At 46.5% G+C, this 57,671-nt stretch carries 44 protein-coding genes (2 of these 44 cut by a window edge); 20 read left to right on the top strand and 24 right to left on the bottom strand.

Translation table 11 applies throughout. The annotated features are described in order from the left end of the window. Window positions 1-650 carry the 5' portion of a class I SAM-dependent rRNA methyltransferase gene (locus tag C7475_RS25420; RefSeq protein WP_110056228.1) on the bottom strand. It extends 523 nt beyond the left edge of the window, so the window shows 650 of its 1,173 coding nt (coding positions 1-650); it begins with the start codon at window positions 648-650; its stop codon lies off the left edge, out of view. A gap of 339 nt (window positions 651-989) precedes the next feature. On the opposite strand from C7475_RS25420, the gene C7475_RS25415 reads away from it, so the two are divergent. The 3 genes from C7475_RS25415 (at window position 990) to C7475_RS25405 (ending at window position 3,826) form a co-directional block, all read left to right on the top strand. Continuing rightward, the gene (locus C7475_RS25415; RefSeq protein WP_110056227.1) at window positions 990-1,550 is read left to right on the top strand and encodes a nucleotide exchange factor GrpE; all 561 of its coding nucleotides are present in this window, start codon (window positions 990-992) and stop codon (window positions 1,548-1,550) included. Window positions 1,551-1,616: 66 nt separating this feature from the next. Further along, entirely contained in the window at window positions 1,617-2,777 is a 1,161-nt protein-coding gene (dnaJ, locus tag C7475_RS25410; RefSeq protein WP_110056226.1) for a molecular chaperone DnaJ, read from the top strand. 101 nt (window positions 2,778-2,878) lie between these two features. Then, entirely contained in the window at window positions 2,879-3,826 is a 948-nt protein-coding gene (locus C7475_RS25405) for a class I SAM-dependent methyltransferase (RefSeq protein WP_110056225.1), read from the top strand. 6 nt (window positions 3,827-3,832) lie between these two features. Here the strand turns inward: C7475_RS25405 and C7475_RS25400 are convergent, their stop codons facing one another. The 13 genes from C7475_RS25400 to tgt form a co-directional block, all read right to left on the bottom strand. Then, window positions 3,833-5,602 (bottom strand): von Willebrand factor type A domain-containing protein, encoded by a 1,770-nt coding sequence (locus tag C7475_RS25400; RefSeq protein WP_110056224.1) that lies wholly within the window; start codon window positions 5,600-5,602, stop codon window positions 3,833-3,835. 428 nt (window positions 5,603-6,030) lie between these two features. Next, complete coding sequence (hpt, locus tag C7475_RS25395) at window positions 6,031-6,567, bottom strand: hypoxanthine phosphoribosyltransferase (protein ID WP_110056223.1); 537 nt, start codon at window positions 6,565-6,567, stop codon at window positions 6,031-6,033. Between the two features lie 19 nt (window positions 6,568-6,586). Continuing rightward, window positions 6,587-8,302: a glucosaminidase domain-containing protein gene (locus C7475_RS25390; protein ID WP_110056222.1), complete on the bottom strand. Its 1,716-nt coding sequence runs from the start codon at window positions 8,300-8,302 to the stop codon at window positions 6,587-6,589. Window positions 8,303-8,338: 36 nt separating this feature from the next. Then, window positions 8,339-8,983, bottom strand: a complete 645-nt coding sequence (locus tag C7475_RS25385; protein WP_110056221.1) for an O-methyltransferase — start codon at window positions 8,981-8,983, stop codon at window positions 8,339-8,341. Between the two features lie 35 nt (window positions 8,984-9,018). After that, window positions 9,019-9,717 carry a TIGR00730 family Rossman fold protein gene (locus C7475_RS25380; protein WP_110056220.1) on the bottom strand — a complete coding sequence of 233 codons (699 nt, stop codon included), beginning with the start codon at window positions 9,715-9,717 and terminating at the stop codon, window positions 9,019-9,021. A 649-nt stretch (window positions 9,718-10,366) separates the two neighbouring features. Further along, the gene (locus C7475_RS25375; protein ID WP_110056219.1) at window positions 10,367-10,948 is read right to left on the bottom strand and encodes a hypothetical protein; all 582 of its coding nucleotides are present in this window, start codon (window positions 10,946-10,948) and stop codon (window positions 10,367-10,369) included. A 27-nt stretch (window positions 10,949-10,975) separates the two neighbouring features. After that, the gene (locus C7475_RS25370) at window positions 10,976-12,382 is read right to left on the bottom strand and encodes an FAD-binding oxidoreductase (protein ID WP_110056218.1); all 1,407 of its coding nucleotides are present in this window, start codon (window positions 12,380-12,382) and stop codon (window positions 10,976-10,978) included. A gap of 27 nt (window positions 12,383-12,409) precedes the next feature. Beyond that, complete coding sequence (locus tag C7475_RS25365) at window positions 12,410-13,432, bottom strand: PorP/SprF family type IX secretion system membrane protein (RefSeq protein ID WP_110056217.1); 1,023 nt, start codon at window positions 13,430-13,432, stop codon at window positions 12,410-12,412. A gap of 4 nt (window positions 13,433-13,436) precedes the next feature. Further along, the gene (locus C7475_RS25360; RefSeq protein ID WP_110056216.1) at window positions 13,437-17,102 is read right to left on the bottom strand and encodes a PKD domain-containing protein; all 3,666 of its coding nucleotides are present in this window, start codon (window positions 17,100-17,102) and stop codon (window positions 13,437-13,439) included. Window positions 17,103-17,358: 256 nt separating this feature from the next. After that, complete coding sequence (recG, locus tag C7475_RS25355) at window positions 17,359-19,470, bottom strand: ATP-dependent DNA helicase RecG (RefSeq protein ID WP_110056215.1); 2,112 nt, start codon at window positions 19,468-19,470, stop codon at window positions 17,359-17,361. A 156-nt stretch (window positions 19,471-19,626) separates the two neighbouring features. Beyond that, window positions 19,627-20,946: a citrate (Si)-synthase, eukaryotic gene (locus C7475_RS25350; RefSeq protein WP_110056214.1), complete on the bottom strand. Its 1,320-nt coding sequence runs from the start codon at window positions 20,944-20,946 to the stop codon at window positions 19,627-19,629. A gap of 198 nt (window positions 20,947-21,144) precedes the next feature. Next, on the bottom strand, window positions 21,145-22,224 hold the full coding sequence (locus tag C7475_RS25345; RefSeq protein WP_110056213.1) for an LptF/LptG family permease: 1,080 nt from the start codon (window positions 22,222-22,224) through the stop codon (window positions 21,145-21,147). A gap of 22 nt (window positions 22,225-22,246) precedes the next feature. Next, the gene (gene tgt, locus C7475_RS25340) at window positions 22,247-23,377 is read right to left on the bottom strand and encodes a tRNA guanosine(34) transglycosylase Tgt (protein WP_110056447.1); all 1,131 of its coding nucleotides are present in this window, start codon (window positions 23,375-23,377) and stop codon (window positions 22,247-22,249) included. Between the two features lie 195 nt (window positions 23,378-23,572). Between tgt and C7475_RS25335 the strand changes: the two genes are divergently transcribed. The 5 genes from C7475_RS25335 to C7475_RS25315 all read left to right on the top strand — a co-directional run bounded on the left by C7475_RS25335 (window position 23,573) and on the right by C7475_RS25315 (window position 26,771). Next, window positions 23,573-24,706, top strand: coding sequence for a glycosyltransferase (locus C7475_RS25335; RefSeq protein ID WP_110056212.1), 1,134 nt, complete (start codon window positions 23,573-23,575; stop codon window positions 24,704-24,706). Window positions 24,707-24,805: 99 nt separating this feature from the next. Then, window positions 24,806-25,429: a 16S rRNA (guanine(527)-N(7))-methyltransferase RsmG gene (gene rsmG / locus C7475_RS25330; RefSeq protein ID WP_110056211.1), complete on the top strand. Its 624-nt coding sequence runs from the start codon at window positions 24,806-24,808 to the stop codon at window positions 25,427-25,429. Between the two features lie 135 nt (window positions 25,430-25,564). Next, window positions 25,565-26,122, top strand: a complete 558-nt coding sequence (locus C7475_RS25325) for an RNA polymerase sigma factor (protein WP_110056446.1) — start codon at window positions 25,565-25,567, stop codon at window positions 26,120-26,122. 11 nt (window positions 26,123-26,133) lie between these two features. Continuing rightward, complete coding sequence (locus C7475_RS25320) at window positions 26,134-26,529, top strand: hypothetical protein (RefSeq protein ID WP_199236288.1); 396 nt, start codon at window positions 26,134-26,136, stop codon at window positions 26,527-26,529. 32 nt (window positions 26,530-26,561) lie between these two features. Beyond that, window positions 26,562-26,771, top strand: a complete 210-nt coding sequence (locus tag C7475_RS25315) for a hypothetical protein (protein WP_110056445.1) — start codon at window positions 26,562-26,564, stop codon at window positions 26,769-26,771. Between the two features lie 456 nt (window positions 26,772-27,227). On the opposite strand, the gene C7475_RS25310 is transcribed toward C7475_RS25315, so the two are convergent. The 5 genes from C7475_RS25310 to C7475_RS25290 all read right to left on the bottom strand — a co-directional run bounded on the left by C7475_RS25310 (window position 27,228) and on the right by C7475_RS25290 (window position 32,368). Next, window positions 27,228-29,108, bottom strand: coding sequence for a M1 family metallopeptidase (locus C7475_RS25310; RefSeq protein ID WP_110056210.1), 1,881 nt, complete (start codon window positions 29,106-29,108; stop codon window positions 27,228-27,230). Window positions 29,109-29,150: 42 nt separating this feature from the next. Further along, window positions 29,151-29,819 (bottom strand): 16S rRNA (cytidine(1402)-2'-O)-methyltransferase, encoded by a 669-nt coding sequence (gene rsmI / locus C7475_RS25305; protein WP_110056209.1) that lies wholly within the window; start codon window positions 29,817-29,819, stop codon window positions 29,151-29,153. Window positions 29,820-29,925: 106 nt separating this feature from the next. Continuing rightward, window positions 29,926-30,171 (bottom strand): phosphoribosylformylglycinamidine synthase subunit PurS, encoded by a 246-nt coding sequence (gene purS, locus C7475_RS25300; protein WP_110056208.1) that lies wholly within the window; start codon window positions 30,169-30,171, stop codon window positions 29,926-29,928. A 48-nt stretch (window positions 30,172-30,219) separates the two neighbouring features. Next, entirely contained in the window at window positions 30,220-30,993 is a 774-nt protein-coding gene (locus C7475_RS25295) for a phosphatidylcholine/phosphatidylserine synthase (protein WP_110056207.1), read from the bottom strand. An 82-nt stretch (window positions 30,994-31,075) separates the two neighbouring features. After that, window positions 31,076-32,368: an aminopeptidase P N-terminal domain-containing protein gene (locus C7475_RS25290; RefSeq protein ID WP_110056206.1), complete on the bottom strand. Its 1,293-nt coding sequence runs from the start codon at window positions 32,366-32,368 to the stop codon at window positions 31,076-31,078. Between the two features lie 450 nt (window positions 32,369-32,818). On the opposite strand from C7475_RS25290, the gene pckA reads away from it, so the two are divergent. The 4 genes from pckA to C7475_RS25270 all read left to right on the top strand — a co-directional run bounded on the left by pckA (window position 32,819) and on the right by C7475_RS25270 (window position 38,185). After that, on the top strand, window positions 32,819-34,420 hold the full coding sequence (gene pckA / locus C7475_RS25285; RefSeq protein ID WP_110056205.1) for a phosphoenolpyruvate carboxykinase (ATP): 1,602 nt from the start codon (window positions 32,819-32,821) through the stop codon (window positions 34,418-34,420). Between the two features lie 157 nt (window positions 34,421-34,577). Beyond that, window positions 34,578-35,465 (top strand): bifunctional methylenetetrahydrofolate dehydrogenase/methenyltetrahydrofolate cyclohydrolase FolD, encoded by an 888-nt coding sequence (gene folD / locus C7475_RS25280; RefSeq protein WP_110056204.1) that lies wholly within the window; start codon window positions 34,578-34,580, stop codon window positions 35,463-35,465. A 117-nt stretch (window positions 35,466-35,582) separates the two neighbouring features. After that, window positions 35,583-36,212, top strand: a complete 630-nt coding sequence (locus C7475_RS25275; RefSeq protein ID WP_110056203.1) for a 7-carboxy-7-deazaguanine synthase QueE — start codon at window positions 35,583-35,585, stop codon at window positions 36,210-36,212. A 77-nt stretch (window positions 36,213-36,289) separates the two neighbouring features. Further along, window positions 36,290-38,185, top strand: coding sequence for an OmpA family protein (locus tag C7475_RS25270; RefSeq protein ID WP_110056202.1), 1,896 nt, complete (start codon window positions 36,290-36,292; stop codon window positions 38,183-38,185). A gap of 73 nt (window positions 38,186-38,258) precedes the next feature. Here the strand turns inward: C7475_RS25270 and C7475_RS25265 are convergent, their stop codons facing one another. Next, window positions 38,259-39,074, bottom strand: coding sequence for a 5'-nucleotidase, lipoprotein e(P4) family (locus C7475_RS25265; RefSeq protein WP_110056201.1), 816 nt, complete (start codon window positions 39,072-39,074; stop codon window positions 38,259-38,261). A 55-nt stretch (window positions 39,075-39,129) separates the two neighbouring features. Between C7475_RS25265 and dprA the strand changes: the two genes are divergently transcribed. The 8 genes from dprA to C7475_RS33060 all read left to right on the top strand — a co-directional run bounded on the left by dprA (window position 39,130) and on the right by C7475_RS33060 (window position 50,364). Then, the gene (dprA, locus tag C7475_RS25260; RefSeq protein WP_233259960.1) at window positions 39,130-40,239 is read left to right on the top strand and encodes a DNA-processing protein DprA; all 1,110 of its coding nucleotides are present in this window, start codon (window positions 39,130-39,132) and stop codon (window positions 40,237-40,239) included. A 115-nt stretch (window positions 40,240-40,354) separates the two neighbouring features. Further along, window positions 40,355-41,827 (top strand): IMP dehydrogenase, encoded by a 1,473-nt coding sequence (gene guaB / locus C7475_RS25255; protein ID WP_110056200.1) that lies wholly within the window; start codon window positions 40,355-40,357, stop codon window positions 41,825-41,827. A gap of 279 nt (window positions 41,828-42,106) precedes the next feature. After that, window positions 42,107-43,714 carry an apolipoprotein N-acyltransferase gene (gene lnt / locus C7475_RS25250; RefSeq protein ID WP_110056199.1) on the top strand — a complete coding sequence of 536 codons (1,608 nt, stop codon included), beginning with the start codon at window positions 42,107-42,109 and terminating at the stop codon, window positions 43,712-43,714. A gap of 33 nt (window positions 43,715-43,747) precedes the next feature. Next, window positions 43,748-44,518 carry an alpha/beta fold hydrolase gene (locus C7475_RS25245; RefSeq protein WP_233259959.1) on the top strand — a complete coding sequence of 257 codons (771 nt, stop codon included), beginning with the start codon at window positions 43,748-43,750 and terminating at the stop codon, window positions 44,516-44,518. 2 nt (window positions 44,519-44,520) lie between these two features. Beyond that, window positions 44,521-47,166, top strand: coding sequence for a gliding motility-associated C-terminal domain-containing protein (locus tag C7475_RS25240; RefSeq protein WP_146217648.1), 2,646 nt, complete (start codon window positions 44,521-44,523; stop codon window positions 47,164-47,166). 156 nt (window positions 47,167-47,322) lie between these two features. Then, window positions 47,323-49,251: a PKD domain-containing protein gene (locus tag C7475_RS25235; RefSeq protein WP_110056196.1), complete on the top strand. Its 1,929-nt coding sequence runs from the start codon at window positions 47,323-47,325 to the stop codon at window positions 49,249-49,251. 9 nt (window positions 49,252-49,260) lie between these two features. Beyond that, complete coding sequence (locus C7475_RS25230; protein WP_110056195.1) at window positions 49,261-50,016, top strand: SDR family NAD(P)-dependent oxidoreductase; 756 nt, start codon at window positions 49,261-49,263, stop codon at window positions 50,014-50,016. A 201-nt stretch (window positions 50,017-50,217) separates the two neighbouring features. Next, the gene (locus C7475_RS33060) at window positions 50,218-50,364 is read left to right on the top strand and encodes a hypothetical protein (protein WP_158286615.1); all 147 of its coding nucleotides are present in this window, start codon (window positions 50,218-50,220) and stop codon (window positions 50,362-50,364) included. 55 nt (window positions 50,365-50,419) lie between these two features. Here C7475_RS33060 and C7475_RS25225 read toward each other — a convergent pair whose 3' ends face one another. The 4 genes from C7475_RS25225 to sprA form a co-directional block, all read right to left on the bottom strand. Then, window positions 50,420-51,628 (bottom strand): sialidase family protein, encoded by a 1,209-nt coding sequence (locus C7475_RS25225; protein WP_110056194.1) that lies wholly within the window; start codon window positions 51,626-51,628, stop codon window positions 50,420-50,422. A 5-nt stretch (window positions 51,629-51,633) separates the two neighbouring features. Beyond that, entirely contained in the window at window positions 51,634-53,916 is a 2,283-nt protein-coding gene (locus C7475_RS25220) for a TonB-dependent receptor (RefSeq protein WP_110056193.1), read from the bottom strand. Between the two features lie 196 nt (window positions 53,917-54,112). Next, window positions 54,113-54,475, bottom strand: coding sequence for a hypothetical protein (locus C7475_RS25215; RefSeq protein ID WP_146217647.1), 363 nt, complete (start codon window positions 54,473-54,475; stop codon window positions 54,113-54,115). A 117-nt stretch (window positions 54,476-54,592) separates the two neighbouring features. Then, window positions 54,593-57,671, bottom strand: the 3' portion of a protein-coding gene (gene sprA / locus C7475_RS25210; protein WP_110056191.1) for a cell surface protein SprA. 4,163 nt of this gene lie beyond the right edge of the window; 3,079 of the gene's 7,242 nt are visible here — the last part of the coding sequence; its start codon lies off the right edge, out of view; its stop codon occupies window positions 54,593-54,595.

The raw sequence follows: 57,671 nt of genomic DNA, 5'->3' as shown, positions 1-57,671 counted from the left end.
GCTCCCTTTACGATATGCTGAATGGCACGACGGTTATCCTGTTGATCGAGGAAATAGCCAGTTTTCTGCCCGTTTTCGATATCTACATGGAACTTCAGGCCGTTCTCATTGATAATCACGTTTGTATCGAAAGGAGCGCTTAAAAAGCCCTTTTGCTGCTGTAATCCTTCCAGTTCACGTACGGGTACGTCATTACGCTCATAGATCCCCTTTGGAGAGAAGATCTTATTGAGGGCGTCGACGATAGCGCCTTTCCAGCGGTCCATTCCTAATGCCAGCGTCTGCAATACAAAATGGTCGTTGAATTTATCGATCACCAGGGCTGGCATTTCGTCTGCTTCTCCGAACACGAGGCGGCAGTTTTCCACATATCCCAGCTGCTGGCGGTATTTCCAGGCTTTCAATAAACGGCGATAGAAGAAATCAGCATCGATCTGCTCGTCTTTATCGCGCGTAAGCAAACGCACCAGGATCTGGGATTGGGGGTTGATATATCCCCTACCGATAAAAAAGCCCTGATGAGTAAATACGTCAACCGTATCGCCGGCAGTTACCGGTCCGTCAATCTCTCCCACTTCATTCCCAAATATCCAGGGATGCCCCTGCAGTACACGGTTTTGTATCTTTTTCTTTAAAAAAACTTTGGTCATTGCTATTTTTTCCAGGCTGCAAAGGTAAGGCAATTACAGATTAGGAAGGGTAATTTAGAAGCTGGAAGCCTTTGAGATCAATCGAGCCGGGACCGATCTCTATATCTAAAAGCATGTTTGGCCGTATCTACGCCGTTGTTTCTATATCGCACGATATACAAACAACGGATAGACACGGCGTAGCGCCCTTTTAGATATAGAGACGGGTCCTGGTTAAACCGGGGTTAAATGCTGAATACGCCCTTGTGTCAATTTGTCTTTTCCTCCCGGCTTGGCAAGTTAATTGTCTGATGTACCTTTGCAGACAATATTACTTCATAAAAAGAAAACGTATAAGATATGCAGACAAACGGACAGGACACCGAAAATGGTGGTAAAGGCATGCCGGACATTAATGCTGATGAGAATCTGAGCGGCACCACACACCTCAACGATGCCTTGGCGGATGAAAGCGAACTGGATAAAAAACAGCAGGAGCTGAACGAAATGAGGGATAAATACCTTCGTCTGGTTGCGGAATTTGACAATTTCAAGAAACGTACAGCCAAAGAACGTATTGAGCTGATGCAGACTGCCAACAAGGAAGTGATCATTTCCCTGCTGGACGTGCTGGATGATAGTGAGCGTGCAGCTAAACAAATAGAAAATGCCTCCGATATCAATGCCGTAAAAGATGGTGTTTCGCTGGTTTTCAATAAGTTAAAGTCGACCCTGCAAGCCAAAGGCCTTAAACCTATGGAAAGTTTGCACACCGAGTTTAATCCTGACTTACATGATGCTATCACTGAAATTCCCGCACCTTCTGAAGAACTGAAAGGAAAGGTAATTGACGATATGCAGAAAGGTTACTACCTGAATGACAAATTGATACGTCATGCCAAGGTAATAGTAGGGAAATAAATGACGTTCTGACAGAAAAGCTTTCATTAACCATGCCGGCAGAAATTGCCGGCTTTAGTGTGATATATGTCTACCAAAAGAGATTACTACGAAATACTGGGTATAGCCAAGTCCGCCTCCCAGGATGAGATAAAAAAGGCCTACCGCAAAGTAGCGATGCAGTATCATCCTGATAGAAACCCCGACAACAAAGAGGCGGAGGAAAAATTCAAGGAGGCGGCAGAAGCCTATGAAGTATTAAGTGATACCGACAAACGGGCGCAATATGACCGTTTCGGACACGCTGGCGTTGGTGGCCGTGGCGGCTTCAATGGTGGCAATATGAACATGGACGATATCTTCTCCAACTTCGGGGACATCTTCGGAGAAGATATTTTCGGTAGCTTCTTCGGCGGTAACCGCGGTGGCGGTGGTGGCGGCAGACGCAGCAGAGGGACCCGTGGTTCCAATCTGCGCATCAAGATCCGTCTTACCTACGAAGAGATCGCTAAAGGCGCCAACAAAAAGATCAAAGTTAAAAAATACGTTCCCTGTAGCCACTGTAGTGGCCTGGGTGCGAAGGATAAAAACGCGTTCCAGACCTGTGGTACCTGTGGAGGTTCCGGTCAGGTAAGGAAAGTGACACAGACCTTCCTGGGTCAGATGCAGACAGTAACTACCTGTCCTACCTGTCATGGTGAAGGACAGACCATCACCAGCAAATGCGGTCACTGTAAAGGAGAAGGTCGTGTTTATGGCGAAGAAATGGTGAACATCGACATCCCAGCGGGCGTACAGGAAGGCATGCAACTGAGCCTGAGCGGAAAAGGTAATGCCGGCGAAAGAGGCGGCGCTCCCGGAGATCTGCTCATACTCATTGAGGAAGAGCCACATCCCGAACTGCAACGTGATGGACTGAATGTAGCTTATGACCTCTACATCTCCTTCCCTGATGCCGTATTTGGTACCTCAGTAGAAGTACCGACCATCGACGGTAAAGCGAAAATTAAAATACCAGCAGGTACCCAAAGCGGAAAAATCTTCCGCCTGAAAGGTAAAGGCTTCCCTTCCGTTAACTCTTACGAAAAAGGTGATCAGCTTATACATGTGAATGTATGGACCCCTCAGCAGGTAAGCAGCGAAGAAAAGGCGTTCCTGGAAAAGGTACAGGCATCCGATAACTTTAAGCCTAATCCTGAAAAGTCTGAAAAAGGCTTCTTCGAGAAGGTAAGGGATATCTTTAGCTAAGCCCAAAACTTACAATCATACTTCCTCTATAAAAGGCTGTCCGCCACAAGTGGACAGCCTTTGTCTTTCTTACTTTTATATTTTTTATTTTTACAGGATACATGTTCGATCCATCCAAACTTCAGATGCTGGAAAACCGGCTGGTAAAAGTGTTCAAACACCTGCGCAAAGCTGCCCGCCGGCAGAATATTACCTGTTACCGGGTATATGATGATGATATTAATGAATTCCCCTTCAGTATAGAATTGTACGAAGACCACATTTATGTGGCCGAATACCAGCGCCCGCATGGTATGGATGAAGAAGCGCATGAAAACTGGCTGGACAGTAGTCTGGAGGTGATATCCAAAGTGCTGGAAGTACCGCTGGAGAAGATCTTCGTAAAACAGCGCCAGCGTAAAGCCAGCAGACAGGACCAGTATGAAAAGCTATCTTTTGAAAGCCATGAGATGACCGTACAGGAGGCAGGACTGAATTTCAAGGTAAACCTGTCTGACTACCTCGATACCGGTCTTTTCCTCGACCACCGTATTACCCGTGGAATGGTAAGAGAGATTTCAGCCGGCAAAAAAGTACTGAACCTTTTCTGTTATACCGGCTCCTTCTCAGTGTATGCTGCCGCTGGCGGTGCTAGTCAGGTAACATCTGTAGACCTGTCCAAGACCTACCTGGCATGGGCCGAAGAAAACATGCGCCTGAATAATTTTGATGTCACCAAACACAGCTTTGTTCATGCCGACGTATTGCAATACCTGGATACTCTTCCGGAAGAGGAATTTGATCTCGCAGTACTCGACCCGCCCACCTTCTCCAACAGTAAACGTATGAAGGAGTTCCTGGACATCCAACGGGACCATGTAACTATCCTGAACAAAGTACTTAGGGCAACCAAACCGGGTGGCGTGATCTATTTTAGCAATAACTACCGCCGTTTTGTACTGGAGAGCGACCGCATACTGGCTTCCGAAATAAAGGATATTACAGCCCAGACCATGCCCTTCGATTTTCAGCAGAAACTGATCAGGAAGTGTTATAAAATTATACGTTAAGGCAGGTCAATCTTCAATTTTACCGGACTTCTTCAATCCTTTCAGCAGGACGATGAATTCCTTTCGGTAACCGCCGGGATCATCTCCCAGTGATCGCTTTGCTATATCCATCACCATATTACAGGTTCCATTGCCTTTGTAGGCCGACTTTCTGAGCAGCATGCCCATCAGGGCCACTGCACTGGCAAACCGGAAATCGTTGGAGGCTTCTTTGAAAAGGGTGAGTTCTCCCGATACCGTATAGCTGATGGTCTTCATGGTTGTATCAACGGCCTCCCGGTAGCTTAAATTGACAGTAGCCAGTGAACTATCGGCCGCAGCCATTCCATCCTGTGGAACGATCTCATACATCGCTACGGCGCAATGCCCGGCTCCGATGATGCCTCCGGAAATCTTATCACTGGCTGTATCTTCTTCCTGGATCACCTTATTCTCGTAACCTATCAAACGGTAAGACTTCACCGTACGTGGGTTAAAGACCACATCAGCCTGGATATCTTTGGCCACTGTAAACAAGGTGCTGCCAAACTCCCTGGCGAAGATCTTATTGGCTTCTTCCAGGTTATCGATATAGGCAAAATTGCCATTCCCTTTACTGGACAAAGTCTCTAATTTGGAATCCTTATAGTTCTTCATCCCAAACCCGAGGCAGGTTAACAGTACCCCTGTCTCCTTTTTTCCCAGGATCAGCTGTTCCATGTCATGATCACTGGTTTGCCCAACGTTGAAGTCACCATCGGTTGCCATAATGACCCGGTTATTCCCGTCCTTGATAAAATTCTCTTCCGCGATCTGATAAGCCAGCTTGATGGCCGCCTCTCCTGCCGTAGCTCCACCTGCACTGAGATAGTCAATTGCATTCAGGATCTTCACCTTCTCATTGCCGGGCGTACTGGGCAGGATGATGCCCGGAGCACCCGCATACGCCACGATAGCCACATGATCATTGCTACGCAGGTTATTAACCAGTATCCGGAAAGCTGCTTGTAACAGGGGTAGCTTATTCGGCGTAGCCATAGAGCCGGAAACGTCTATCAGGAAAACGAGATTGCTGGGAGGCAGGCTATCCACGTTCACTGACTTACCGCGGACGGCTATCTGTAACAAACGATGTTCGTCTGCCCACGGGCAGGTAGCATATTTGCTGTAAATGGCCAATGTCTGACCAGGAGGAGGCAGCGGATAATGGTAATGGAAATAGTTCAGCATCTCCTCTATGCGTACGGCATTGACAGGGATCTTCTCTTTCAGCTTTACAAAACGCCGGATATTGCTGTAAGCTGCTCTATCCACATCTATAGCGAACAGAGAAGTGTTCTTTATGCCGGTTTCGACAAACTTGTTCTCGTATAATGTCCCGTAGGTTTCATCAAAGAAAGCGCGGGTACCCATACCGGAATTACTGTAATTTGGATTAGAGCCATTGGAAGAGCGCTCCCGGGCAATAGCTTTCGCCTTTTTAGCCACATCCTCCTGTATCTCTTCACGGCTGTTCAGCTGAACAAGCATACGGCTGTATGCTCCCGCAGACAAGCTTTTTGGGAAGTATCCGTTGTGCTGGAATAATAATATCGCGTCCTGAGAGGGCACCGCAATGCGAAAAAGTCCGTACTGGTTCGTAATAACCTTTGCGGTATCGTGGTTTACTGTGACGATCACTCCGGGCAGGGGATTGTGAGAGATGCTATCTTCGACTGCCCCTGAAATCCATATCTTCTGAGCTCTCCCAGGTACAAGGATAATTAAGCTGACAAGCAGCATAAGGAGCCTTTGCATCAGTTTTGCATCAGTTATACATAAATATAATAAAATTGGCAGGAGATTAGGTTATGATCGCGAGGATTTATCGATACAATATTGGGTTGGGGATGTGATTGGAAGCGGGTGTTGATGACGATCGATACAAATTTCCCGAGGGGATGTTTTACGACGTTCGTGGGTTTCCCCCGGGGTTATCGCGTTCACGACGTTCGGGGTTCCAATATTCCCGACGTTGTCCCGGGGTTGACACCCCGCGCTACAAATAGGGGACTCCTAACGGAGTCCTATTGTGTTTTGTTGATCGGCGTTGATGAATTAAATCGCTTCGGTACGACTCCGTTAGGAGTCGCTTGTTTGTAGCCCCGGGGTGACAACCCCGGGTGATAATGAATCCCCCCGGGTGCTAACGCGGGGTGATAATGAATGCCCGGGGAAACAAATTATTATTCACACAGTTTATAAATTTCAGGCAGGTTCCGTCCAAGACCGTCATAATCCAGACCGTAGCCCAACAGGAATTTATTAGGAACCGAGAAGCCCAGATAATCGATCTTAATAGGATGTTGTAATGCCTCCGGTTTGGTGAGCAGCGAAGCGATCATCAGTTTTTTAGGCTGCTGGTGTTCCAGCTGTGGCAGGAACTGGCTCAGTGTTTTACCGGTATCCACAATGTCTTCCAGGATGACAACCGTACGCCCATAAAGGTCTTCATCGAGGCCAATGGCCTGCACTACATTGCCGGTAGATTTCATCCCTTTGTAAGAAGCCAGTTTGATGAAAGATATTTCCGCTTCAATGGTGAGGTACTTAAAAACATCTGCGGCAAACATAAAGGAACCATTGAGAATAGCGATGAACAAAGGCTTTTCGCCTTTCAGGTCATTGCTGATCGATGTAGCCAGTTCCTGGATGCGCTGTTGTATTTTATCAGCACTGATATATGGCTCAAACTTTTTGTCATGTACCTGGATAACAGACATATGATTCCGATTAATGTGATTAGATTTTACCGACCAAAAGCCGTTGTCCTATTTTGATATCAAAGTTCTCCAGATGGTTCCATTGCTGCAACTGTTCTACCGTTACGTTATAACGTTTGGCAATACCATACAATGTTTCTTTCGTCTGTACTTCATGATACAGTGAATTACCATCCCTGATAGGGCCACCTTTGTCGGCAGGCGTAGCTGCTGGCTGAGATGGCGCACTTGCAGGTTGCGCCGGAGATGTTGCTACCGGTACAGCAGGTTGCTCAGATGCAGGTGTTGAAGACACTGGTGCAGCTGGCTGTGTAGCAGGTTTTGAAGAATATGCAGGTTGCGTTGACGCAGGTGTTGACTGAACAGGCCGTGCAGGTTCTGTACCTGAAGGCGCTGTATCAGCTGGCCTTGAAGAATATACTGGTTGCGAACCTGATGGCTGTGTTGCAGCTGGTTTAGAAGATGCCGGCTGTGTTGCAGCAGGTTTTGATGAAGCGGGAGTACCCTGTACTGCGCCACCACCAGTGGTTTTCACGTCTCCGATCTTTTTCAGGTCATCTACCATACCCGCAGGCAAATTACTCTGAGGTGCAGCAGGTTGTTGTTGCTGCTGTTGTGCGGCATTCTGCTGTGACAGTTCCTGTTGTCTTTCTATTTCTGTTCTTACATCTTCCACGATCTGTCCAGGGTTCAGATCTCCTTCAGTAGGATCTTCTGCAGGCGGGTACTTTGCAAGGCGCGGAGCTTTATTAGCATAACCAGCCAATGCCAGCCGCTCTCCTACTTCCGGTTCCTGGCCTTCCTTCATTTTATTACGGCGGCGCAGCCAGCGAAGCTGAATACCTTCAGCCTGGGCGATGTCGAACATCGTCTCGCCTGCGGCTACTGTATGGTAATCGTTCTTACCTGATTTAGCTTTCTTCTGCAGGAAGATGAATGTTTCTTTCGGCAGCGGATTATCATTCTCCAGGTCATTGTAATGAACCAGATTACGCAGTTTGATATCACGCTGGTCGGCTATCTGTATCAGCGATGTACCAGCAGGCACCAGGATCACCTTGCGGTCATTGATCTGGAATACACTGCCTTTAGGAGCATTCGCTTTGGTGATACCTGTTGATTTTCCAGGAGCAGCTGTTGGTGCTTTAGATGGTTTGGAAACTATTATTTCGTCACCGGTCTTCGCATTGCCCGTTCCTGCTTTGGTTACACCCTCGCCTTCCAATGTGTACTGTTGCAGATTGTAATCTTCGATGAGTTTGATCAGCTGCTGCGGATAGGTATTGCTGGTAGCATAACCTGCCTGTTTGAGGCCATAGGCCCACGATTTATAGTCTTCTTCCTGGAATTGGAAGAGGAAAGCATAACGGGGATTATTCCGCAGAAAGTCTGAGTGGTCCTTGTAGGAATCAGCAGCTGAAGGATATTTACGGAAGCACTCCTGGCGAGCATCATCGTCATACCTGACACTTTCGCCTGTCCAGTTGTTCTTACATTTTATGCCGAAGTGGTTGTTAGAGTTTTGTACAAGCCAGCTGCCACCTGATTGTGTTTCCAGGATGCCCTGCGCCAGCTTGATAGAAGCAGGCACTCCACTGCGCTGCATTTCAGCAATAGCAATGTCCTTATACTTTGCGATATACTGCTGTGTAACCGGAATTTGCGTTTGCGCTTTCAGCAATGGCATGCAGCCAAACAAAAAGCTACACACTAAAACGGATCTCCTTAGTTGCATGTATTGAATTTAATGGGTGTGGTTTGTGTAAGCGGATCAGCTGATCTTCCTGATGATCAATAAGCCATCTCTGAGTGTGAGCAATAACTGTTCCGCTCTGCCGTCAGCCGCTACTTTTTCGCAGAAACTGATCATGGCTTTTGCATTGTTGCTTTGTTTTGATGGTTCAAGTAGTGTCTCTCCGTGAAAGAGCACATTATCCGCCAGTATAAATCCTCCCGGACGTATCTTACTCCAGACCAGATCGTAGTATTGCTCATAGCCGGCTTTATCTGCATCGATAAATACCAGGTCAAACATATCATCCAGCTGCGCTATTACATTTGCGGCCTTACCGATATGCATTTTTATTTTTCCGGATAATCCTGCTTCTGCAAAATAGCGCTGGCACATTTCCTCTCTTTCCTCGTTCACATCGATAGTATGTAGTATACCACCCTCCTTTAATCCCTGTGCCAGGCAGATAGCTGAATAGCCGGTATAAGTCCCCAGTTCCAGTACCTTTGCCGGTTGGAGCATATGGCTCACCAGGCTCAGGAACTGTCCCTGCAGGTGGCCGCTTAACATATGCGGCTGGTCTACCTTCAGATATGTTTCACGGTGTAAGCGTTTCAACACGTCTGTTTCAGGACTTGTATACTTTTCTGCAAACGCTTCTACAGCAGCAGGAATTATATCCATGTTGTATAATTTTTGCAAAAATATGTCAATAAATCCTAGAAGTTGGGTCGCAGCTTGTTTGTTGTGTAGAATACCCTGAAATATTCCACCACTTCATCGGCAGTGTCGAACAGCTTTAACAGGCCCAGGTCCTCCGGAGAAATATTACTTTCTTTCTCCATCATGGTGCTCCGGATCCAGTCCAGCAGCCCACTCCAGTACTCCTTCCCTACCAGCACCATCGGTGTTTCCGTCATCTTCTTGGTTTGGATAAGGGTGGCCACTTCGAAAAATTCGTCCATTGTACCAAAGCCTCCGGGCATCATGACAAAGCCCTGGGAATATTTTGTGAACATCACTTTACGTACAAAGAAGTAGTCAAAGTGCATGTTTTTGTCGTGGTCAATATATGGATTAGGGTTCTGTTCGTGCGGCAATGAGATATTCACTCCTACAGATTTTCCCTTTACTTCCTGCGCGCCTCGGTTGGCAGCTTCCATTACACCCGGACCACCACCTGTAATGATGCCGAAACCTTCATCCGCCAGGCGTTTGGCGATATCATGCGCCAATTCATAATACTTACTTCCGGGTTTTGTACGTGCAGAACCGAATATAGATATGCAGGGGCCCATTTTTGCGAGAGATTCAAACCCATCCACAAACTCGGCCATGATCTTAAATATCTGCCAGCTGGAATGAGCTTTTGTTTCTGTCCAGTCCCTCTCCTTCAAGTGCATTAAACGATCGTTCATCTGAGAGTTATTTGTTCAATTATTGGCTAAAATACTGAAAACTGCCGTGAATATGACAGCATTGTAACAGTGCTGGATATTTATAGCACGGATCAGTCTCCCAACACCCGGATTGAATGTAGGCGGATGCGGCAACTGCGGAAACATTGCTGAGCTGATGAGGGAAATGGTTATTTAAAAGAAGCAGGTAACTTGAAAGAAACCCGCTTAACATTTAACACGTTATGAACATGTAGTTGCCGTTGTTTGACATACCACATAATTTTTATCCATAGCTGGCCATAACGTATAACGTTCAATGCTTTGTTTCTTTCCAGGTTAGTAGTAATGTAAGAATTGCAGCCTGCAATAGCAGGAGTGTAAACAGTACAGTGTTTTCATATAACGTGGTTTAGTTTCTCTCTTATTGACCTTAATTGGAGGAGGGTCAATTTTTACTTAAAATACAGATAATCTTTGTGAATTCCTAACTTGATAACAACAATTAAGGTTTCACAATCAATGCTGTTGGGTTAACGGGAAAACATACTGTATAAACACGCAGGTGGCAGGGAAACTTGTCGCAATACATCCGGGAAACAGAAAGGGATCAGGCATTAACGGATGTATTGTCCTTTAATGCCTGATCCCTTATATAGATAGTTTCTTTCTAGAATCCCAGCGATGCGCCTACACGCAGTATCAGGCCATTCTGATAAGGAGACCTGCTGTCCTGCAACACATCATACAAAGCCATTATACTGAACGCTGCACGGCCGCCGATAGGCTGTGTATAACCACCTCCCATCAGTAAGCTTGATACACCATAGCTGTCCTTGACAATTGTTTTAGGATCAGTATCGTAGTAAGTGCTTTTCAGGCTAACATGGTTATACTCCGGCTGAACATGTATAAACAGGAAATCCAGTGGATATACCCTGCCCCATACACCGCCACCAAATATGCTGTACTGGTTGCGTTGACCGGTATTGCCATAATAATCGCGGAAACGCTCAGAGCCATATTGTGCATTAATGGCCAGCCCCGCAGCGAACAGCTGCGAAATGCGATACCCTACCAGCGGGGATATGTTGATATTGGTGTAATCTCCGAATGCCAGTCCCAGTGAGCCTCCTAAAATAAGGCGGGATGCGTCAAATCCTTTCCTGCTGCTTGTATCCGTTTTATAATACTGTGCATGTACAAGTTGTACAGCCATCAGCAGTAAAAAACACAACAATAAACGTTTCATATTACTGTCCTTTTAAGTGGTTTATCATCAATCAAAAATCTTTCCCCTGTTCAATATATTGGATGGATCGAATACCTGTTTGATCTGCCGCATCAGCTGCATTGAAGTATTATCAAATATCACATCCATATAGCTTTTCTGTACCAGGCCTATACCATGTTCTCCGCTGATAGTTCCTCCCAGCTGTTTTACCAGCAGGAAGATCTCTCGGATACCTTCTTTCAGCGTACCGTTCCATTGCTCTTCTGTCAGCTCTCCACGGATGATATTCACATGCAGGTTACCATCGCCGGCATGTCCGTAACACACTGAATGGAAACCATATTTATGTCCGATATCTTTTACACCTTTCAATAACACTGGCAGTTCTGCACGTGGCACTACGGTATCTTCTTCCTTGTAAACAGAATTGGCTTTTACCGCTTCTGCTACCCGGCGGCGTAATTTCCAAAGTTCTTCTTTCTGCTGATGATCTTCTGCAAAAAGGATCTCTCCACAGTCGAATTCAGTCACTACTCCTGCAATTCCCTCCATTTCCTGCATCAGCACTTCGGTATAGTTCCCGTCCACTTCTATCAGCAGGTGCGCCTGTACATCATCTTCTATTTTGACAGTACTGCTGTCCACATACTTACTTGCCCAATCCAGCGCATCCCGTTCCATAAACTCCATGGCGGAAGGCGTAAATCCGGCACGGAAGATAGCGCTTACCGCTGCACAGGCGTTTTCAGCGGACCGGAAAGGCACCAGCATTAACAGGTTGAACTTAGGCAGTGGTATCAGGCGAAGCACGATCTTGGTCACAATGCCAAGTGTGCCTTCACTGCCCACTACCAGTTGCGTCAGGTTATAGCCGGTGGCATTTTTCAGTACGTTTGCCCCTGTCCAGATCACATCCCCGGAGGGAAGCACCATTTCCAGGTTCAGCACATAATCTTTCACCACTCCATATTTAACAGCTTTAGGTCCTCCGGAGTTCTCGGCAATATTACCCCCGATAAAACAGGAACCTCTGCTGCTGGGGTCGGGGGGATAGAATAAACCTTTTTCTTTTACAGCGTCCTGCAATACTTCCGTGATCACACCGGGTTCTGTAGTCACCTGCAGGTTCCTTTCGTCCAGGTCCAGGATACGGTTGAAACGTTCCATAGAGATCAGCACACCGCCCCATTGCGGTAACGCACCGCCACTCAGACCGGTACCGCCGCCACGGGGAGTGACGGGCAGCCCTTCCTGCTGACACAAACGCATGATACGGCTTAATTGTTCAGTAGTATCCGGTTTCAACACTACCTCCGGGAGATAATGCAAATCTTCTGTTTCATCATGTGCATAGTTGTCCAGACTTTCTGTATCCACTATGACGTATGTTGCACCTACTATCTCACGAAAAGCTTCGAGATGGCGGGTATTTACTTTCGCGAAATCGATCATGTAACAAAAATAGGAAAAAGCATCCTGTTAAAAAGAAGGACAAAATACGGACCTCTTGGCGCCTGAAAAACTACGGTTAGGATACAGGCCGGTATAGACAATTCCGACCTCATATGCACCACGGCGATTATTGAACTGTGCCAGCGAGGATGTAGTCACGTCATAACTAAACATGATCTTCACAGTTTTCAGCTGATAACCTACCAGGAATACAGCCGCATCTTTCATACGGTAATAGGCGCCGCCATACAACTGTGTTTCCCCGTCACCGGAAAGGTTATAAGCGAGGTTGCCCCCGATTACCGTTTCTGTGGCATTCGCCTGCCGTCCGTAGTAGGCAGACGGGTTCAGTATCACTTTATCACTCACCTTCAGACTGGCATTCAGAAAACCGATATACCGGCGTGCGATCTGGTTATTTCCCTCATAGAACGTTTCCCGCGGCTGATTCACGTGTTGCGCCGAAAGGCCGGCATTGATATAAATATTGTCGGTTGGAAAATAAGCGTAGTTCATCCCTACCTGCATGTCAAAGTAGGAGATCTTCGTTTGATTAAAAGGTTCTGCAGTAGGTACCTGGGCATCAAAGAATTTTCCGTTCCACTGGTCTCCAAACGTCAGCTTCGTTACATCCACTCTTTTACTGGCAGATCCTACATTGAAACCCAGTGACAGCAGGCTGCTCTGGCCGAGCAGCTGGTGATAAGCTATGGACCCGTATACTTTGGTGGAGGTCAGGTTGCCGCTGCCTGCCACATCCCTTAATATCACCCCTCCTATTCCTAACCAACCATATTCAAGTCTGTCGCGGAACAATTGAAAATCGCCAAAGGCAGACATCGTTTTATATGGTACCGGAATACTGGCCCACTGGTTGCGGTAATTGATGCCGATACGGTAATTACCATCCGGTATGAAGCCTGTGTTAGCAGGGTTTGTAGTAAGCGGAGAGTTAAAGTACTGAGAGAAATGCAGGTCCTGTGCACTCCCCTCCAATGCTGCGGTTAACAACATTATACAACCTACGATGTTTTTAAAAATCTGCTTCATATCATCATCTTAACAAGGTTACGCTTCCATTCTTGGTAGCAGTGGTACCGTCACTAAACTCTACGTTGATCACAAATGCATAGGCATCCATAGGTTGTACAGCGCCTTTGAAGCTACCGTCCCAACCTAATAAAGGATCATTTGTTTCGAAAACCATCTGACCCCAGCGATTATAGATCTTCATATTAAACTTGGCAATACCAAATCCTTTTACCAGGAATACATCATTTACACCATCCCTGTTCGGCGAGAACGCGGATGGGATATCAAACAGCGGTATTACGATAGCACTCACCTGCTTGTGGGCCGTATCCTGACAACCCGCGCTGTTTCTGGATATAAGGTATACATCATATACACCGGTCTTGTTATACTGATATACCGGGTTAGGCAAGGTAGAACCTTCTCCGTCACCGAATTCCCACAGGAAGTTAACAGCATCCGGTGAAGACTGGTTAGTGAACGTGATAGGCGTATTCTCTACCGGCTTAGTTGGTGAATAATCAAAGTCGGCCGTTGGTGGCGGGAATACCGTGATCACCATCGTAGTATCGTCTGTTATGTTACAGGTGCTGCTATCCACTGCATGTAATGATACAGTATAGCTGCCCGGATTGTTATATGTATGTGTCGGACTTATTTCATTTGATTCGGGACTGCCATCACCGAAGTCCCATGTAAATGTTTCACCACCACTGGTCGTATTCAAAAATTCAATAGTGGCAGGTACACAGGTACTATCCGGCGCATCAAAGCGTGCTCTCACATTCTGTGCTACACGCAATGTAACGGTATCAATATCGGGTGCGTTACAATAGTTCGTATCTACCAGCGTCAATGTTGCATTGTAAACACCTTCTGACAGATAACGATGTGTGTATGGGAAATCGGTAGGACCCACTTTAACAGGCGCAGTACCATCCCCGAAGTTCAATTCAAATGAAGTAGCAGTAAATGGCCGTGGCGGAGTTGGCGCTGAGAAACGGAACTCGTAATTCAGTTCCTCACATGGCGGAAGACGATCGGCAGTCATATCGAAAACTGCTCTGTCAGTACGGATACGCAGATCCAGTTCGGCGGTATCGCAACTGTTACAACTGGCAGGATCACACTTCACCAATGTCACCCTGTAGTTACCGGGATTATTGTAAGTATGTTGAACAGTATCACTCGTACCAACTACAGGCGCAGAGCCATCTCCAAAGTTCCATGTCCAGGTTTGTGCAGGCGTGCGTGTTGTATCAATGAAAGTGATCGTAGCAGGTACACAATAGTTAGTTCTTCTTTCCAGTGTTTTGATACCAGCTCTTACACCGTCAAGGTTAAAGGCGATCTTCAAAGCTCCCAGGTTACAGTTAGGCGGAGCAGTGGTTGCATATGCACCCGGCGTAGTCGGATAACGCGGCCTGAAACCTGACCGGCTGTTAGGACACCATGCACATATACCCTGATAGATCACACCATTACGATCGAAACGGCTGGTTCCACCATCCACATGTTCGTAAGTACCATTACCACCAAAGTAACTACCGAACAGGATATCCGTAGCATCACGCTGCAATACGAAGAAATAGAAATCCTGGCTGTCGCTTCCCGGCTGTAATGGATTTTTCAACGGCATTCCGGAGGTATTGGAATTCGGATAATGCAGGTCTATATCGATACCACCGCCCCATCCGGATACATACACATTTTCACAACGGTCTACCAGGAACGCTACCGGTGAAATGCTTGGTGTAGAAGCACCTTTACCAAACGTTGTGGAGTATACGAATGCCGACAGGTCGGGCTGTAGTTTTGAGATGAATTGTTTCGAGTTGTTATTGTAAAAGCTACCTGTATTAGGCGCCTGCTGCGTTGGCCAGGTACCTTCAGTTGTTCCCATTACATACACAAAACCACGGGAATCCAGCTGAATGCCATACACCTGATCTGCCGCTACGGTATTAGCGCCCAGGTAGGTGCTCTGTAACAGGCTAGCACCATCTGCACTGATATGTGCAATGAAGCCATCACATATACCTCCTCTGTATGTTCCATAGATTGGATTACCTCTTATAGGGAAGTTATTACTGGCAGTACCACCGGCTACGTACAATGTGCCACCGTTAAGTGCCAGCACATAAGCTGCATCTTCTTTGCTTCCGCCAATAAAGCTGGCCCAGAGCAGGGCATTACAATCCGGATTTATCTTCAGTAATACGCCATCCTGCGCACCGCCGAAACTTCCCTGGAATACGCCGGGAGTTACAGGAAACCTGTCAGAACGGGTACAGCTGGCTACATAGATATCTCCTGAATTATCTATTACTACTTCACTGCGGGCGTCGTCGCCATAGTTGCGCAGCAATGTTGAAGCTCCGAGTGTTCTGTCTTCACGGATATTCACACCATCATCACCAGGGCTGGCCACAATAATAGAACCGATGATAGCGGAACCAGTAGCGTTGATCTTGGTCACTGCAATATCCCATCCACCGCGGTTACCAACTACTGTCGGCTGACCGCCATTAGGACCGGGATAGTTTCCGGAAGTGGTCCTCCCTGAGATCACGAGGTTGCCGGCAGCATCTACAAAGAGGCTATGCGGCTGTTCCTTTCCTCCGCCACCCAGATAGGTGGCATAGACCAGGTTACGGCCATTCGGAGAGAACTTACTGATCCCTATATCAAAACCGCCTTCAGCATAAGTATTCTGTACGGCGCCCGGAGTAACGGGATAACCTACGTTAAACACGATACCTCCACCATAGAAAGCACCTGCGCCGTCATAGGTAGCAGTAAAACCCCAGTTATCAGCCTGTGAACCGGATACCGTAGAAAAGATATAAGAAGGATCGATGATCAATGGATAATTACTATCGTATTTGCCTGATACCTTGAAACGCAGCTTCAATCCGCTCAGTGCATAAGACACTTTTACGGGTACACGCTGGTTATCAATGTACTGATAAGCAAAAGGCATTTGTTCTGTCACTGTACCAACAGACGTTGTGATGATCAACTGTTCCTTTTTGATATCCAGTTTATCCACACCGGTATATTGCAGTTGGATCTGGGAAGGATCAGCACCGGGCTGCACGATGAGGTCATACTTCAGGACACCCGCTTCTGAATACACCTGCATATCAATACCTTGATATAATGCTTTATAGTTAACGAGTTGATAAGACTTTACGTTTGACTTCCATTTAGACGGGTCATTGCCAATGAAGTAATTAGAATAACTTTCATCAGCCTTTTCCGCAGAAATTTCGGGAGTTCCTGCATTCAGGAAGGTCACTTCATATGCGTGTCCTTTTACGACGGGAACCGGCATCGGAGATGAACCATTATCGCTATCACTTCCGGTACGTGCATTTGCAGCACCTGGCGCTGTCGGGCCGGGATAGCTGGGATGAGGCACATAAACAGTATCTGTACCGCCATGTGAATGACCATGCATTTTTTCCGCCAGTTCGTATCGTTGTTGTTTATCCTGCAGCAGGAATGTAAACCCTGTGCGTTTCAGGAAAGCGGCGCCGCCACCCATATCGGTTTTGTAGAGGAAATCACCGTTCCACTGTCCTTTATTCTCGGTAAACTGCAGGGGTTTGTTATCATAGATTTCCTGTACCTGCACCTGTGCACTGGCCTGAACGCCTGCAAAAAGCGAAAAAAGGAAAGCCAAGCAGCTTATAGGGAAAGTAAAATTCAACGGAGTAGATTTAAATTGTTTATTCCTAGTTCTTTATCACTATTATAATACGTAATAACGCAGACGACGGTACATTTGTTACCGCAATAACAGCGCCAATTCAATAAAGTAGCATCATCCCCAAAAACACCGGCTTTATAATAAGATGGCGGAAACGGGCCGGAGTTTAAAATAAGTCAATATATACCTGCTTGCCGGGGCGCATTTAAATAATAAACGTAAAAGTGGCTCAGGAAATTTTACTCCACTGAGATTTTCCTTGCTGTGCAGCCAGAAACTGCTGTAAGGATTGATTCTCAGGCGTTGACAGGTCAGGGTCTTCCTGTAGTATTTTCTCCGCACTGGCGCGTGCGGCTTCCAGTATCGGCCTGTCCTCAACAATATCAGCCAGTTTCAGATCAAGTAGCCCGCTCTGGCGGGTGCCTTCAATGTCGCCAGGACCCCGTAATTCCATATCTTTTTCCGATATCACGAAACCGTCATTTGTTTGCACCATCACCTGTATGCGCTCCTTGGAGTCAGCACCGACCTTGTTACCCGTCATAAGGATACAGAAAGACTGCTCCGCTCCCCTGCCCACACGGCCGCGTAGCTGGTGCAGCTGGGAGAGGCCAAACCTTTCCGTACTTTCAATGACCATCACGGAAGCATTGGGTACGTTCACTCCCACCTCGATAACGGTAGTTGCGACCATGATCTGCGTATCGCCTTTTACAAAACGCTGCATATTAGTTTCCTTCATGTCCACGGGTTGGCGGCCGTGTACCATGCTGATATAATACTGGGGCTCGGGGAAGAAGGCTTTCACTTCCTCATATCCCTTCATCAGGTTCTCGTAATCAAGTGTTTCCGAATCTTCGATCAACGGATACACGATATATGCCTGCCGGCCTTTACGGATCTCGTCTTTGATAAAGTCCATGACCTGCGGCCGCTGGAACTCTGTGCGATGCACTGTTGTGATGGGCTTACGACCGGGAGGAAGTTCGTCTATCACAGATACGTCCAGGTCTCCATACACGGTCATCGCCAGGGTACGGGGGATCGGGGTGGCCGTCATGACAAGTATATGCGGGGGCATCGTATTTTTTTCCCAGAGGCGTGCGCGCTGGGCCACACCAAAACGATGCTGTTCATCCACAATGGCCATACCCAGGTTCTTAAACACAACCTGGTTTTCCAGGAGGGCATGGGTACCGATCAGCAGATGGATCTCGCCATCCGCGACCTCTTTCAGGATCTGTTTGCGGGCCTTCCCTTTCACGTTCCCGGTAAGCAGGGCCACTTTCACCGGCATGTTCTCCAGCAATCCGGCAATGCTTTTATAATGCTGTTGTGACAGGATCTCGGTAGGCGCCATCAGGCAGGCCTGGAAACCGTTATCGACCGCCAGCAGCATGGTGAGCAGGGCAACCATTGTTTTACCGCTACCCACGTCCCCCTGTATCAGGCGGTTCATTTGCCGGCCGGTAGTAGTATCCTGGCGGATCTCTTTCAGTACGCGCTTCTGCGCTCCTGTCAGAGAGAAAGGCAGGTGATGGTTATAAAAAGTATTAAAAGCTTCCCCCACTGTATTGAAGATAAAACCATGCGACAGCTGTTGCCGTCTGATCTTCAACCGGCAGATCCTGATCTGTGCCAGGAACAGCTCTTCAAACTTCAAGCGGCGACGGGCCTGATTGGCGTCATCTTCTCCTGCCGGCAGGTGGATCTTAAAATAAGCTTTTGCTCTGTCCATCAACCGGTATTGCTGCAACACGGGTACCGGGATATTTTCCGGGATCTCACCGGGAGATAACTGTTCCAGCAGTCCTTTTGTGAGCTTGCCGATAGCCTTTGCAGTCAGCCCTCTTGCCTTCAGTTTTTCGGTCGTATAATATACAGGCTCCAGGAAAGGTTTCCCGGTAGCTATTTCTTCTGTGAGCAGGTCCATTTCAGGATGGGACATCTGCAGATAACCATTGAATACGGAGATCTTTCCGAACACCAGGTAGGATACATTCTGCTGCAATGTTTTCTCCATCCACTGCCATCCCTGGAACCATACCAGGGAGATCTCTCCCGTCTCATCCCGCAGGTTAGCCACCAGCCTTTTCGCACGCTTATCTCCTATCACTTCAAGACGCGTGATCTTTCCCCGGATCTGTACATAATCCATCTGCATATGCAGACTGATAACCTTTTCCACTTTTGTACGATCTACATAGCGGAAGGGAAAATAGTACAGCAGGTCCCTGAAGGTATGCACGCCTATTTCTTTACGCAGCAGTTCTCCCCGCTGCGGGCCTACTCCCTTCAGGTATTCTATCGGATTGGATAATATGGCGTTCTTGAAATCCATAGACTACGTTCCACAGGCACTGAAGTTATTCCCGGCCTGCGAACATGCAATTTTACGTTTTAAAGGTCTGGCTTTTTTTCTCTTAAGCAGGTACAAAAATAAAAGGTAAACAGCATACACTATTTACCTTTTAAAATATTGTTAGCAAGTAACGTTTTACTCAGCTTCCACCTTGCCTTCCACGAACTGTTTCATCCATTCTGTAGTAACGGATTTAGGTCTTTCGAGTGAGAAACCAAGTGCACGGTCCCAACACAGGGAAGCCAGTACACCCAGCGCACGGGATACGCCGAATAATACGGTGTAGAATTCATATTCAACCAGGCCATAGTGAACCAACAGCGCACCGGAATGTGCATCTACGTTAGGCCATGGGTTCTTGATCTTACCGAGGCTTTCCAGGATCGGTGGTACAGTTTCATATACCAGCCATACGATACGTACCAGTTCATCATCAGACAGGTGTTTCTTTGCGAACTCCATCTGAGCAGTGAAACGAGGGTCGGTTTTACGCAATACTGCGTGACCGTAACCTGGTACTACCTTACCTTCAGAAAGGGTCTTGCGTACGTAGTCTTCGATCTGCTGTTTGGTTGGCATACCACCACCCAGTTCTTCGCGCATATCGAGGATCCACTTGATCACTTCCTGGTTAGCCAGACCATGCAGCGGACCTGCCAGGCCGTTCATACCTGCAGCAAATGACAGGTAAGGATCGCTGAGTGCAGAACCTACGAGGTGAGTAGTGTGGGCACTTACGTTACCACCTTCGTGGTCAGCATGAATGGTCATGTAAAGACGCATCAGTTCTTTGAAACCTTCGTCTTCATAACCCAGCATGTGAGCGAAGTTACCAGCCCAGTCCAGCAGACCGTTAGGCTGTATGTGGTTACCACCTTTGTATTTACGGCGATAGATATAAGCAGCGATACGTGGCAGACGGGCAATGAGATCCATTGCATCGTCATACATGTAACTCCAGTAATCTTTTTTGTTCATGCCTTCTGCATATGCTTTCGCAAATCCAGATTCTGTTTGCATAGCCATTACACCTACGGTGAACATGGTCATCGGGTGTGTGCTTACCGGCAAAGCGTCAATAGCAGCAAAAACGTGGTTAGGCACGTGAGAACGGCGGGCCCACTGGTTAGAGAGGTGCTGAACATCGGCTTCAGCCGGCAGTTCTCCAATCAACATCAGGTAAAATAATCCTTCCGGCAAAGGCTCGGCGCCACCTTTAACTTTCGGCATTTTCTCCCGCAGTTCCGGAATAGAATATCCACGGAAACGGATCCCTTCGTTTGCATCCAGCAATGATGTTTCTGTCACCAGGCCGGTTATGCCGCGCATACCCTGATAGACTTGTGCCAATGTAACATCCTCTATCTTCTTATTGCCATGGTTCTTCACGAGGTCCTTCACTTCCGCATTGAGCTCATCGGCCTTTACCTTGAATTTTTCTTTTATATACCCCATTTTAAACTGTTGATTAGGTAATGATAACAAAAAATCGGATCAATTGTCAAAAGTAATGATTTGTTGAAAACTTAGCAGCTTACAATTCGTGGAATTACAGATAGTAATAACCTTCATAACTTTGAACCAACTGATTTCCAATATACAAATAAGTAAATATTATTGTTAACACAATAAATTAAAGAAATGTGAAATTTTCTATTTCGGCGCCCTCAGATAGAGCCAGAAGGCCAGCCCGCCGAACAGGAAATTGGGTATCCACACTGCCAGTAAGGGATTGAGGTCTGCCTTAATAGAAAATACCGTGGAAAACTGCAGGAAGATAATGTAGCTGGCGCTGATCACTATTCCAACAGCAAGGTGCAATCCGCTTCCTCCTCTTACTTTCTTAGAGGCAATGATCCCACCGATCAGCGTCAGGATGATCACCGCTCCGGATGAAGCCGTACGCCTGTATTTTTCAACGTAGAATATATTCAAACCTTCAGCTCCCCTTAACTCCTCCCTGGCTATGAACTTGTCCAGCTCGGGCGTGGTCATGGCTTCCTGCATATTCTTTTCTTCATACATCTCTTTAGGGTTCAGGGCGATCTTGATCGAAGTATCCGGCTTTGTCCACCAGTATTCTTTCAGCCCGTTAATGGTACGCATGGTCACATAGTCCAGCTTCCACTTTCCTGTGGTGGAATCCCAGGTTACGCGGTCGGCCTTCATTTTGAACATGATGTTCTGTCCGCGTACATCCTCCAGCAGGAAGTTACCGCCACTTTTATAATTGGGGTCATAAGACCCGAATGTCACATAGGTGAAACTGTCCACACGGATGGTCTTGTCATACATGTTCACCTGGACCTTCTTTTTATGTACGTAATCGGCTTCAAACTTGGTCCTTATCTTATTGGCGATCGGCACGGTCCACCTGTTCCCCAGCCACAACAAGCCTCCGAAAAGGATAGCGCCTACCCAGTACGGACGTAAAAAGCGGCGGAAGCTCACCCCACTACACAAAATGGCCACAATTTCCGTCCGGTAAGCCATTTTGGAGGTAAAGAAGATCACCGATATGAAAATGAAGAGCGGGAACAACAATGCGGCGATATGAGGAATAAAGCCGAAGTAGTAGTCAACTACGATGGTGTAGAAAGACAGGTTGTTGCTCATGAAGTCGTCTATCTTCTCCGTCACGTCTATCACCACGGAAATGACGAGCAGGATCATGAGGGAGTAAATAAAGGTACCTATGAACTTACGCAGGATATACCAGTCTATCTTTGTCATATAACGGCAAGATAATATAAATCTAAAGTCTTTGTTTCAACTGTGGCACCATACTATTTTTCCAGGTGGCATAGTTACCTGCCAGGATCTGTTTCCTGGCTTCTTTCACCAGTTCCAGGTAAAAGGCGATATTATGGATGCTGGCCAGCTGCATACCCAGGATCTCTCCGGCGGCAAATAAATGGCGCAGGTAGGCTTTGCTGTACCGGCTGCTGGCAAAGCATGGGCTATTCTCATCTACCGGGGTAAAATCGGTCGCCCATTTCTTGTTTTTTATATTGATCACCCCATTCCAGGTGAACAGCATTCCATTACGTCCGTTACGGGTTGGCATCACACAGTCGAACATATCCACACCCAGGGCGATGTTTTCCAGGATATTCCAGGGAGTGCCTACGCCCATCAGGTAACGGGGTTTCTGTTCCGGCAGAATGTCGCATACCAGACCGCACATTTCGTACATGTCCTGCTCCGGCTCTCCTACGCTCAGTCCACCGATGGCATTGCCTGCACATTCCCTGGCAGCGATCTCCGTAGCGGAGATGGTACGCAGGTCTTTATAGGTGCTGCCCTGTACGATCGGGAAAAGCGTCTGTTCGTGACCATAAGCGGGTTGAGTTTCCGCCATGCGTTTGATACAGCGGTCCAGCCAGCGGTGGGTCAGTTCCATAGACTTTTTCGCGTAGCGGTATTCTGAAGGGTATGGCGGGCATTCATCGAAGGCCATGATAATATCGGCCCCGATAGTGCGCTGGATATCCATCACGTTCTCAGGAGTGAACAGGTGGCGGGACCCATCGATATGAGACTGGAATACAACACCTTCCTCCTTGATCTTGCGATTGGCAGCCAGTGAAAAGACCTGGTAACCACCGCTATCCGTCAGCAGGGGTCTGTCCCAGCCATTGAATTTATGTAGTCCGCCCGCCTGTGACAGTACGTCCATTCCGGGACGGAGATACAGGTGATAGGTGTTACCCAGGATGATCTGAGCCTGCACATCGTCGCGCAACTGTTCCTGCGTCACTGCCTTTACACTGCCTACGGTGCCTACCGGCATAAAAATAGGCGTTTCGATCTTCCCATGACCGGTGGTGATCACGCCGGCACGGGCTTTACTGTTGCTATCTGTTGTTGTCAGTTCAAAAATCATCTCGGTATACTGAAAGCTTGAGGCAATTCCTGCCATTTTCAGGGGGCAAAAATAAGGGGAATTATGCAGAAAGCTTCATGACGGGCCGGGAAAGCGGCAGACAACCGGGGGATATGTTAGCCTTATTCCTTTTTAAAAATCTTTTTTTCCACAGGCTTATACAGATAACACAAAACGTATATATTTGCTGTTGCTATGTTGTATAACTTGGGCTTATTAGCCTTTTACGCCTTTGCTACCGTTGCAGCCATACAAATATTGTATTACCTGTTCTTCTTTTCCCGGGTAGCTTTTTATCGCCGTACCTTCGAAAATGATATCGATCCCGATACGGAGTGTTCTGTTATCATCTGCGCCAAAGACGAGGAGCTGAACCTTCAGAAGAACCTGCCCTCGGTATTGCTTCAGCGATATCACGACAAGAAAAAGCCGGCCTATGAGGTGATCGTTGTCAATGATAATTCTGAAGACGATACGAAATATTACCTCCGCTCCATCGAACCCGGATATCCCCACTACCGCCATATCGAGATCAAACAAGCCGCCAAGTTCATCCCCGGAAAAAAATTCCCGCTCTCTATGGGCATCAGAAGTGCCAAATACGAAAACATATTGCTGACAGATGCTGATTGCAAACCATCCAGCACCTATTGGTTGTCACTGATGAGCCAGGGATTTACTGAAGGAAAAGAGATCGTACTGGGTTACAGCCCCTACGAGAAGAAACCGGGCCTGCTGAACAAAGTGATCCGTTATGAAACTTATTTCAGTGCATTACAATACCTGTCTTTTGCACTGAGCGGTATTACCTATATGGGAGTGGGCCGTAACCTGGCATACAAACGCGAACTGTTCAACCGTCATAAAGGGTTTACTGCGCATCATCATATTGCCTCCGGCGATGATGATCTGTTTGTCAATGCTGCCGCCAATAGCCGAAATGTTGGGGTAGTGATCAACAAACAGGCATTCACTTACTCAGAGCCTAAAACAAGCTGGAAGAAATGGTTCCAGCAGAAAACAAGGCATATGTCTACGGGTAAACATTACCGTTTCGGACATAAGCTCCTGTTGGGCCTGTTTTCTCTGAGTCACTTCCTCTTCTATCCATTATTCGCTGCAAGCGTTTTCTACGAGCCGCTCCGCATGTATACGCTGAGCGTCTTCGGAGGTAAACTGCTGCTGCAATCTGTCATTTCCTTTATGGCGATGCGTAAGCTGGATGAGGCGGACCTCTTCAAGTTCAGCCTGTTCATGGACTTCTTTATGTTCATTTATTACCTGATCTTCACACCTGCCCTGATGTTCAAGTCAAAGAACAGGTGGTAGGCCCTGATAAAGATATACCAGACGGCTGTCTCAGAGAGGCAGCCGTTTTTTATTGGCGCAAGCTCTTTACATTTGCACCAATTTACAGATCACTACATCATGGATATCGTACTCAAATACTTTTCAGACTTTACGGAAACACAGTTGCAGCAATTGGAAGCATTAGCCGGTTTATACCAGGAATGGAATGAGAAGATCAATGTGATCTCCCGTAAGGATATTGATGCGTTGTATGAGAAACATGTATTGCACTCCCTGAGTATAGCAGCCATTGCTGACTTCCCGGCAGGCACCCAGATCCTCGACCTGGGAACAGGCGGCGGTTTCCCGGGAATTCCTCTGGCCATCTTTTTCCCGGAGGTTAAGTTCCACCTGGTGGATTCTATTGGCAAAAAGATCAAAGTTGTGCAGGGAGTATCTGAAGCACTTGGATTACAAAATGTGACTTCCGCCCATACGCGTGTGGAAGACATTAAGGACCGGAAGTTCGACATCGTCGTTTCAAGGGCGGTAGCCCCCCTGAAAGACCTGTGGCGCTGGAGCAAGCCGGTATTAAAGAAAGCTCCGGCTCATGAGCAGCAGCCTGGCCTTATCTGCCTGAAAGGCGGAGACCTGACGGAAGAAGTAGCGGAGAGTGGCGTACGCCCCCGTATGACGAACATCTTTAAGTTGTTCCCGGAAGAATTTTTTCAGGAAAAACATATTGTTGTTGTAAATAAATAACTGAGAATCAACCAATCTGTTAAAAGAAGCCAGGAAATATTATAAAAACTTCGTAAACTGTAAAATATCCAATCTTTTTTTTCGTCTCCCTATAGTAAGATGAAAGAATTGCTCCTTAAAAAAACGCCTCTGGCTATGGCTGCAGAACAAAATGAGCGCATCCAGGAAACGGTGCGACAGGAGCGCAAACGCTTACTCCATTTTATCCGGAAGCGGGTAAATAATGTGGCTGACGCGGAAGATATTTTACAGGACGTTTTTTACCAGTTTACAGAATATTCCCGGTTGGGTAGTCAGATCGACTCCATGACCGCCTGGTTATTCACTGTAACCCGTAATAAGATCACCGACTGGTTCCGTAAAAAGAGAGAATCCACATTCAGCGAGCATACCCGTGAGCAAGATGGAGAAGAAACCCTGTTCCTTTCAGAAATGATAGCTGACCCGGGTGCGCTAACTGATGCGCCCATGACCCGTAAAGTAATAGCAGAGTCTATTATGGAAGCTATTGATGAATTGCCCGAGGAGCAGCGCATGGTGTTCCTGCAACATGAAATAGAAGGCAAGTCCTTTAAGGAAATGTCTGCCGAAACTGGTATTTCCGTCAATACCTTATTATCCAGAAAAAGATATGCAGTGCTGTACCTACGGGAACGGCTGGCGGAACTGTACAAAGAACTTTTAAAAGATTAAAAACATTATATATGCAACGTCGTGTTCCAAAGATCGCACATGTGTTCAAGTTCATTGTACTTGGCATCCTCTTCGTTTGTGCAATCGGCTTCTCTGTACAACTCCTCTGGAACTGCCTGATACCAGATCTTTTCCATGGTCCGATTATCACCTTCTGGCAAGCCATCGGTCTCTGCCTGCTTGGCAAATTGATCTTCGGATGGCATGGTAATGGCGGCGGCCCATGGGGTATGAGAGCCAAACAACAGTGGCGCAGAAAGATGATGGAAAGAATGGAGCATATGTCAGAAGAAGAAAAAGAGAAATTACGCGAGAAAATGCGCCGCTGCAGCATCAGCAACCGTTGGGGAAATGAGAGCTTTTACGATGAACAAAAAGATCAACCGAAAACAGAAACAAATCAATAATGTTAGCTGTAAACCACATAACACCATTTGCCATGATAGGTATATTCAAAACCAATATAGCTACACACGAAGACAGGCAAAATATTCTGCAGGCTATCCGTAACAGGTTTGAAGTAGGTCAATGTCATGTTGACCTGGAAGACTGCGATAAAGTTTTACGCATCACTGAGATGAGTGTACAGGAAAATGACGTGATCGATTTCGTGAAGAAGCAGGGGTTTGATTGTGATATCTTAGAATAGTGCGCTTGTTTTTTAGATAGATAGACTATTGTCATATGAAGGCTGTTCCGTGAGGAGCAGCCTTTGTGTTTTAGAGAACATTGAACAATCCGGTTTCCCCTTTCTTCCTCCTCCGACATTTCGGGGACAATAACACCCATAAACACGGTTTAACCCCTAAAAAACGACAGTTTTGGCCTATTTAGACACCCTAAAAGCTTTTAGGACAGGGTCTTTTATCGCTACGTCCATATCGCTTTACCGTCACTTCCATATCATTTTACCGTCATCTCTATATCGAAGGGATATACAGATGACGGTAAAGTGACGGCCAGATGACGGTTTCGCGATATGGAGATATAGAAACCTGAACGATACCGTAAGGGTTACAGTTGGTATTGGCTTGCTTTTTTCAGGGCAATAAAAAAGGTATAACCGGATGGCTATACCCTTTTTTCCTATTATATCCGGGAAATACTATCTGTTCATCACATTATTATTCCTGTTCACATCAGCCATTCTCTCGCTGGGATCAATCTCGATCTTTACGATCTCACTCAACGGAATATTCACTTCCACGTCATATGTTCTGTTTGTCCACGGCCAGTAGTCATGCACTACGCGAGGTATGCTACTATCTTCATTAGGCTTGGAACCAAACATCAGTGACATAGGGATGTAATGCATTACTTTTTTGCCGTCTTTACCTGTGATCAACAGATCTATCGGCATCGGCATATTGTCCACACGTTGTAGTCTTACAAAGGTCTTTCCATTACTTTCAAATGCGCTATCAACAGCATAGTCGATATGCTTGGTAGTGTACACGAAGTATTGCTTGTACCAATCCAATTGCAGGCCACTCTCCTTTTCCATTACGCGAACAAAATCATTCACGTTAGGATGTTTGAAACGCCATTCCCAATAGTATTTCAGGAGGCCTTTATCACGCGCAGAAGCACCGATGATGTAACCCAGTTGTTCGAGGAATACGGCGCCTTTTGAATAGGCGGAAAGACTATAACCATAGTTACTGTTATAGTGATCGGAATGTGTGCTTAACGGCTCTTCATAACCACTTCTCAGCAAAGCAAAATAACCGTTGTATGCACTTGTTTGTGCAGTAGGCGTTTTCAGTGAATCCAGTGTATGGAACACTACATTATTTTCTGCGAAAGTAGTGAAGCCTTCGTCCATCCACGGATAGAGACTTTCATTCGTAGCCAGCATGCCCTGGTACCAGGTATGCATCCACTCATGCGCGGCGAGGCCGTATAAACCTTCCAGCTTGCCGTTACCCATGATCAGCGTAGCCATCGGATATTCCATACCACCATCGCCTCCCTGTATGAAGGAATAGCTTTTGTAAGGATAGGGACCATAATGTGCCTTGATGTATTTATAGGCATCAGGGATCATTTTAGCTAATGCAGGCCATGTAGTTTTGGTGATCTCATTCTCTATGTAGAAGAAGTGCGCTGTGAAGCCATCCACCTGCTGGGTGATATGTTTATAATCAGGATCAGCGGCCCAAACAAAATCATGTACGTTAGGTGCAACGAAACGCCAGGTCAGTTTCTCACCGGCAGGGCGCAGTACCTTGCTACCGGTCATTTCATATCCATGTCCGATCTGGTTAGGATTCTGCAGAGATCCTGTAGCAGCTACGACAAACTTTTTATCAATCGCGATGTTCACTTCATAGTCTCCCCAAATGCCGTAGAACTCACGTGCGATATAAGGAGTCGGATGCCATCCTTCATAATCGTACTCACACATCTTAGGGTACCATTGCGCCATGGAGTAATCCACTCCTTCAGAGTTATTACGTCCGCTACGGCGGATCTGTACCGGCACCTGTGCTTCAAACTCCATATCAAAAGTAGTGGTACTATGAGGCAGGACCGGTTTAGCCAGCGGTACTTCGAGGATGGTACCGATCACGTTATATTGCTGATTGGCGCCATCTCTTTTCAAAGACAGTATTTTCTGATAACCTATCTGATCGGGTTGCAGCTTCGAGATACGATCAGTTACACGGCCATCCCAATCACGCTTTTCATTTCCGTTCTTATCTTTATACAGCACTGTCTGCCCTAGTTCACGGCTGCGTACGTCCATCATACTGCCGGGCTGGAACGCGTTCCAGTACAGGTGATAAAAGACCTTATAAAGTGTGTCAGGAGAGTTATTGGTATACTGCAATTTCTGCTTGCCGCTAAAGCGATTGGCAGCAACATCCATATTTATGTCCATTACATACTTTACTCTTTGCTGCCAGCGGTCAGACTGGGCCTCTGCAGTATGCCAGCCGGCTACCAGCAGGCATACCAGCAGGCATTTCGTTGTTTGCTTCATTCCTGTATTAGTAGTTTACGTTTTTAGGTTGATTACCGGGTGCTAAGACTTGCCCTCCACGATCAGGACGATTTCCCCCTTGACGCCTTTCTCGTTAAAATAATCATGTACTTCCTGTAAAGTACCTCTTTTATTTTCTTCAAACATCTTGGTAAGTTCCCGGCTTACACAACATTGACGGTCCGGCCCGAAATATCCGATCAGGTCGGCCAATGTTCTGACCAGGCGTTGAGGAGATTCGTAAAATACCAGTGTACGCTCATCCGTAGCCAGCTGGGTGAACAATGTATGCCGTCCTTTCTTCAAAGGAGGAAATCCTTCGAAAGAAAAACGGTTCATCGGGATGCCGCTATTGACGAGTGCGGGCACGAAAGCCGTAGCTCCCGGCAAACATTCCACGGGAACACCGGCCCTGATACATTCGCGTACCAGCAAAAAACCAGGATCGGAAACTCCCGGCGTACCTGCATCTGTGATCAGGGCCATCGTTTTACCTGCCTGTAATTGCTGTACAAGGTGCTGTAATACTTTATGTTCGTTATGCTGATGGTAGGGTGTAATGGGCTTATTGATATTGTAATGCTTCAATAAGACCCCTGAGGTGCGGGTATCTTCCGCCAGCACCAGGGCCGCTTCTTCCAGTACTTTGACTGCGCGGTAGGTGATATCGGCGAGATTGCCTATGGGAGAAGGAACAAGATATAACTTCATACAATTGCGGATTACAAATTACGAATTACGAATGACATGCAGCGATGATCTTAGATGCTATAGGCTCATTCGTAATTCGACATTCGTAATCCGTAATTGCTGTTTTTTACTGGATGCTTACTTCAAAAGACTCCATTACCTGGTTTGCCAGCAGTTTCTGACAGGCATTTTCAGCCAGTTGTTTAGCTTCTTCTTTGGTAGCTGCATCTATCTGCAAGGTGATATGTTTTCCAATCCTTACGTCGTGTACATTGTTGATGCCCAGGTTCTTTAAACCACTCATTACCGCCTTACCCTGAGGGTCCAGTAATTCTTTCAGCGGCATCACATTAATATGTGCAGTAAACGTCATTTTTTAAAAATTTTGACGCAAACCTAAGACATAAATCGCAAAAAACAACTACTTAACGGCATTACCGGTAGAAGGTTTTGACACAAGAGAGAGCAGAACGTAGCATACAAACACAAAAGGCACGGTCGCAAATTTCAGCACAGGAATACCTGCTATTGACAATGCCACCAGCACAAAACGGGCCCAGTTAGGCTTGATCTGCAGGCTCTTGAACTTCAGGCTTAGCATGGGAATTTCGGCTACCATCAGGTAACACAGCAGGGCGATAATCGTATATAATACCCAGATATTCTGTAGCCAGTGGGCCAGGTTGAAAGGATTATATAAAATGATCAGTGGGAATGAAGCTACCAGGAGGCCAACTGCCGGTGTAGGTATACCTATAAAATTTTCTGACTGACGGGTATCCAGGTTGAACTTGGCCAGTCTGTAAGCGGCAAAGCAGGGTACCAGCAGTGCAGGCGCCAGGTTTACGTAAGAAACGTCAAATACATCCGGCATACGCATATAGGCACTACGCAACAGGCGGAACAGCATCAGGCCGGGAACCAGTCCGAAGGTGATCATGTCAGCCAGCGAATCCAGCTCACGGCCGAAAGGCGATTGCAATTTGAGCCATCTGGCAGCAAGTCCGTCGGTAAAGTCAAATAAAGCCGCCAGCACCACGAGGGCAGACGCCCAGTAAACCGGTTCCGGGTTTGTAATTGTATACTCCACTCCGTTGAACTCCGCGATATACTGCGGAGCATGCAGGATATAGATAACGGCAAGGGCGCCGCAAAAAAGGTTACTGAGAGTAAGGATGTTAGGTAGTTGCTTCATTTGTATTCAAGCCGATCGTCTATGGAAATGCTCTCCATAGACGATCGCAGTTTTAGCATTAAATATTTAGTAAATATATATACTATTTCTTCATCAATGACTCTATCTCATCGGCAGTAATCGGAATATTCTTCATAAGGTCTACATTTCCACCTGCTGTCAGCCAGATATTGTTCTCAATACGTATACCCATTTGTTCTTCCTCAATATAGATACCAGGTTCCACCGTCATCACGGAATTTTCCGGGATAGGCTGATGGAAGGACGGACCCAGGTCATGCACCCCTACTCCCAGATGGTGAGAGATACCGTGGTACAGGTATTTGCGGTAAGCCGGCGCTTCAGGGTCCTGGTTCTTAATGTCTTCCTCTTTCAGCAGTCCGATCTTCACAAACTGTTTTCCTGCCTCGACGCCTACCATATCATGATATTTCGCAATGGTCAGACCTGGCCTGAGAATAGATTTTGCATAGTTATGCAGATGCAGACAGGCATCGTATACCTCCCGCTGACGGGCAGTGAACTTACCATTTACCGGAACGGTACGGGTAAGATCGGCATTGTAGCCGCCATAGGCAGCTCCAAAATCCATCAGGATCAATTCACCGTCTTTACACTCCTGGTTATTAAATATATAGTGGAGGATACGTGCCCGGTCTCCACTTGCAATAATGGAACCGTACGCTTCTCCGTCCGACCTGTTACGCAGGAACTCATGAAGGATCTCGGCATGGATCTCATGTTCCCATACACCGGGACGGATGAACTGCAGCAAACGGCGAAAGGTCTTTTCAGTGATATCTATTGCCTGCTGCAGCACGGTCACTTCTTCGGACGACTTAACAGCACGCAGTTTTTTGAATATTACCGCCGCACGCAGGTAATTGTGCAAAGGGTATCGGCTGCGCAGTTCTTCTGCATAGCGGTAATCCCTTACCGGCACCAGGCTGGATTTGCGGTTATTTTCATTAGTGTTCAGGTAAATATTGGTAGCGTCATGAATCCAGGGTTGCAGTAAAGCATCCAGGGAGTCCAGCCATACAACGGTAGAAATACCGGAAGCAGCGAATGCCTCATCCTTTCTCAGGCGGTGACCATCCCACTTTTCTTTTAGCTCGTTGGGACGTACGAGGACCAGTACTTCCCTGTATTTAGGATCCGGATTGTCGGGGTACAAGATAACCATCGTATCCTCCTGCTCGATACCTGTCAGCCAATACAGATCTGCATTCTGCTGGAACTTATGCAAAGCGTCGCCATTGGTAGGTAATTCATCGTTAGAATTAATGATGGCAATGGACTGAGGCTGCATTTCTGCAATAAAGCGCTGGCGGTTCTTAATGAAGATCTGAGAGTCTAATGGTAAATTTTTCATATTCTTTTTTTACGGTGGTGTATGTAAAATGCGCGTCAAACCTACTGAATTTCACAATAATCACCACCTTCTCTTTTATAGTCAGGGACTTCCTGTTTACGTATTGTTATTACGTTGGTCCGGGTCCCTGTTAAAGGGAACCCAGCGTAATGTTTTTATAGCTAGATACAGAATAGGTGAAGAATAGAAATGGATAGAAATAAATATCAAATAACATTTAGCGGACTGTAATATAATGAAATATACTTGTACCCCGGTGCGACAATAAGTGTATTGACACCACTTAATTCTTTACCGTTTCTTGCAAAACAGTCAGATCCATTTTAGATAATTATCAAACGAATATCCATTTAGCAGTTACAATTTCTAAATTTAACCAAATCTGCAGCCTTTAATTTGAAAATATTAAAAAAAGCCTAGATTTGCTTACTACACCAAAACAATCTTACCATGCAAGTGAGCAGTGTAAGGAATCCTGTTGCCGACCTATTAGAGTTAGGTATCAGGCAGACGAATCGTATTTTCTACCAGCTGGAGCCAACAGAACTGATCGCACAAACAGTTGCTTCAGGACAGGGAATCATCACCAGCAACGGCGCTCTTGCCGTGAACACCGGACAATTCACCGGTCGGGCTCCCAAAGACAAATTTATTGTAAAAGATGAGCTTACAACTGCTACAGTTAACTGGAATGATTTCAACATTCCGGTTAACCCTGGCGTTTTTGATAAGCTTTATGAAAAGATCACCGGCTACTTTGCCGGCAAAGACGTATGGGTACGTGATGGGTACGCCTGTGCCGATCCTGCATACCGTGTGAACATTAAGGTGATCACTGAAACGCCCTGGGCCAACCTGTTTGCCTACAACATGTTCCTGCGGCCTATTGAAGAAGAGCTGGATTACATGCATCCGGAATGGACCATTATCCAGGCGCCTGGCTGCCTGGCGGATCCCGCTACGGACGGTACGCGTCAGGCTAATTTTGCCGTTGTCAATTTCAGCAGGAAGATGATCATCATCGGCGGAACAGCTTATACCGGTGAGATCAAAAAAGGTATTTTCACTATTCTCAATTATATACTTCCTCAGGAACATGGGGTATTAAGTATGCACTGTTCTGCAAACCAGGGAGAAAAAGGTGATACTGCTATTTTCTTCGGATTGAGCGGCACGGGTAAAACGACCCTGAGCGCAGACCCCGAACGTAAGCTGATCGGCGACGATGAACATGGCTGGGCAGCCGATAACATCTTCAATTTTGAAGGTGGTTGTTACGCGAAATGTATTGACCTGAGTGAAGAAAAAGAACCGCAGATATTTCATGCTATCCGCGAAGGCGCATTGCTCGAAAATGTACGCTGCTATACAGGTACTACAGATGTGAACTATGCAGATAAGTGCATCACTGAAAATACGCGTGTATCTTATCCGCTACATTACATCGATAATGCACTGATACCATCGATAGGTAACATTCCCGAAAATATTTTCCTGCTTACATGTGATGCTTATGGCGTCCTGCCGCCTATTTCCAGGCTTACGCCTGAACAGGCTATGTATCAGTTCATCTCCGGTTATACCGCCAGGGTAGCCGGAACTGAAGCTGGCATTACTGAACCTACAACTACTTTCAGCACCTGCTTTGGCGCTCCTTTCCTGCCGTTACATCCTGTTAAATATGCCTCCATGCTGGGCGAAAAACTGCGCCGTCATAAAGCAAAAGTGTGGCTGGTCAATACCGGCTGGACAGGAGGTGCATACGGCACCGGTCAACGTATCAAACTTTCCTATACCCGCGCCATGGTAGCTGCCGCGCTGAAGGGACAACTGGACAAACTTGCTTATAAGGACCATCCCGTTTTTGGATTCTCTATACCTGAGTCCTGTCCGGGCGTACCGGCGGAATTACTGGACCCGTCCAACACCTGGGCCGATAAAGCGGCATATGACAAACAGGCTAATGAGCTGGGACAGAAGTTCGTACGCAATTTTGAGAAGTATGCCGATCAGGCAACACCGGAAATTTTATCTGCATCTCCAAGAATTTAGCTATATTGGGCGACCAAGCCCTGCCTTTAAAATTTCCACTACTATTACAAGTTCGATGATTGTACAGGTTGTACCTGTCGCAAAACAAGTGACCTATTCATATTCTTGACAGGGAACTTGTTTTGCGGAACTTGAAAGGAAATACCTACCTTTGCGCATGCAAATTTTAGACGGTAAACTTGTTTCAGCGGCTGTTAAGGCCCAATTGGCAGATAAGGTAACTGAATTGAAAGCGTTGGGCGAAAAGGTTCCTCACCTGGCAGCCATCCTGGTTGGTAATAATCCGGCCAGCGAAACTTATGTGGCATCTAAGGTAAAATCCTGCGCCGAGATCGGTTTTCACTCCACCCTTTTACGCTTTGATGCGAAGATTTCTGAAAAGCATTTACTGGACAATATCACATTGCTGAATGAAAATGCAGATATTGACGGTATACTCGTACAACTTCCTCTTCCTAAACATATTAACGAAGAACTGGTGATCAACACCATTGATCCGAGCAAGGATGTAGATGGCTTCCATCCCATGAATGTCGGTAAAATGGTAGCAGGACTGCCTACTTACATTCCGGCAACACCTTACGGCATTATGCTGATGCTTGAGCACTACAACATTCCTACAAAAGGGAAACATGCTGTAGTGATCGGCCGCAGTCATATCGTAGGTACGCCCATGAGCATACTGCTTAGCCGTAACGCCAATCCCGGTAACTGTACAGTGACATTGACCCACTCGCAGACAGCTAACCTGAAGGAAATCTGTCTCCAGGCAGATATCATCGTGGCAGCGATAGGCCGTCCGAACTTCGTAACAGCAGATATGGTAAAAGAAGGAGCAGTAGTGATCGACGTAGGTATCAACCGCATTGAAGACGCCAGCAAAAAGAGCGGCTTCAGACTGGTGGGTGACGTAGATTACAACGCAGTTGCGCCAAAAACCAGTTTCATTACACCGGTGCCAGGTGGTGTTGGTCCTATGACCATTGCAGCATTGCTCAAAAACACCTACCATGCTTCTCTGGGCCAGAAGGTAAACATGAACTAAAAATATCCTGTAAAACGCTTAACACTTTGTATGCCTCACAGCCTATAAAGTGTTAAGCGTTCTGCATTTCCGGGGGATGAAACGAAAGGATCTCTCCCATTTACGTAACTTTGTAAAATGTCAACAATAACAGCCGATATCGCAACATCTCTTCAGCTTCCTGTAATGGAACGTTTCTACACCCTGCAGGGTGAAGGAAACTACCAGGGTCAGGCTGCGTATTTTATACGTCTGGGCGGATGTGATGTAGGTTGTCATTGGTGTGACGTGAAAGATAGCTGGGATGCCTCCCGTCATCCGCTGCTTGCTATTGATACCCTCGTACAGGATGCAGCAGTACACCCAGGCCGTATTGCAGTGATCACAGGTGGCGAGCCCCTTATGCACAACCTGGATGCCCTGACAGCTGCCCTGCACAAGGAAGGTTTCCGTACACATATGGAGACTTCCGGTTCATCCCCTCTAAGTGGTAACTGGGACTGGATCACACTCTCCCCTAAAAAGTTCAAGGCCCCTCTTCCGGAGATATGCAGCGTGGCCCACGAACTGAAAGTGGTGATCTTCAACAAAAGTGATTTCGCCTGGGCTGAACAATACGCAGCACTGGCAGGCCCTCATTGCAAACTCTACCTGCAGCCGGAATGGGACCGTGCTGCCCAGATCACTCCTCTGATCATTGACTACATAAAGGAAAATCCCAAGTGGCAGCTCTCTTTGCAGGTGCATAAGTACATTAACGTACCTTAAAGCCACGACCCTACATCACTTTATCACATTACATTTGTGGTTTTTTTCATATATTGGCGGCCAAGCCAATCTAAGTTATGAATAGAGTCCTCCTATTGATGAGCAGTTGCATTTTGCTATGTCTGGAACTGAGCGCCCAGGTCATAACATATGAGAATGCAAAAAAGAAAGCGCAGAAAAGTTTTGATGATGCTCAGATGGCGGTAAGGGAATACCGTATGACAGACGCTATTGATCTGCTGAAAGATGCTGTGCGGCAGGAACCGGGATTCACAGACGCTTACGGGCAGATGACCATCACGTATGCGGAAATGAAGATGTACAAGGAAGCCATCACTAACTACGAAATACTGAAAAGACTTGATAGTCCATCCACCAGACCAGCTATGCTGCCTTACGCTAAAGCATTGGCCGGTGAAGGACGTTTCAGCGAGGCACTGGCTACCGTTAAGTTGTTCAATCAGACTAACAAGGCAAAAAATCCCAGGGCCGAAGCGCTTGAGAAAGCCTATGAATTCGCTGCCAAAGCAGCTTCCAAGCCAGTGCCGTTCAAGCCGCGTAATATGGGGGACAGTATTAATACTAAGGACCCTGAATATTTCCCGTCCCTGACCATTGATGGCCGTACGCTTGTCTTTACCCGTCGTGTGAACAATAAGAATGAAGATTTTTATGTGTCTGAAAAAGATGATAGCCTGGGCTGGATGCCAGCCTATAGCTTCGGCTCACCGGTAAATACATCCAACAATGAAGGAGGACAAAACATCTCCCAGGATGGGAATATGCTGGTGTTCACCGGCTGCAACTTCCCGGGTGGAAGAGGAAGCTGTGACATCTACTACTCTATCAGGACAGAAGAAGGATTGTGGGTGGAACCAATGAACATGGGCTCTCCTATCAATACGCGCGACTGGGATTCACAACCAAGTTTATCTGCAGATAAACAGACCCTGTACTTTGCCCGTGAAACGCCGGACGCAGGCTCTGAGATCTTCATGAGCAGGTTGCAAGCTAATGGTAAATGGGGATACCCGGAAAGACTGGATTCCAATATCAATACATCTGGCCGTGAAGCCACTCCTTTCATACATCCGGACAATCAGACCCTGTATTTTGCTTCTAACGGCCATCCGGGCTTTGGTGATATGGATATCTTCTTTTCACGCCGTCAGCCTGATGGTAGCTGGGGACCCGCAGTAAATCTGGGTTATCCTATCAACACTGCCGACGAAGATGCAAGTCTCGTTGTTGCAGCAGATGGTAAAACTGCTTATTTCGCGTCGGATAGATCTGATAGCCGCGGAGCGCTTGATATTTACAGCTTTGAGCTGTATCCGGAAGCACGTCCGATGAGAACACTGTTTGTAAGAGGTTATGTGTACGATGCGAAGACAAAACGCAGACTGATCGGTAATGTTGAACTGTTTGACCTGGAAACAGGAAAAATAGCTGCCACTGTTCGTACTGACAGAGTAGGCAACTATATGGTGCCATTACCAACTGGTAAAGACTATGCCTTCAATGTAAACCGTAAAGGCTATCTGTTCTATTCAGATAATTTTTCTCTTAAGAATATGCCGAGCGATTCAATGTTTGTGAGAGACATTCCGCTGGTGCCATTGGATACAAGTGCTGTAATGGTATTGTACAACATCTTCTTTGATACCAGACAATTTACACTCAAGCCGGGTTCAGAAGTAGAGTTGAACAAACTGTTAGCGTTAATGCAGGAGAACCCGACCCTGATCACTGAGATCAGCGGGCATACAGATAACATCGGTATGGATAAGGACAACATGATCCTGTCGGAACGCCGTGCACAAGCCGTAGTGAAATACCTTGTAGATAAGGGTATACCGGCTGAAAGGCTGCAGGCCAAAGGTTATGGAGAGACGCAACCTGTTGCGGAGAATAATACTCCGGGCGGAAGGGCTGCGAACAGAAGGACGGAGTTTAAGATCCTGAAATTGTAACGAAGAAAATACTTTCAGATATCAGAGATCAGGAATTAATGCAGGTAATTGCCACATTAATTCCTGATCTTTTTTATTTATAATCTTTTAACGCCCCTTTCAGTAACGAATCCATTTCTGCCGGCGTACGCTTATAATTATACTCGAACATCGCAGGTAACCAATCACCGTACATGGGATTAGGTAATACAATAAAACGGTTACCGAAATCGGCAGCTGATTGTATAGTAATCTGCCCGCGTTTATCGACAGGTTGTTTATCGAAGATGACTGCGAAGTCACTTAGGTTATCCCCCATTAATAAAACGATCTTATGCGTCTGCGCTACCTGCTGGCGGCGGCTTTCCTTACCGGAAGTTGTGGTTTTCAACAACAGATGTTCATTATCAGCATCAGGGAAATGCCAGCGTTGAAGATTCTGTAATGTTGCTATACGTTCTGTCTCTGCGCGGTTAGTGATGTAAAAGACATGTACACCTTTTGAAGCGGCATACTGCAGAAAGGACAATGCGCCGGGAACCGTATCAGCAATGGCTTTGGCCGTCCACTCCATCCAGGTCTTTTCTGCATACCCCTCTCCTTTCAAAGCGGTATGTACTGTATACGGACTGTTATCCAGCACTGTCTCATCTATGTCTGTGACGATAGCGAGCGGCAATGTAGCAGGTTGAGACAAGCTTTCATCCAGTCTTATCCTTGCAATGTTATAAGCCTGAAAACACAAGGCTTTATATTCAGCTGCTTTCTGCTGCCAGAGCGCCGCCCAGGCAGGGCCATAAGGTTGCAGAACGGTCGGCGAAGATGCCTGCGGAGCAGGTAACTGCGATGTCTTACAGGCAATCATACCTGTAAGCAATGCACATGTGAGTAAAATATTTTTGTAGCGCATGGGAGGAAACGGAAGATGTTTTATCTTAGATATGTTAACCGCAAAAATAAGCATTATGCAGGAGGAATTACGCCACCAGATGGCCCTCACACAAATTCCACAGATAGGAGATATTGTCGCCAAAAAGCTGCTCGCACATTTCCGTACAGCCAGTGCTGTGTTTGAAGCTGACAAGCATGAGCTTGAGAGCATTCCTGATATTGGTGTTGTAAGAGCTGCTGCTATCCGGCAATTCCGCGACTATGAACGGGTAGATAATGAGATCGCCTTCATGGAGCAACATGAAATACAGCCTGTCTTTTATACCAGTCCGTCATATCCGCAACGATTGAAACATTGCGCTGATAGTCCTGTAATGCTGTATTATAAAGGCAATGCTGATCTCAATGCAGGAAGGATCGTCAGTATTGTGGGTACAAGAGCGCCGGGAGAATATGGAAAAACGGTATGCGCTAAATTGGTGGAAGAGCTGGCTGCACATAATGTGATAGTGGTTAGCGGTATGGCTTACGGCGTTGACATCATTGCGCACAGACAAGCGTTGCTGCACAATATTCCTACCATTGGCGTATTGGCGCATGGGCTGGACCGCATCTACCCTCCGCAGCATCAGGGAACAGCTATGTCCATGATTGAAAACGGAGGATTACTTACAGAATACTTCAGTGACACTCAACCCGATAAACAGCATTTTCCAATGCGCAACCGTATTGTGGCCGGTATTGCCGATGCAACCATTGTAATAGAAAGTGGTATCAAAGGAGGCTCACTCATCACTGCTGATATAGCCAATAGTTATAATAAAGACGTTTTCGCTATTCCGGGGCGGATAGGTGATCCACATGCTGCCGGTTGTAATGAACTGATCAGGACCAACCGGGCAATGCTTATTACGTGCGCTGCCGACGTTTTACAGACAATGGGATGGGATAATGACCATTCACCCAAAATACGACGGGACCCACAGCGGGAACTGTTTGTTACCCTTAATGAAGCCGAGCAACATATTGTGACACTCTTCACAGGCGATGATGAAAAACATATAGATCAACTCCGCCAGGAAAGCCATTTGCCCGGCAGCCAGGTAACGTCCCTTGTTTTAAAACTGGAAATGCAGCATGTACTGCGAGGTTTACCCGGACAGAAATACCAGCTGGTTAATTGATCCTTAACACGGTTATGCTGATCTGCACATCACTTAATACGGTAACATTTTTCTGTTTGCCTAAATAGGTGTACATTTGCGTGCAATTATTTAATAACTGACAAATAGTTGCAACATGCCTGCCGGAAAATCAAAACCGAAATTTGTAGAGGACGGACTTACCTTTGATGACGTACTCCTGGTTCCAGCCTACTCTGAGGTACTACCCAGAGACGTAAACATCTCAACGCAACTTACCAAAAACATACGCCTTAACATACCAATGGTGTCTGCTGCCATGGATACTGTTACTGAAGCTAACCTGGCCATTTCACTGGCTCGTCAGGGGGGCATTGGTATTCTGCATAAAAATATGAGCATTGAAAAACAGGCAGAACTGGTGAGAAAAGTAAAGCGCAGTGAAAACGGCCTGATACTCGACCCGGTTACCCTGCATGCAAATGCTACGATCGGAGAAGCGCTCCGCCTGATGAAGGAAAACAGCATCGGTGGCATTCCTATTGTAGACGATGCAAGTAAACTGGTAGGTATTCTCACTAACCGTGACCTGCGTTTTGAAAGAAATCACAAACGCCTGGTAAGTGAAGTAATGACATCACAGAACCTGATCACTGCTCCGGAAGGAACCGATCTGAAAAAAGCAGAAAAGATCCTTCAGCAGAATAAGATCGAGAAACTTCCTGTAGTAGCCAAAAGCGGCAAACTGGTAGGACTGATCACTTACAGGGACATCCTGCAGGTATCCAGCTATCCTAATGCTGTAAAAGACGCCTACGGCCGTTTGTTAGTAGGCGCTGCTCTCGGTATCACTCCCGATGTACTGGACAGGGCGCAGGCGCTGATCAATGTAGGTGTGGATGTGGTTTGCCTGGATAGCTCACATGGTCATTCCATCGCTGTAATAAACAGCCTCAAGAAACTTAAAAAGGCTTTCCCGAAACTCGAAGTAATAGCTGGTAACGTAGCTACCGGCGAAGGTGCACTGGCACTGGCAAATGCAGGTGCAGATGCTGTAAAAGTCGGTGTAGGACCTGGTTCCATCTGTACTACCCGCGTAGTAACAGGCGCTGGTTTCCCTCAACTTTCCGCTGTAATGCTGGCTGCTGAAGCGTTGAAGAAAACAGGTGTACCGGTGATCGCAGATGGCGGTATCCGTTACACAGGTGATATGGTTAAAGCCCTGGCTGCAGGTGCATCCAGTATCATGGCAGGTTCCATCTTTGCAGGTGTGGAAGAAAGCCCCGGAGAAACCATCATTTACGAAGGCCGTAAATTCAAATCCTATCGTGGAATGGGTTCACTGGAAGCAATGGTAGAAGGTAGTAAAGACCGCTATTTCCAGGAAGAAGACGATATTAAGAAACTGGTACCGGAAGGTATCGTAGGCCGCGTACCTTACAAAGGTTTACTGTCTGAGGTGATCCAGCAATTTGTAGGTGGTCTGCGTGCAGGTATGGGCCTCACCGGTTCCAAAGATGTAAAAACACTGCAAGCTGCACAGTTCATCAAAATATCTCCTGCTACTCAGAAGGAAAATCACCCACATGATGTGGTGATCACTAAAGAAGCACCAAATTACAGCAGATAATTTTTTCAGCTGACAATGTATGATGATCTGACAACGATAATGACCGGAAGTGATTGATGATTTACAGTATACAGTTGACAGATAATTGATGTTTGATCATCATCGTAAAATAATGATAAAGCCTCCTGCCGTAAGCCAGGAGGCTTTTATTATTATTTAATAATTTATTTCCCATACTACTTTTATATTCGTCCTTTCTCGTCCGTCAACAGGGCGATCAGACAATAATATTACGGTTATCTATCTGCTATGGATAACCGGTTATAAAATGAATTGACTATGAACCGCTGGTTACCCATATTACTAAGCCTTGCCGGTGCATTGCTGTTATGGGCCGCATGGCCAACCTCTCCCCTTACCTTCCTGATATTCATTGCATTTATCCCTTTGCTACGGATAACAGATCTTGTAGCGCATCGTGGTAAATACTTTGGATGTATCTTCCTGACCTTATTCCTCTGGAACGTCGCCACCACCTGGTGGGTAGGCAACACTACGGTTCCGGCAAGCGGTCTTGCCGCTAACCTGATCAATACCCTGGTAATGAGTGTGCCCTTATTGGGCTATCACCGTACACGGGTGCGGGTAGGCCAGACTGCCGGATATTTTGCGCTCATAGTATATTGGTTAACGTTTGAATACATCCACCTCAACTGGGAATTCAGCTGGCCCTGGCTTAGTCTCGGTAATGCCTTTGCCATGCATCCTTCCTGGATACAATGGTATGAGTATACCGGCGTGAGCGGCGGTACGCTATGGATACTGCTCGCCAATATTCTGATCTACCACACCTGGATGCAACGCAAGCAATACCCCGTTGCAATGACCACTTTTTTGTGGAAAACTGCCTGGAAACCGGCAGCGGTTATTATTATTCCGCTGTTACTCAGTTCGCTGGTACAATACAACTTCGAGGCGCCTGAAGGGACCACTGCACGGATAGTGGTCGTTCAGCCGAATATCGATCCTTACGATAAGTTTGCGGAAGAGAATGAGGAACTCCAGCTGAAAAAACTACTATCCCTGTCTGCTCAGAAAGCCGACAGTAACACTTCATATATTATCTGGCCGGAAACTGCGTTATTCACACATGGCGTGTGGGAACACAAGCTGTCTTATGAAGATGAAACAGAACAGATCAGGCAGTTCCTCAGGCGGTACCCCAAAGCAACAATTGTTAGCGGCGCTACTACCCTGAAACGATATGATGTAACGGATGAAGCCCCTAAAATGGCCCGCAGTTCAGAAGACGGCAACTTCAGGTACGATGCGTTCAATTCCGCAATTCAGGTTGACACATCTCATGCTGTGCAGGTCTATCATAAAGCTAAACTGGTACCGGGTGTAGAGCTAATTCCTTACGCCCGTTATATGTCGTTCATGAAAGAGCTGGCATTGGATATGGGCGGTATAACCGGGGGATATGGTCTTACACCTGGCGTTGAACTGCTGGAAGACACCCGTACCCACGTAAAGGTATTACCGACAATTTGTTATGAATCCGTATACGGTGAGTTTGTAGCAGAACATGTAAGGCGTGGGGCGAACTTACTGTTTGTCATTACTAACGACGGCTGGTGGGGCGATACGGAAGGCCACCGCCAGCACGTACAATATGCGCGCCTCAGGGCTATTGAAACCCGCCGCTGGGTAGCCCGCAGCGCCAACACAGGTATTTCCTGTGTCATTGACCCTATGGGCAGGCTGCAGCAACCATTACCATATTGGAAAGAAGGAGTTATAGAAGCAAATGTAACACCGGGCGATACATTTACGTTCTATGTAAGATTTGGGGATCTTATATCCAAAGCGGCGGTTGCTTTCTGTATTGTGATGATATTGTTTAGTTTTTACCTGAAATTCAGGCCTTCCATGCCCAATTCCTGATTCCAAAATTATTTTCCAGTGTCCAATAAACCTTTGACCCGAAATACTGATCTAAAAAGCAAACCGGCAGTAGTGCTGATACATGGTTTTTCTGAGAATAACCAGATCTGGCGCGAACAACTGGATGCCTTAAGCGAACAATTTTATGTGATAGCACCCGACCTTCCCGGTACGGGCAATGTGCCTGCAACAGGCACGTTGAGCATGGAGAGCATGGCTGAATATATAAATGATCTTCTAAAAGCGGAAGGCATATCCAGAGCAGTCATAATAGGCCATTCCATGGGTGGCTATGTGGCCCTGGCCCTGGCTGAGAAATACCCTTCACTGATACAGGGATTGGGATTATTTCATTCTACGGCCGCGCCGGACAATGAGGAAAAAAAAGAAGCCCGCCGGAAATCCATCAATATGATTGAAAAGTATGGGAACGAAGCTTTTGTGAAACAGACAATGCCTAATATGTTCAGCCCTGCCTATAAAAAGCAACATCCTGAACAGATAGAGTCGTATATTCAGATGTGTTTGCAATGCCCACAGTCATCACAGGTGGCTTATTATGAGGCTATGATACAACGCCCTGACAGGACAGCTGTACTATCGTCCCTTTCCGTACCCGTTTTGTTTGTAATAGGTAAAGACGATAACGCCGTACCCATGCAGAATGTCCTGCCACAGGTATCCATGCCACGCATCAGCAGCATCCATATTTTTGAGGACACCGGGCATATGGGAATGTGGGAAGTTCCGGATGCCAGCAGACAACTATTGGAACAGTTTATTCTTTTTTGCCAACAATATTGAACGTGAAAAGAACCCTTATACTGCTTATCATTCTTTCCTTCGGGTACATAACAAGGGCTTCCCATATCATTGGGGGAGAAATGTTGTATAAGTATATCAGCCGCAATGGTGATAATCTGACCTATCAGGTTACATTGAAGCTGTTCCGCATATGCGGTAGTGGACAGAATATAGCAGAATTACCGGAATCGGTTTATTTCTCCGTTTTCGATATACAAACCAATTCACGGGTAACCCAGCCCCTGGTGCCACGCGCCAGTAAGGAACAAAAAGAGCTGGGACAGATAGATCCATGTATCGTTAACCCTCCCAATATTTGTTTTCAGATCGGTATATACGTACAGAATATAACCGTTCCTGTCAGTGACAAGGGCTATGTCGTTGCTTTTCAGAGCTGCTGCCGTGACTTCACAATGGAAAATATCATAGACACCAGAAACCCGAATGACGAACAGAATAGTCCGGGCAATGGCGCTACCTATTTTACCGAGCTGCCAGGAAAAGATGGCATTTTAAATAACTCCAGTCCATACTTCGCAAAAGATGAAGCGGTGCTTGTATGCGCCAATAAAAAATTCACATACGATTTCTCTGCGATCGATCCTGATGGGGATCAGATCGTTTATTCTTTCTGCGATGCTTATGGCGGCGGCCAGACAACCGGCCAATCAGGCATTCCTCCTGCAGCAATTGCACCTCCCTATGGCCTGATCCCTTATAAGAGTCCGTATTCCGGCAGTAGTCCGCTGGGAGCAGGAGCCACTATAAACCCGCAAACCGGCGTTATCTCCGGGACCGCCCCTAACCCGGGCAAGTATGTGGTGACCGTATGTGCTTCCGAATACCGGAATGGCAGACTGCTTGGGATACACCGGAAAGATTTCCATGTCAATGTAACTACCTGTATTAAGTCGGTCGTTGCCGCCATGCCAGAGAAATACAACGACTGTTCTGGCTATACCATCACGTTTATCAACAACAGTACAGAAGGTAAACCCTACGAATGGGATTTCGGGGATGGCCAGACCTTGAAGACGAACAGCAGCGATCCGATACAACATACCTATACACAGGACGGTACTTATACCGTAAAACTATGGGTGGACAGGCAGAGTAATTGTGGCGACAGCGCTATTGCCACGGCCTATGTATATCCCATGTTGAGGCCTGTTGTGCGGGCAAGCGGTTTATGTAGCAATACTACAACCGCTTTTGACAACACCTCCAATACCTCCAGTACCTCTGACAGAATTAACTATTTCCGTTGGGATTTCGGTGTAGAGACGACCGATACGGATACATCGCTACAGGAAGACCCACATTATCAATATCCCGGACCAGGGAACTACCAGGTGGTACTGCAGGTTAAAACAGAACAGGGATGCGAACGTTTTGACACCACCGATCTTATTATTTATGACAAGCCGCCACTGGCCACCACACCGGATACGCTGCTATGTATCCTGAATTTTATTCAACTGCACGCTGAAAGCGTAGTAGATGGCAACGTGGTGAACGGAACATATACATGGAGCCCTTCATATAATATCGATAACGCCAATACCGCCAACCCAACGATCTTTCCTAAAAGAGATACGGCCTATACCGTAACGTTCACAGACCAGACAGGGTGTAGTAACAGCAAACGGATTGCCATTGACGTGAGAGAAAAACTGGTGGTAACGACCATTGCCGACAGTACTGTATGTACAGGCGATGAAGTACATATCCGTGCATTTCCCGATGGCAATTATCCGCTCACCTGGTTCAATACGTCCACCAACGCGGAAGTTGGAACTGGTCCGGTACTGTCCATCGTTCCCCCGGCGCCGTCGGTAGGTTATACCGTAAGAGGAGATCTTGGCGACTGTAGTGGTCAGGATAATGTACAATTGCGCATAGTAGATCCTCCTGTAGCCTATGCCGGTGAAGATACTACCATTTGCTATGGTGAGCAGGTTACACTGCGTGCGACAGGCGGAAGCTCTTATCAGTGGACTCCGACAACAACATTATCCACTCCGAGAAGTGCCAATACTATTGCCCGGCCAACCGATACCACTCAATATATAGTTACGGTAACCGATGTACTGGGTTGTCCGAAACCAGTTCTGGATAGTGTAGTGATCAATGTGGTACCGCCCGTGCCTGCCTTTGCCGGCAACGATACCATTGCAATCCTGAACCAGCCATTCCAGTTAAATGCCTCCGGTGGTATCAACTATGTATGGACTCCAATAATAGGTCTGGATAACCCCAATATCTATAATCCAACTACCACCATCAATCGTGACATTACCTATACCGTAACCGTCTATACGGCAGAAGGCTGTTCCGGCCGGGATGATATTAAAGTCCGTTTTATAGCAGGCCCCGACATCTACGTTCCTACAGGCTTCTCTCCTAACGGCGACGGCCAGAACGATATTTTCCGTCCACTTCCCGTAGGTATCGTACAGATGGACTTCTTCCGCGTATATGACCGCTGGGGAAAGCTTATGTTCAGTACCACACAGTATATGAAGGGATGGGATGGGTACTTTAATGGGTCTCCCGCAGCGGTAGGCAGCTACGTTTGGGTAGTACAAGGTAAAAATGTAGATAACGAAACTGTATTAAGAAAAGGAACTGTAACACTTGTCAGATAGAAATAACTTCATTTAATTACATACTATCAACTGTAATGATCTACTGTACAAGTACTTCCAAAGTCGCATGAACACTGGAAAAAATGATTTTATTAACGGTGGATTTTTTTGTAAATTCCTATAAGAAAGTCATTTTTACGTTATGCGCCCCTTTTGATGTACCGACTCCTTATTCTGGCTATTTGCTGCACCTTTGTCTACGTTAGAGCAGATGCTTACCATATAATTGGCGGCGAAATTTACTATGCATATCTGGGCACCGCCGGCGACGGCAAATACAGATATGAGATCGTCCTCAAGTTATACCGGGATGCCGACTTTACCTGCGGTCCCATTCAGGGATGTCTTGATCATTTCGAAAATCCAGTTCCAGTCAATATTTATAGTGCCAGCGGCGTCCGTATTGTCAATGCCAGACAACTCTATATCAGCGAAACAAAATCCCTCCGTGATACCCTCAAAAATCCCTGCCTGGCTCCCCGCACACAAAACCTGGAAGTAGCCTATTACCGGGATACTGTCGAACTACCAGCCTCCAATGGCGGATACTATGTCACTTACCAGCGCTGTTGCCGTGGGGAGAAGCTTACTAATATCTATGATTCCGAGCATGAGGGATCTACCTTCTATACCGTCATTCCGGGAGTAGAAAAGAGGCCGACCAACAGCAGCGTGCATTTCAAACAGGACGGTGCGATCGTTATCTGTAACAGTCTGCCTTTTACCTTTGATTATTCTGCTTTCGATCCGGATGGGGACAGTCTTACCTACAGTCTTTGCAGTGCACTCACAGGAGGCTCTACACGCAGTGAGGGAGTAGCAGCCAATCCACCTCCATATAATTCTACCGTCAATTATGTAACACCCTATTCGGGCGCCAATCCAATGGGCGGTGCTCCGCAGATATCCATAGATAATCATGGTATGCTCCGAGGTACACCTAACCGCCAGGGAAAGTTTGTCATTTCCGTTTGCGTAAGTGAATATGACCGGCGTACGAAAATATTACTCGGCACACACCACAAAGACCTCTTGCTGACAGTCTTCAATTGTACGACCAACATCAGCGCTGGCTTTCCCGATGTGCTCATGAACTGCGTGGCCAGCCCTGACCTGGGTGTCACCATTCCCAATTACAGTAATGCCGGCTTTACTTCCAGTTATTATTGGGATTTTGGCGATGGTACCGATACCATCACTTTTGATAAAGCTGTCTTCACTCACCAGTTCCCCGACACCGGCATTTTCCCTGTGAAACTGGTGGTCAACCGCGGACTTTCCTGTACTGACAGCGTAACTGGTTTTGTTCACAATTATCCGGGTTTAAATGCTGATTTTACGGTGGAAGGTCTTTGCCGTGGAAAACCTATCCGCTTCAATGATGTTTCCACCTACACCTATGGCAAAATTACCAGCAGGCGTTGGGACATTGGTATACCTGATGCACCACAGCCAACCAGTGCTGTCAGTACTCAAATGAATTACGTCTACCAGGAGGGAGGCACATATACCGTCACACTCTCCCTGCTTACAGACCGATCGTGCAGTGCGACACTTTCCAGGGAAATCACTGTCTATGAGGTCAATCCTTTCGCGGGCAATGACACCATCCTCGCCAAAGGACAGCAACTGCAACTGAATGCGACCGGTGGGGAATTCTATGCCTGGTCGCCACCGATTGGCCTGAACAATATAAACGTTTCAAATCCTGTCGTCAGTGGCAACGATGACATCACGTACCTGCTGCAAGTCTCGAACTCACAGGGATGTATTGGCTATGATTCGATCAATATCAAGTATTACACCGGTCCGGAAGTATACGTTCCTACCGCCTTCAGTCCAAATGGCGACGGACAGAACGATCGTTTCCGGTTTGTTCCTGTCGGCATTACAGAATACGAATACTTCCGCATCTTTAATCGCTGGGGACAGGAAGTATTTTCCTCCACCGACTTCCGCAAAGGATGGGACGGTACTATCAAAGGCATGCCAGCACCAGTTGACACCTATATCTGGATACTTGCCGGAAAAGATTTAACCGGTAAAAGCATTTTAAAGAAAGGCACTGTAACTTTGGTGAAATAAAATCGATCTATGGCAATAGTTTTAATTACCGGAGCTACCTCTGGCTTTGGTGAGGCGTGCGCAAAGAAGTTCGCTGCGAATGGTTATGATTTAATTATCACAGGAAGAAGAGAGGAGAGATTAACAACATTACAGCAACAGTTACAACAGGAATATAAGATTGCCGTATTACCACTTTGTTTTGATGTGAGAGATCAACAGGCTGTAAACAGCGTATTAGGCAATATACCTGACAAATGGAAAGCTGTCAGCATCCTTATCAATAACGCCGGACTGGCCCTCGGTTTCAGTACAATTGAAGATGGAGATGTGTCTGACTGGGATACCATGATCGACACCAATGTGAAAGGCTTACTTTATGTTTCCAGAGTGGTGATCCCCTGGCTCAAAGAACAGGGCAAAGGACATATCATCAATCTTGGCTCTACTGCCGCTAAACAGGTGTATGCCAAAGGACATGTCTATTGTGCAACCAAAGCTGCAGTAGATTCTATTTCACAAGGCATGCGTATCGACCTGCTTCCCCACCGTATCAAGGTAACTGCTGTACATCCCGGAGCTGCAGCTACAGAGTTTTCAGAAGTGCGATTTAAAGGTGACAAAGAAAAAGCTGACAACGTTTATAAAGGCTTCCAACCTTTAACCGGTGAGGATGTAGCAGACACAATTTACTACTGTGCCACTTTACCACCTCACGTATGCATCAATGATCTGGTAATGACTTGCCTGCAACAGGCTAATGCCTATTACTTCGATAAAGAGTAAAAAATGTTAATATAACACTTAGATGTTATTTTGAATGTAACCTTTTGTATTTATATTTGAAACAATTAACGTATATGAGGGGCTATTTGTGAGTATTGTATTTGAGGCTGCTTAAGATATACCTCCGCGCGGAGGTGCAACTAACTAACTATTTTAACGTTTTGATGATGCCGACTATCTATCCTAAAAAACCATATCCCTATGCTTACATTTGCAACACTGTATTTGTTGCGCCTTTACTATCCCAGGTGGAAAGCAGAATGGCGCTTCTACTCCGACAGATCTAAAAGGAATAACTACGGTCGCTGGGCTACTCGCCAGGATTGGGCCGGAGCTTTTAGTTACTGAGAAATGAATCTAATCCCGCCGGTGTAAGCCGGCGGGATTTTTTTATATAGTTACTTCACTTATTCATCTGCACACAACGTACCTGCTGTACCTCTCCCTCACGCTGTGTATAAGCCACCAGCACAGTATGATCATCTACACCTTTTATCACCGGGTAAGACGCATAAACAGAATCTGGTGTGAGCAATCCGGTGTCCAGTATTTTACCAGCACCATCCCTCAACTGAAAGCCTACACGGCTATTAAATGTACTCTTTACTTTCACAGGCTCATCCCAAACCAGCATGATCTTATTATCGGCCAATGCAGTGATCTGCGGATGTTTCGCTAATGGTACCGAACTTACTTTTTGCTTATGGGTATATGTCCTGCCATTGTCCATAGACTGGCAGTAATACACTCCTTCTCCTCCTCCCATGGTAAACCAGGCAAAGTGCATCCCTTCCTTATTTTTCACCATAGCAGGCCCGGTATGGGGGCAACCTCTTACCACCCAGTTATCTGCACTGATCCTGTTCATTTCAGAGAAAGAGGCCCCTCCGTCTGTAGATACCATGTGTACCATATCGCGGATAGAGTCATTGATGATATCCCTGAAAGCAATATGAATACCTCCCTGGCCATCCGTATAGAGATCTGTCCTGCAACATTGACAAACAGTTTCCGCCAGTGACTTCTCCTGTTTAAAGCCTTCATGACCGGCAGTAACCGCATAATACAGGGAAGACCCTTCTGCATCAATATCCTTTCTGTTATCAAGCCATATAGCAGCAGCTTCGCCACTGGGCAATAAAGCAATATCAAAATACCGTTGATCATAACTACCGGTATCTGTTACCAGGGGCTGTGCGGGCAACCAGCTTTTCCCTCCGTTTAAAGAGCGGGTATAAAATACCCGGCCGGCATATTTATTACGCGCATCATCCTGCTCTACACCATAAATCGCAATGATTTCTCCATCCGGTTTAAACACTATCTTAGGCATATTCTCGGCATGCGGCAATATGCCGTTTGCTGTAGGCACCTGTAGTGGTGCAGAAAAGGTACTGCCTCTGTCAGTTGATATGGCATAATACAATGTACCTGTATCAGCTCCCTGTTTTGTCTCCACCCAGCTGATCACAGTTTTACCATCTGTAGTTGTGGTCAGATAAGGACAAGAGGCATCCTGTACCGGATGTGATAACACTTGTATTTTTCCCTGCTTGCTGTTACAAGCTGCTGTGCAGATAGTCAGTAATACCAACCATTTTCTTATTCCCATCGTTGTCAGTTTTTACCGTTAAATGTATAAGCAACACCTATGTTAAAAGTACGTTTCGGTCCTGGTCTGTAAGTTGTGCTATAAGTCGTTTTTTCTGCCGTAGTAGCATAGATCGCATCTGCTGCATTGCGACAGTTAACCCAACATTCAAGATTCCTCCAGCCATAACCAGTACGGAAGTTCAGCAGGTCGTAACCTCCATAGTAGCGGGTATTCTGTGGGTCCATGTAATAGCGGCTCACATGCTGCCATTCTCCTCCTAATCTGAACCCACGCAGGAATCCCGGTTTCCAGGTGATCTCCGTATTAGTGATCACTTTCGGCGCTCCACTCATCCGGTTATCGTCATAGCTCACGCCTTTCTCGATATACTCATTGAAGAAGTGTTCTGCATACTGACCACTGCAACGGATCCATAATGAGCGCACCGGTGAATAACGCACGTTCCATTCTATGCCCCGGTGCGTTGTACGTCCGGCATTACGGTTCTCATAAGATCCGTCATCCAGTTTCACACTAATGATCTCATTTGTTCCCTGCATATTATACACACCTATGTCCACATACCCTTTATCATTAGCAAAACCAAACCAGCCGCCCGCTTCATAATTACGGTAGGTTGCAGGTTCAAGGGTCGGGACCTTCACTCCTCTGTACAATTCTGATATATTAGGCGGTGCAAAGCCGACACTATAATTAGCATACAGTCCGCGGCTCTTTCCAAAGTCGTACGTCAGTCCCACTTTCGGCGTCAGTGCATTAAAGTTGTTACGTTCATCAGGAGCACCTGTGAATGCGGATGGTGTAAGATGATTATCAAAATCATAATCCATCCTGTCATAACGAAGTGCTGCCACCAGTTTCAAACCGCGCAGTAATTCCATATCAAACTGTGCATAGGCCGCTGTATTGAGCAGCCCTACATTATAATCTGTCAGCAGTGAATCAGACTTTGTATAACCTGTATAATAACCTGCGGCATCGCGATCTATATCAATAAACTCTGAATAGTAAGTTGCAGGACTGTAATCTGCACTCACGCCGGCAATCAAAGATGCATGTCTCCAGGGAAACTGTTTCTTATGTTGTATGATCAGCCCATAACTGTTAAAGCTGTCGTCATTGATCTCACCGGTAGCTTTCAGTGGATTCTGCTGGTTGTTTTTAATAGCATAAAATGGATTCTGACCTATGCTGTTGTTACGGAAGAATGCCGTGACAGTAGTTCTGTTTGTTGTACTCCAGGCATGCTCCAGCGTACTTCTGTAGCGGAATGCATTTACCTTACGGTAAGAGAATGTCTGGAAGTTGCGATAATCTTTAGAATAAAAATGGGCGCTATCCAATCCGCCTACCTGGTCTGTATAATAGTCGGTCAATGTAGCAGAGTTGATCCATTTCGTCCGTTCGTTTATCTGATAATCCGCCCGCAATGTAAAGGCCAGCTTATGAAAATCACTGTGGTCCATATAACCATTGCGCTGGTCAGCGTAGTAACCACCGAAGCTTATACCTACTTTATTAAATGTACTGGAAGCACTAAAATCGGTACGCTTATATCCACGATCACTGATCTCTGCCTGTATCCTGGCCATAGGCTTCAAAGACGGTGCTGCAGTAATGAAGTTCACCGCACCTCCTACGGCCTCACTGCCATATAAGGATGATGCAGGCCCTCTCACTACTTCAATATTACGTAATGCGGCCTGGTTGATCTCGATCAGTGCATTGTGGTTAAAGTCGCCAATTGTACGGATGGGAATACCATCTTCCAGATAAAGGAAGAGACTTTTGTACCCAATGGGCTGCCTGATAGCCATTGTATGCTGTTCATTACCCAGGTCCACCATGTATACACCACTGACCTTATTCAGTAATTGTTCCAGAGAGGTTGCTTTTGTATCCCTGATCTCCTGCGTCGAAATGGTGCTTATAGCTACAGGTGCGTCCGTACGGGACTGCTTGTCCCGGCTTGTGGTCACAATAATTTCATTCAGACTTGCAGTAGCAGGCGTCAATGAAACGATAAATGGCTGCTGTGTCTTTATTGCCAGCTTCTGTGACTGATATCCTACAAATGATACTTTAACCGAATCATCGGCTTTACTACCATTCAGTACAAAACGTCCGGTAGCATCTGTCTGGCACCCTTTATCTGCATGTAATAACTGCACGGTCACACCCGGCAATACTTCTCCTGTCTGCGCGTCAATCACACGGCCCTGCACCTGCGCATGTGATTGTACAAATAACAATACTCCTGTTATTATCAGTAATAAATATCTCATAAGTTCAAAAGTTCAACTAACCGCATGTCATTGCATGGCAGGCAGTATAATGCCACAGCCAATCAAATGCCATCACGGTCATTAGTTGTCAAATAGTAAATAAATGGAAGGAATTATATATGAGATCGCTCATGGTTATATGCCATGTAGTCGCTCATATGTACACATCACAATAAAAATGTTGTTTTGGCTGAGCTTAAGCCTGAGGTGGGTGGAAGAAAGAGAATAAAGGAGTATGCAGTTCAGGATCCTGATAATAAACAAAGAGTTCTGACGAAGGGGCGATGGGCTTAAAGTTAAACTCCTGCAATGCGTCTATATAAGACACTTCATACTTTTCCTTGCCCGTGGTACCGTTCTGTTGTTGCTGCTCATCTTGCTGCAGCTTCTTTCTCAGGTAACATTTACCGTTACAGTGCATGTCAGGCTTGTCCCTGTTCTCGCAAAGTACACTCGCAATGTATGCCTGGTCTATTTTATACTTCACCATAATCACCACCTGGCTGAAGTTTTGCAACAACAAGCCCAGGAATACTGATATGGCGAAAAAATATCTCACGGCACAAAAATAGGTTAACAATGCGCCAATTTCAAATGATATATGTCATATTACTAAAAGACACAGGCTGAACGTTTGAACGTTCAGCCTGTGCATGCATGATATATAATTACGCTGTTATTGAGCCAGCATAAATCTCAATGTCAAACCACCCCTTGTATTGGTGATCGGATAAGCAGTCGAAATAACCGGTATTGTTTGCCGGCGATCATAGAAGAAACGGAGGTTCAGACGGTTGTTCACCACATAGTCAATTGATGGCGATATACCGATCACTTTCTGTCCGCTTGTCGGGATCACCAGGTCGGCATCCAGCCTGTTGTTCACCGTCTTATCATCACGGAAGCTCATGTCCAGCCTGAAGTTCATATCGTTCTGTACCTTCTTGCCGTCTTTAGCCTGTCCCAGGAATGCGAATGTCACATTACGTAAACGATAGCTACCTCCCAGCGTTAATTCCGTAGAACGGAGCTCCGTCAGCTGGTAGTCGATCAGGCTAAGACTGAGTGAACGGCTCTTCTTGAACTCCATACGCAGATTCAGACTGCTCGTGAAAGTAACATCTATACCCAGTAACGGTGCAAACTGTTCCGTCATCGTGATATTCGGTATCAGGAAGTAAGGAATGTAGTTGCCTGACACGGTATCCACAAATCCCGGATAACCTGCCAAACGTGGATCTTCATACAACAGTGCGGAGTTGTAAGAGCTCATGCTCAAACTTCCCACATATGCATGTGTCAGAGACACATTGGTAAAGATGGATTTGAATGGTTCCAGTTTGGTCAGACCGTTATAAGCGATACGCCAGTTAGGACGTGGTATATAGTTACTGAAAGGATTACTGCGCACACTTGACAGACCGGCACTTCTCAACAATCCTATCTTCTCAGGGCTCTTACCAGTATATGCCGCCAGGAACGCAGGTACCAGCACATCCTGAGCATAACGTCCGTAACCATAACGATAGGTAGGATCTTTCGGATTATTAGTTGGTACGCCAGGATCGGTATTATAAGGATTCAGGGCCCCCAGACGGTTAGAGATCGTCTGACGGTAACGTTCAAAGTCCTTAAAGGTCTGCGTTGTACCTGATTCAGCGTCAATACCTCCGAAGATGGTCTTGATAGCCATATAAGAGATCTCAAATCCACCCGCATCATAAGGGCTTAAGTGTTGGAAGCCGGAATCAGGCAGGTTCTTGAACAACTCAGTATGCGTCTTGGTAAAGGACTTGGTCATACTCAGGTCAATACGAAGATCATTAGCTGGTTCCAATTGCGCCTGTATCTGCCAGCGCTGTGTGAATTGTTGTTGATATTGGATGTTAAAGGTTGTGTCCGGAGTGATCAGGCCTTTCTTCGCAAAATCGTCCAGCCATGCTTTGTCAGGTTGCTTACCGAACACGAATGGCACACCCGGCGCCCAGCTGGCCCAGTTCATACCCAGTATCTTGGTACTATCAATATAACCAGGTAAACGGGTACCGCCATTTTCAGAATAATCGAGACTGATACGTTTGAGAGACAACAATGGCTTCATCACCGCTTTCAGGATTGGTGATATTTCCGGATTGTTGTCCTGTTTCGCCGGTTGCTGTTTATTCTGGTTGCCGGCCATTCCCGGTCTGTTATTATTATTCGGCTGCGGTTTCTTCTTCACCTGTACGCCGGTAATGGCTCGCAGGAAGGCCGATTTACTATACAACTCTGAGAACTTGAATTCCGCCATTATTGTTTTCTGGTTGGAGTTCTCGATTGCATTACCCAGATATTTTGCCAGGAGTGAAGCACCCGTCCAGCGGTAGTCTGTCGAATACCCCAGGGCAATGCTCGTCCAGCTAAGTAAAGGCAGCTTACTTGTTGGCAGTGTATAGGTAATGTTTGCTGTATGATAGTAATTGGTGGTCCTTCCCAGTTTGAAGAAATTATTCCAGAGACTGTCTTTCTTCTCTTTAGAATTCAGACGGCCTGCCGGTTCGTCAACACGTGCATTGTTCACGGCATTGAAATCAATGCTCAAGCTGCGTGACAGATCCCATTTCAAACCATAGTACCTGTCAAATGTGAAGTACTTGTTGAAAGTCTCCGGCAATTTATAAGTACCATCTCCTCCCACGTTACGGATACGTGTAGCGCCGAACTGGCGGGTCACATCTACCCTGAAGCTGATGAGCGATGGTATGTAGTTGAAGTTAAAGTCACGGATCAGGTCAAGCCACGGCGTTTTCGTCTTGAATACCTTCTTGAACGGTGTAATGAACTTACTCTGACCAGTGAAAGTATATCCCAGACCTCCGCGATGTTTTGTCAGCTCATCACTTTCAATGATCGGATTATGGCTGGTGCTCTGTGTAAATGAATAGCTGATATCAAAGTTCTCAATATCCCAGAGGCGGTTCCTTTTTCTATTCAGGTTCAGGCGACGCACATTGGTGAAGTTGAGACTCTTAATAGCGGTGAAATCTTCTGCAGCCTTGCGGATGGAATCACGTTCGTAATCACTCCGCGCCATTCTTAACTTATCCTTCAGTTTGATGTCCAGATCGTAAGGATCATATTCCGGTCTGCTGACAGCTTGCGAATAACCGGCATAAACAGGAATGGACAGGCTTACTTTTTTAGGCAGCAGTTTACCCAGGTCGAGGTTAGCGGCGGCATCGTATTGCAGATAGTTATCGCGGAAGCGTTCATTCACACGCTGGTCAAGGTTACCGAAACCTGCCGTATGCATGTTACCGGATACACTCACAGTACCCAGGTCGGCCAGCTGTACATCCACACGGCCCATACCGGCATAACCACCTTTCTCATCAAGACCGGACAGGCGAAGTTCATTGAACCATACCTCACCACACTTTTCTATACCATCATCTTTAGGGTTGGTCACACCTAACATGATACTTCTTACATCGCCGAGGTTCGGATTACCGATCACGCTCATGTAGTTCCCCTTTTCATCCTGCTTGGTGTATGGTAGTTGAGGCGAACAGTTATCACACTGATTACGCTCCTGTTTCAACTGTGTCAGATTGCTCATCAACAGGTCCATATCGTTAATTTCCGGCCAGATGTCAGAAGGCGTGTGAGGTCCGCCCCAATTGGTGATCTTCAGCGGTATCTGATATTCATAGTAGTTCTCAACAAAGTCACTACCCATACGGATGATTGCGCGCAGATCCCCATCTTTCAGACCA

Source organism: Chitinophaga sp. S165, assembly GCF_003182155.1.
In the GTDB taxonomy this organism is placed as follows: domain Bacteria; phylum Bacteroidota; class Bacteroidia; order Chitinophagales; family Chitinophagaceae; genus Chitinophaga.
Note: the sequence above shows the minus strand (reverse complement) of the source record. Positions and strands in the feature narration are given on the sequence as shown.

Coding starts and splice junctions, on each gene's coding strand:
- C7475_RS25415 (WP_110056227.1), top strand. CDS start 990: ATGCAGACAAACGGACAGGACACCGAAAATGGTGGTAAAGGCATGCCG.
- dnaJ (WP_110056226.1), top strand. CDS start 1,617: ATGTCTACCAAAAGAGATTACTACGAAATACTGGGTATAGCCAAGTCC.
- C7475_RS25405 (WP_110056225.1), top strand. CDS start 2,879: ATGTTCGATCCATCCAAACTTCAGATGCTGGAAAACCGGCTGGTAAAA.
- C7475_RS25400 (WP_110056224.1), bottom strand. CDS start 5,602: ATGCAAAGGCTCCTTATGCTGCTTGTCAGCTTAATTATCCTTGTACCT.
- hpt (WP_110056223.1), bottom strand. CDS start 6,567: ATGTCTGTTATCCAGGTACATGACAAAAAGTTTGAGCCATATATCAGT.
- C7475_RS25390 (WP_110056222.1), bottom strand. CDS start 8,302: ATGCAACTAAGGAGATCCGTTTTAGTGTGTAGCTTTTTGTTTGGCTGC.
- C7475_RS25385 (WP_110056221.1), bottom strand. CDS start 8,983: ATGGATATAATTCCTGCTGCTGTAGAAGCGTTTGCAGAAAAGTATACA.
- C7475_RS25380 (WP_110056220.1), bottom strand. CDS start 9,717: ATGAACGATCGTTTAATGCACTTGAAGGAGAGGGACTGGACAGAAACA.
- C7475_RS25375 (WP_110056219.1), bottom strand. CDS start 10,948: ATGAAACGTTTATTGTTGTGTTTTTTACTGCTGATGGCTGTACAACTT.
- C7475_RS25370 (WP_110056218.1), bottom strand. CDS start 12,382: ATGATCGATTTCGCGAAAGTAAATACCCGCCATCTCGAAGCTTTTCGT.
- C7475_RS25365 (WP_110056217.1), bottom strand. CDS start 13,432: ATGAAGCAGATTTTTAAAAACATCGTAGGTTGTATAATGTTGTTAACC.
- recG (WP_110056215.1), bottom strand. CDS start 19,470: ATGGATTTCAAGAACGCCATATTATCCAATCCGATAGAATACCTGAAG.
- C7475_RS25350 (WP_110056214.1), bottom strand. CDS start 20,946: ATGGGGTATATAAAAGAAAAATTCAAGGTAAAGGCCGATGAGCTCAAT.
- C7475_RS25345 (WP_110056213.1), bottom strand. CDS start 22,224: ATGACAAAGATAGACTGGTATATCCTGCGTAAGTTCATAGGTACCTTT.
- tgt (WP_110056447.1), bottom strand. CDS start 23,377: ATGATTTTTGAACTGACAACAACAGATAGCAACAGTAAAGCCCGTGCC.
- C7475_RS25335 (WP_110056212.1), top strand. CDS start 23,573: ATGTTGTATAACTTGGGCTTATTAGCCTTTTACGCCTTTGCTACCGTT.
- rsmG (WP_110056211.1), top strand. CDS start 24,806: ATGGATATCGTACTCAAATACTTTTCAGACTTTACGGAAACACAGTTG.
- C7475_RS25325 (WP_110056446.1), top strand. CDS start 25,565: ATGGCTGCAGAACAAAATGAGCGCATCCAGGAAACGGTGCGACAGGAG.
- C7475_RS25320 (WP_199236288.1), top strand. CDS start 26,134: ATGCAACGTCGTGTTCCAAAGATCGCACATGTGTTCAAGTTCATTGTA.
- C7475_RS25315 (WP_110056445.1), top strand. CDS start 26,562: ATGATAGGTATATTCAAAACCAATATAGCTACACACGAAGACAGGCAA.
- C7475_RS25310 (WP_110056210.1), bottom strand. CDS start 29,108: ATGAAGCAAACAACGAAATGCCTGCTGGTATGCCTGCTGGTAGCCGGC.
- rsmI (WP_110056209.1), bottom strand. CDS start 29,819: ATGAAGTTATATCTTGTTCCTTCTCCCATAGGCAATCTCGCCGATATC.
- purS (WP_110056208.1), bottom strand. CDS start 30,171: ATGACGTTTACTGCACATATTAATGTGATGCCGCTGAAAGAATTACTG.
- C7475_RS25295 (WP_110056207.1), bottom strand. CDS start 30,993: ATGAAGCAACTACCTAACATCCTTACTCTCAGTAACCTTTTTTGCGGC.
- C7475_RS25290 (WP_110056206.1), bottom strand. CDS start 32,368: ATGAAAAATTTACCATTAGACTCTCAGATCTTCATTAAGAACCGCCAG.
- pckA (WP_110056205.1), top strand. CDS start 32,819: ATGCAAGTGAGCAGTGTAAGGAATCCTGTTGCCGACCTATTAGAGTTA.
- folD (WP_110056204.1), top strand. CDS start 34,578: ATGCAAATTTTAGACGGTAAACTTGTTTCAGCGGCTGTTAAGGCCCAA.
- C7475_RS25275 (WP_110056203.1), top strand. CDS start 35,583: ATGTCAACAATAACAGCCGATATCGCAACATCTCTTCAGCTTCCTGTA.
- C7475_RS25270 (WP_110056202.1), top strand. CDS start 36,290: ATGAATAGAGTCCTCCTATTGATGAGCAGTTGCATTTTGCTATGTCTG.
- C7475_RS25265 (WP_110056201.1), bottom strand. CDS start 39,074: ATGCGCTACAAAAATATTTTACTCACATGTGCATTGCTTACAGGTATG.
- dprA (WP_233259960.1), top strand. CDS start 39,130: ATGCAGGAGGAATTACGCCACCAGATGGCCCTCACACAAATTCCACAG.
- guaB (WP_110056200.1), top strand. CDS start 40,355: ATGCCTGCCGGAAAATCAAAACCGAAATTTGTAGAGGACGGACTTACC.
- lnt (WP_110056199.1), top strand. CDS start 42,107: ATGAACCGCTGGTTACCCATATTACTAAGCCTTGCCGGTGCATTGCTG.
- C7475_RS25235 (WP_110056196.1), top strand. CDS start 47,323: ATGTACCGACTCCTTATTCTGGCTATTTGCTGCACCTTTGTCTACGTT.
- C7475_RS25230 (WP_110056195.1), top strand. CDS start 49,261: ATGGCAATAGTTTTAATTACCGGAGCTACCTCTGGCTTTGGTGAGGCG.
- C7475_RS33060 (WP_158286615.1), top strand. CDS start 50,218: ATGCTTACATTTGCAACACTGTATTTGTTGCGCCTTTACTATCCCAGG.
- C7475_RS25225 (WP_110056194.1), bottom strand. CDS start 51,628: ATGGGAATAAGAAAATGGTTGGTATTACTGACTATCTGCACAGCAGCT.
- C7475_RS25220 (WP_110056193.1), bottom strand. CDS start 53,916: ATGAGATATTTATTACTGATAATAACAGGAGTATTGTTATTTGTACAA.